This is a genomic window from Rhodococcoides fascians A44A, assembly GCF_000760735.1.
Lineage (GTDB): Bacteria > Actinomycetota > Actinomycetes > Mycobacteriales > Mycobacteriaceae > Rhodococcoides > Rhodococcoides fascians_E.
The window spans coordinates 404,018-461,175 of the sequence record NZ_JMEX01000008.1 but is presented as its reverse complement, the minus strand read 5'-3'; the positions used below and the strand labels follow the sequence as shown (position 1 = coordinate 461,175).

Here is a 57,158-nt window from a genome sequence, read left to right as displayed (position 1 = left end):
CATTCGTATCAACGGCACCGTCGTCGGTTCCTTCGCCGGACTGGTGATCTACACGTTGTCGCACCTGCTGTTCGGCTGATGGCAACTACTGCTAGCAGAGTGCTTGCAATAGTTAGCACCCTTGGGTAGCCTCGGACGAGTACACCGAAGACCACAAGTTCGAGACACACGAAACGAGTGGTGACCATGACCCCCAGCAGTGAAGATCCGATCGACAGTCAGATCGACAACCAGGGGATAGTCGCGAAGGTGTCCGAGGCGACGGACGTCGTGGCCGAAGCGAGCGACCTCGTCGCAAGCGTCGTCACAACCGCGGCGTCGGACATCGGTAGTTACATCCGTAGCCAGCGCGAGGCAGCCCAGGTATCCATGCGGCAACTCGCGTCGAGGGCGGGGGTGAGCAATCCGTATCTCAGCCAGATCGAGCGCGGGTTGCGCAAGCCCTCCGCCGAGGTGCTCACGCAGATCGCCAAGGGTCTACGTGTGTCATCGGAAGCTTTGTACGTACGGGCCGGGTTCTTGGAAGAACGACCACACGGTCCAGTCCGGGACGCGTTGCTCGGCGACACGGAGATCACCGAACGGCAGAAGCACGTGCTGATCGAGATCTACGACTCGTTCCGCCGAGAGAACGACCAGAAGAACGCAGCCGGACCAGATCCGACAACCGACACCGAATCACCCTTACAGGAGTCTTCCCATGACTGATCCCAGGAACTTCGACAACGTCAAGACCCCCCTCTACGCCGCAGTCGGCGCAGGCGATGCCGTCGTTCAGGCCGTCGCCGACGTCGTTTCGCAGGTACGCAGTCGCGCCGAGACGCGCGGCAGCGAGGTCACCGATCGCGTCGACACGGCACGGGCACGGATCGCCGACCTGTCCGAGGACGTCACCGAAGGAGTCGAGTCCCTTCGCGAGCGCTTGGCGAACCTTCCCGCCGAACTCCCCGACGAGATCGCGGATCTGCGTGAGCGCTTCACCCCGGAAGAACTGCGCAAGGTCGCCGAGGCGTACCTGAAGGTCGCGTCCGATCTCTACACCTCGCTCGCCGAGCGCGGCGAAGAGACCGTCGAGCGGATTCGCCGCACCCCCGCCGTCGAAGAAGGCCTGGGGCGTGCCAACTCCGCCGCCAACGACGTCGTCGACCTGACCGAGCAGGCTCTCGGCACCGTCGCCTCGCAGACCCGTGCAGTCGGTGAGCGCGCTGCCGCACTCGCAGGCATCGCGTCGGACAAGGTCCGCGACACCGCCGACGACATCTCCGATTCGGCCGAGGAACTGGCCGAGGGCATCGACGAGGCGGGCGAAGGCGCCAAGGAAGCCGCAACCGACGCATCGCAGAAGGTGAGCGGCGTGGCAGGCAAGGTCGAGTCCAAGACCCGCGGCACCGCCAACGCTCCGATCAAGAAGGCTGCGCCCGCCAAGAAGGCGACGCCGGCAACCGCAGCGAAGAAGGCACCGGCCAAGAAGGCTCCGGCCAAGAAGACCACCAGCTGAGCGTCCGAACGGCTGTCGACCCCTGCACCGAGCGGTGCAGGGGTCGAATTGCCCAGTTCGAGTGGTTAGTATGGGCCTTGTGCCAGCCGTAGACAGCCTCACCGGACTGATCCTTCTCGTCCTGCGCTTCATCGCGCTGGCCGGCGCCGCCTACGCGGTGTTCCACGCAGTCAGGCAGCGGCCCGACGCTTTCACCGCGGTGGACAAGTTGACCAAGCCCGTCTGGCTGGGAATCCTCGTCGTCGCGTTGCTCGTCATCTTTGCGTTCGGAATCAACTTCATCGGCCTGATCGGCATCGTCGCGGTCTGCGTCTACCTGGTCGACGTCCGACCGAAGGTCGACAGCATCCAGCGCGGCGGCTCGCGCTGGTAGATCCTCGCTCGCCGATCCCGCGGGGCGTGGGCCTATCTTCTAGGGATGATGGAGTACCGGGTCGACGATCTGGCGCGTCGCGCAGGGGTGAGCGTTCGTAACGTCCGCGTCTACCAGGACCGTGGACTGCTTCCGCCGCCGCGGAAAGAAGGACGAACCGGCTGGTACAGCGAGTCCCACCTCGCCCGGCTGGAGCTGATCAGCCGGATGCTCGACCGCGGGTACACCTTCGCAACCATCAGCGAACTGCTGATCGCAGCGCAGTCCGGGCTCCGCATCGAGGACGTTTTGACCGCCGACGACGTCGACGACACCGCCCGCAAGCAACGGGAATCGACCCACCTGACCCGCGAGGACATCACCCGGAAGTTCGCCCGAGGCATCACCGACGACGAACTCGACCGGGGGGTTGCCCTCGGCGTACTGGCCCGCAGCTCGGATGGCTACCGCATCGACCAGCCGGATCTGCTCGACGCCGCGACACTGCTCCACAACGCGGGAACCTCGGTCGGTCGCATCCTCGACGAGACCGAAGCGGTGCAGAAGGACCTCGATGACGTCGCCGCAAGGTTTGTGTCGTTGATCACAGACAAATTCGTCGGCGAAGGCAAGGATCCGTTCGACACCGACGCCCTGACCGTAGGGCAACTGGCAACGCTGATCGACAACCTCCGGCCGCTCACGCATCGCGTGGTCGGAGCGCTGTTCCGGGAAGCAATGGAACACCGAATCACGTTGACCATGGAAGAGATGGTCGCGCAGTACAGCGCGGAAGGCGACATTGCGTCGGAAGGCGCGGCACTGTCGCAGACAGGGGAGGCTTGAAGTGGTTACACGCAAGGCAGTCGAGGCAACGATTCTCGGAGTCGGAGGTCTCGCGGCGATTACGGGCATCGGTGCCCTCGTCCGCAGAAATCGCCACGCGAACAGTTTCGTCCGCGCGGCGGACAGTCGACCCGACGAGCTGCTGCACCAGCCGACACACGTTCCTCGGACCGTCCCCGTCGTCACCGACGACGGCGCGCAACTGCACGTGCGGATCTACGGAGACCCCGACGCACAGCCGATCGTGTTCAGCCACGGTTGGACGTGCTCGGTGGACTACTGGACACCGCAGATCAACGCCTTCGCGGACAACTACAAGGTCATCGTCTACGACCAGCGTGGCCACGGCCGCAGCGACGTCGGCACCAGGCCGCTCGGCCCCGACGTACTCGCCGACGACCTCGCGGACGTTCTCGCGGCCACTGTCGATGAATCGGACAAGGCAGTGCTCGTCGGCCACAGCATGGGCGGAATGTCGATCATGGCCTGGGCGGGGCGGTACCCCGAACAGGTCGACCGCCTGGTGAGCGCAGTCCTGCTCGCCTCGACCGCCACGGACAGCCTGGTACGTGAGACCACGGTCATCCCGCTCCCTCAGCGATTCCCGCGCGTACCCGTGCCCGTCGGGCGGGTGGTCCTCAAATCAGCGGTCCCGCTACGACCGTCGTCCGTCACCCGCCACGCCATCAAGTACGTGTCGATGGCGCCGGGATCGACGCCTGCCGAGGTCGCGTTCTGCGAGAAGATCGTGCTCGAGTGTGCGCCCCGAACCCGAGGAATCTGGGGCGCTGCACTCACCGACCTCGACATTCACGAGGCGCTGAAGAACCTCAACGTGCCGACGACCGTGCTCGTGGGAACCGCGGACCGGCTCACGCCTCCCGTGCACGCCCGCAAACTGGCCGAAGCGCTCGACGCCCACGACCACCTCAGCGCCCTCGTCGAGATTCCCGGCATCGGCCACATGAGTTCGGTCGAGGCCATCGACGAGTTCAACGCCGAAGTCGCGCGCCTGCGCAACTTGTGAAGCCCGCGGGCAACTAGCTGAAGACGACTGTCTTACGGCCGTGGACCAGGACACGGTCCTCCAGATGCCATCGGAGGCCACGGGAGAGAACGAGCTTCTCGATGTCCCGGCCCTGGCGCACCATGTCGGTGACCTCGTCGGAGTGGTCGACGCGAATGACGTCCTGTTCGATGATCGGGCCGGCGTCGAGCTCGGCCGTCACGTAATGGCAGGTCGCTCCGATCAGCTTCACGCCACGGGCGAATGCCTGGTGGTAAGGGCGTGCGCCAACGAACGACGGCAGGAAGCTGTGGTGGATGTTCAGCGCGCGGCCGGCCCAGTGCTCGCACAGATCCTCCGGCAGCACCTGCATGAACCGGGCCAGAACGACGGCGTGGGGATCATAGGAGTCGACCAGCTCGCGAACCCGATCGAACGCCGGGCCTCGTTCGGCCGGATCCTTCGCGAACTCGACATGATGGAACGTGATGCCGTGCGCTGTCGCCACCGGTTCCAGCGACTTGTGATTACCGATCACGGCCGAGATCTCGGCAGGTAGCTCGCCGCCCGCCGCGCGCCCCAACAGATCGTGCAGGCAGTGCGCTTCCTTGCTGACGAGAAGTACGACGCGTTTGCGCTCGCCGGAATCCTGAAGCGTCCACTCCGTCTCGGGGCCGATGTCGTCGGCGACTTCCTGGAATCGTGCGCGTAGATCCTCGATGCTCATGTTCACCGACGACGCCCGGACGGCCTGGCGGGTGAAGAACCAGCCCGTGTCCGGGTCGGCGTGATACGCGGCTTCGACGATCCAGCCGCCGACGTCCGCGAGGAACGAGGAAATCCTGGCAACGATGCCGGTGGTGTCGGGGCACCCGAGGGACAGAACGTAGCGACGGTCGTCGGCTACAGCAGCGGAACTCATGCGTCGATTCTCTCAGGCGGTCCTGACGCCGGTTGCGACCAGTGTGGTGGCGTCGACGAAATCGATACCGCGCTCGGTCAGCAGCTCGCCGAACTCTCGTCGGATCGCGAGTGTGGTGGACTCGTCGAAGTTGCTCAAGGCGCCACGAAAGCCGCTGCCCAACACGAAGTTCCACACGAACTCCTCGGTGGCGGGAACGTGATTGGACAGTTCCTGAACCTGTACGTCGCTGCATCCCTCCGACTGCAGCCACTCGGCCAAGGAGTCCGCTGTCTCCACCCGTCGGATGGGGTTGGTGTCGTAGTTGCTCCTCGACCGAGGACCGTTGTGCGCGACGTCCGGCGCGTAGCGGGCGACGACGTCGAAGAACGCGTTACCGAACGCTTCCACCGCGCCCTTGCGCCACACGGTGACGCCGACACGACCGCCAGGTCGAACCAAGCGAACCAGGCGCGCGAACGAGATGTCCATGTCCGGAAGAAAGAAGATGCCGTAGGAGCAGGACAACGCGTCGTAGCCGTCCGGAACGGAACTCGGTGTCTCCCACTCGGTGGCGTCGGCGCACACGAAGTCGATGTTGCGCAGCGCGGCCGCCGTGGCCTTCACCCGCCCGACCTCGAGGAGGTCGTCGGCGAGATCGATGGCGTGGACGATGCCGTCCGGACCCACTGCCCGCGCTGCGGGGAGCGCCGACGCGCCCGTACCCGCGCAGACGTCGAGCACCGCGTCCCCGGCCCTCAATGCGATCGCGAACGCCAACGACTGGCCTGCCGGACCCCAGACGAGCGGGGTGACGGAGTCGAAATCGGAACTCGTGGAATTGAAAGTGCCTGCGACGCTCATGACCGATGAGTTTATGTCGCTCGGGGGCTGTGGTTGGGTGGTCTCATGTCTCTCTCACGCGGAGCCCTCGCCCGAATGGTCGACCACACCCTGCTCAAGCCCGAAGCCACGTCCGACGACGTGACTGCACTCATCGCCGAGGGCCTCGAACTCGGTGTCCTCGCAGTCTGCGTGTCACCCTCGATGCTGCCGATCAGGGCCGACGGACTCGTCGTCGCCGCAGTCGCGGGATTCCCGTCGGGCAAACATCATTCGCTCGTCAAGGGAGCGGAAGCGCGGCTCGCCGTCGATCAAGGTGCGCAGGAAATCGATATGGTCATCGACGTCGGAGCCGCAGTCGCCGGCGACTACAACGCTGTGCTGTCGGACATCCTGACCGTCCGCGAAGCCATCGGACCGACGGCTGTGCTCAAGGTGATCATCGAATCGGCAGCCCTGTCCGACGACGCGATCGTCGAAACCTGCCGCGTCGCGGAGAAAGCCGGTGCCAACTTCGTCAAGACCTCCACCGGCTTCCATCCGGCAGGCGGCGCCAGCGTCGAAGCAGTGCGGTTGATGGCGGAGACCGTCGGCGGACGACTCGGCGTCAAGGCCAGCGGCGGCATCCGTACGACGGACGCCGCCCTGGCGATGATCGACGCGGGCGCAACCAGATTGGGTCTCTCGGGTACGCGCGCCGTCTTGGACGGGGTGTAGGGGCCAGTTTCCGCTACGCGAGCATTCCGCAGCCTTCGGGAGCCTCGACCGTCTGACCCGGTTGGGCGGCGGGAATCGAGTACTGCCCGCCCTGCAGGTTCAGTGCGATGCCGCTGTCGGTGACGGTCAACGACGTCGGCGTCATGTCCAGCGGGTACTGCTGGAGGCTGTCGGAGAGGACGCCGACGATGCTGTCGACGAGGTCGGTCGGGATGCCGAGGCCGAGGATCGATGCGTCGACGGTCTGGACGTCGACGCGGTCGCCGGTGACGGTCGGCTTCACGGTCAACTGCGCGAGGCCGCCCACCGCGAAGGACAGCGTGCCCGCCGCGGCGTCCGACGTCACACCGGAGACGAGGGCACCGATGCCCTGGGACTGCAGGGTGCGGGCGATCCCGTCGGTCGACCACGAGATGTCGGCGCTGGAGCTGCCGATGGTCCCGTTGCTGTCCGCGGTCTGCGCGAGGTCGACGTCCTCCACCTCCGCGTGGACGGTCATGCCCTCGGCGGGGCCGAAGCGGGCATCGTTCGAATCGAGCGTGACCGAAGAAACCTGCTTGTCGACGAGCGAGATCAGAATGGGCTTCCATCCGAGACCGACGTCGACCTGGCTGCCGATCTCGGACTCCAGTTGGCCGGCGAGGCACGACTTGATCTGCTGCCGGAAATACAGTTCCCCGCCGAGCAACGCCGCGACGAGAACGAGTACGACGAGCACCGCGATCATGGGAGCTTTGCTTCGTGTCATTCGCCGCAGTCTTCCCGATGATTCTGAAAGTCCTCTGTGAAACAGAGATACAAGCGTGGGAAAGATGGATCGACACGGGAGTAGTGCCAATTCTTTGTGATGTGCAACACAGATTGTCGTACGCTGGGGCGCATGAGCACGTTACGGCCGAGCACCGTCGAACTGCGTCGTCTGGCAGCACGCCAAGACGGATACTTCACCACCGAGCAGGCCGAGGCCCTGGGCTTCGAGGCCCCTGCAGTGGTCGCCAACATCGCCGTCGGCGACTGGACCAAAGTGGAACGAAACCTGTGCCGGCTGACCGACTGGCCGCACAGCGACCTCGAACAGTTCGCCATGTGGTGCGCGTGGTTCGGTGGTGATGCTGTGATCTCTCACCAAAGTGCCGCCGAGCTACACGGATTCGGACACCTGCACCCGCAGTTCGTGCACGTCTCCGCGTACACCAACCTGCGTCTGACCGACACGCGCCTCGCCGTGCACCGACTGCAGCTGTCTCCGAAGGACTTCGAGTCCACCGGCACGTTCCGGATGACCACCCCGGTCCGAACTGTCCTGGACCTCGCCGCCGGAGGAATCTCCCAGATCACCCTCGACGAAGTGGTGGGCGACGCCGTCGCCATCGGCCGCGTCGACCCGGGAACCCTGTACGACGAAGCCGTCGGCGGGCCGGAACGAGTGGCCGAACGCGTCGAGCTCGCCCTCTCGTCCTGCACCTAGGTCTCGGCGGGCGCCACAGCATCCCAGGGAACGGTGAGGATGTTGTCGCGTAGCCTGCGCCGCGGCGCCGTGGTGGGAAGACCCTCGGCGACCAACTGATTCAAGGCCGCCCGCCATCGCACTCGCGGGCCGAACGGTGCCAGCGGCGCCGCCGTCGACCACGCCCTGTCCGCGGCGCGCAGCACCGCATGAATGCGTTCACCTGGCACATTGCGGTGAATCAACACCTTCGGCAGACGCTCCGCGATGTCCGACGGCGTCGCGACGGTGAACGGATCCCACGCCAAGGTCAACGAGATCGGACCCTGCTGCCCGACGAGCACCCACGCGCACCGACGGCCGAGTTCGTCGCACGTCCCGTCGACCAGGAGCCCGCCGGGTTCGAGCCCGGACAGGATGCGGGCCCAGGCGTCGGGAACAGCGTCCTCGGGGTACTGCCGCAGCACGTTGAACGCGCGAACCAGGTTCGGTCGGAGGCCGGCGAGCTCGAAGCCGCCGCGCGCGAACGTGACGTTCTCCTGCGACTCGACAACTCGTGCGGGATCGATCTCGAGGCCGGTGACCCGCAGGTCCGGCCGAACGGTTCGGAGCCGACGAGCCAGCTCGAGCGTCGTGTCCGGCCGTGCGCCGTACCCGAGATCGACGACCAGGGGATCGGGTGCATCGGTCAGCACCCGGCGCACGAGTGGATCGTGCATCAGCCACCGATCACTGCGGCGGAGGCGGTTGATGCCGGTGGTGCCGCGGGTAACAGTGCCTTCAGGAGTGGAGCCTGCGGAACGACCCGGTTGGCCAGGAGTGGAGCCTGCGGAACGACCCGGTTGGCCAGGAGTGGAGCCTCTAGTTGTTCTGGGCAAGCCAGTCGGCGGTGACTTCGCCTTCGCCGCGCCAGAGGTCTCGGAGGTTGACGAGCATGAGCTGTTCCAGTTTTCCGCCGACGAAAGGTAGGAACACCTTGGCCTCGGAGGAGGTCCGCAGCGTCGAGCCCGTGTCGGTGGAGAACAGGGAGGTGACGCCTTTGAGGCTGCCGGGGCCGGCGGGGATGGAGGCGTCGTATTTGCCTTCGGTGGTGTCCGAGTAGGGGTCGAAGTGCACGTTGCGGGTGATGACCATGTCCTTCTTCATGACCGTCTGCGCGATGTCCGGCAGTTCGGTCCTGGGAATGATGTGGTGCATCACGACGTCGATGCCTGCGTCGGAGACCTCGAAGCTCTTCAGCTCGTTGTGGGAGTACTTCTTCATCTCCTCGATGCGAGCGTCCCAGTGATCGCGGCTCGACAATGCCGCGTACACCTGCTCTGTGGAGTAGGTGAACCGGGCTGAGTAGTTCATTCGGCGCGCCATAACCGGAGAGGGTACCTATCCGAGGTTGTCCGCGATCCAGTTGCCCGTGAAGTCGTGCTCGTTGTCGATGAGCCCCAGTACCTGCTCGCTGATCATCGCTTCGATCTTGCTCCCGAAGAGAGGGATCTTGACCTCGGTGGTTCCGGACAGCGACATCGTCGACGACGTGTCGTCGCCTTCGAGGAGCGTGGTGCCGGAAATGGTTGCCGGAGCGCCGTCGACGGTGGCTCCGAACTTGCCCTCGGCGCGACCGCCGCCGAGAGGACCCCACGACTCGGTGCGCTCGATGATCAGCGGGCCCTTCTTGAAGGCGGTGACCGCGGCGGGGAGTTCCTCCTCGGGAACCGACTGCGTGATGACGACGCTGATGGTTCCGTTGATCGCGGTGACGCTCACCAACTGTGCGCCCGGACCGCCGATCTGCTCGATGCGGTCCTTCCAGTACTTCTCGGACACGAGCGCGGCGTGCACCTTGTCGACGGGTGCGGGAACGGGCGCGCTGTGCGCGATGGGGCGAGGCATAGGCGGAGGGTACCGGTGGCTCCCGACATCCGCGTCGACCGGTACCCTGGACTCCCGTGCCTACCGCAATTTCCGAGCTCACCACCATGCGACTCGGTGGCCCGGCTCGCGAGTTCGCCGTCGCAACGACGTCCGACGAACTCGTCTCCCTCGTGCGCGACGCCGATGCGTCGGGAACCCCGGTGCTGTTGGTCGGTGGCGGATCCAACCTCGTCGTCGGGGACCAGGGTTTCGACGGTCTGGTGATCAAGGTCGAGACGTCGGGAGTGCGCGTCGACGGTGATTCCATGTGGGTCGCTGCCGGTGAGCGGTGGGACTCCGTCGTCGCCGCGTCGTTGGACGAGGGTCTTGCCGGGATCGAAACCCTGTCCGGCATTCCTGGATTGGCCGGTGCGACGCCGGTGCAGAACGTCGGTGCGTACGGCACGGTCACGTCCGACGTGCTGGAATCGCTGACGGTGTACGACCGCGAGACAGGCGAGACCGCCGTCTGGTCGCCGGACCGATGCGGTTTCGGATTGCACCGTCAGTCGGTGTTCAAGCATTCGATGCGATACGTCATTCTCGACACGACGATGGGGTTGCGACGGTCCGTGTCCTCCGATCCTGTCCGCTACGCCGGTCTCGCGGACCGGCTCGGCGTCGACATCGGTGACACGGTCCCTGCTCTCGATGTGAGAGAAGCAGTCCTCGATCTGCGTGGCCAGAAGGGCATGGTGCTCGACGCGGCAGATCACGACACGTGGAGTGTCGGCTCGTTCTTCCTGAATCCGGTGCTGACGGAGATCCCCGCGTCCGCATCGAGGGCGCCTCAGTATCCGGACCCGTCGGGCATCAAGATCCATGCCGCCTGGTTGATCCAGAACGCCGGCTTCGCGCACGGCTACGGCACGGAGTTCGGCAACGGAACAGTGTCGTTGTCCACCAAGCACGTGCTGGCCATCACCAATCGCGGCGGGGCGAGCACGTCGGACGTCATGGCGTTGGCGTCGCACATTCGTGACGGAGTGGAAGCCGAGTTCGGCATCACCTTGGTGCCGGAGTGCGATCTCGTCGGCTGCTCGCTGAGTTGAATCGGTAGCAGCATCGAGTCGGTGGCAGCGCCTACCATTGATTCTTCGTAGCAAGTTAAGGAGTAGTTCGTTGCAGGTCACAAGCGTCGGGCACGCGGGGTTCCACATTCGGACCGATGCAGGCACCATCCTGTGCGACCCGTGGGTCAACCCTGCCTACTTCACGTCCTGGTTCCCGTTCCCGGACAACACGCAGTTGGACTGGGACGAGCTGGGCAAGTGCGACTACCTGTACGTCTCGCACCTGCACAAGGACCACTTCGACCCCAAGAACCTCGCCGAGCACGTGGACAAGGACACCACCGTTCTGCTGCCGGACTACCCCGTGCCGGACCTCAAGCACGAGCTGGAGAAGCTCGGCTTCCACAAGTTCTTCGAGACGACGGACTCGGTCAAGCACCGCATTTCCGGTCCCAAGGGCGATCTCGACATCATGATCATCGCCCTGCGCGCACCCGCCGACGGCCCGATCGGTGACTCCGGCCTGGTCGTCTCCGACGGAGAGACCGTCGCGTTCAACATGAACGACGCCCGGCCCGTCGACCTCGACGTGTTGACGGAGGAATTCGGGCACGTCGACGTGCACATGCTGCAGTACTCGGGCGCGATCTGGTACCCGATGGTCTACGACATGGTCGAGCGCGCCAAGAAGTCGTTCGGTGAGCAGAAGCGTCAGCGTCAGATGGATCGTGCGCGCCAATACATCGAGCAGATCGGCGCGACGTGGGTGATTCCGTCGGCAGGCCCGCCGTGTTTCCTCGACGACGAGCTCCGCTTCCTCAACGACGTGTACGAGGACCCGTCGAACATCTTCCCCGACCAGATGGTGTTCCTGGACCAGATGCGCCGCAACGGTCACGACAAGGGCCTGCTGCAGATCCCCGGCACCACGTCGACGTTCTCGGGCAGCGAGCTCGTTTCGCACGAGCACCCGATTCCCACCGAAGAAGCCGAAGCCATCTTCACCACCGGCAAGGCCCAGTACATCGAGGATTTCGCGCAGCGACAGGCAGGCGTCATCGCCGCGGAGAAGGCAGCGTGGGCACCGGCCGAGGGCGAGCCACTGCTCGAGCCACTGCGAGAGCTGTTCGAGCCCATCATGATTCAAACCGACCAGATCTGCGACGGCATCGGGTACCCGGTGGCCCTGATGCTCGGCGCGGAAACCGTCGTGCTCGATTTCCCCAAGCGCATCGTGCGTGAGCCCCTGCTCAAGGAGCGGTTTCGGTACAGCTTCACGATCTCGCCGCAGCTCGTGCGGACGGCCGTGCGGGACAAGGAACCGGACTGGGTCAACTCGATCTTCCTGTCCACCAGGTTCCGGGCCCGACGCGTCGGTGGATACAACGAGTTCCTCTACACGTTCTTCAAGTGCCTCACCGACGAGCGCATCGCCTACGCCGACGGGTGGTTCGCCGAAGCACACGACGACACCGCCACCATCGTCAAGGACGGCTACGAGATCCAGCGTCGCTGCCCGCACCTGAAGGCGGACCTGTCGAAGTTCGGCATCGTCGAGGGCAACAAGCTGACCTGCAACCTGCACGGCTGGGACTGGAACCTCGATACCGGCCGCTGCCTGACGTCCAAGGGACACGAACTCAGGTCGACGAAGCTCTGAAGTGCGCGGATTGTCCGAATCTCCTCGAGGATTCGATGTGAATCTCCGCGCACCCGAGCTTTCGATAGTGGTTCGCCCATGAGCCGCGAGTACGTTGGAATACGTGCATGAGCAGGTAGAACAGACAAAACGGACGCGGTTGTTGTGGCTGGTCACAGCAATCGTGGCGTTGGCGGCGCTTGTCGCGGGCTGCACCATCGGTGGCACCGACGGCTCCTCCGGTGGGTCCGAGCCGACCACCGAAGCGGCTCCCGTCGCCCAAGTGACGCAGAACCCCGCCGACGGAGCCGAGGACGTCAGCCCCGTCGCGCCGATCTCCGTGGCCGTGAAGAACGGGACCCTGGCCGACGTCACCCTCACCAACCCCGACGGCAAGGTCGTCCAAGGCGCGCTGGCGCCGGACAAGGCGTCGTACTCCGTCACGGAGCCGCTGGGCTACGGCGTCTCGTACACCTGGGCGGGCAACGCCGTCGGAAGCGACGGCAAGTCCGTACCCGTCGAGGGCAGCTTCACGACGGTCACGCCGGACAGCCGCACGTCGGTGAGCACCAACATCGGCGACGGCCAGGAGGTGGGGATCGCGGCCCCGATCATCCTGCAGTTCGACTCCTCGATCGAGGACAAGGCCGCCGTCGAGAAGGCGTTGACGGTGACGACCAACCCGCCGACGCCCGGCGCGTGGGCCTGGTTCCCCGACGACAACGGCTCACGCGTCCACTGGCGCCCCACCAACTACTGGGCTCCGGGCACGACGGTGTCGGTGAAAGCGAACCTGTACGGGGTCGACTACGGCGGCGGTGCGTACGGCGCCGACGACGTGACACTCGACTTCACCATCGGTCGTAGCCAGATCGTCAAGGCGGAGGCGACGAGCCACCGCATGCAGGTCGTCCGCGACGGCCAGACCATCATGGACATCCCCGTCAGCTACGGCGAGGGCAACGAAGCGCGCAACGTCACGCGCAGCGGAGTGCACGTGGTGACCGAGAAGCACGAGGACTTCCTGATGTCGAACCCGCCGTTCTACGAGAACGTGCGCGAACGATGGGCCGTGCGGATCTCCAACAACGGCGAGTTCATCCACGCCAACCCGGAGACGACGGGTGTCCAGGGGGCGTCCAACGTGACGAACGGCTGTATCAACCTGTCGACGTCGGACGCGGAGCAGTATTTCGGGACCGCGATGTACGGCGATCCGGTCGAGGTGACGGGTACGTCCATCGATCTGTCGGCCGCCGACGGTGACCTCTACGACTGGGCGATCGACTGGCCGACGTGGGAGTCGATGTCTGCGCTCTGATGCAACTTATGTGAGTGGAAATGTAGGCCCTGGGACAGGAGCGGAGCCTGCGGAGCGACCAGAAGACGCTACATTTCCACTCACACAAAGGGTTCTATTTTCTACTGAAGCGGCCGGGGCCGGCCTGGTCACGCGGCTTGATGATGATCTGATCGAGGTTCACGTGCGACGGACGTGATGCCACGAACCCGATGATCTCGGCGATGTCCCTGGCGACGAGCGGCGTGATGCCCTGATAGACGGCGTCGGCCTTGTCCTCGTCTCCGTCGAAACGGACGAGCGAGAATTCGGTTTCCACGGCTCCCGGCGCGATCTCCGTGAGCCGAACCGGCTGCCCGAGCAGCTCGCCGCGCAGCGTGCGATGCAGGACGGCCTGTGCGTGCTTGGCGGAGGTGTATCCCGAGCCGTTGTCGTACGCCTCGAAGGCGGCCACCGACGTGATGGTGACCACAAGTCCGTCGCCCGACTCGATGAGTTTCGGAAGCAATGCCTTGGTGACACGCAGGGTGCCGAGGACGTTCGTCTCCCACATCCAGCGCCAGTCGTCGAGATCGGCATCGATGACCGGTGCCAGTCCCTTCGCGCCTCCCGCGTTGTTGATCAACACGTGAACACGGGGGATCACCGCGGTGAACGCGGCCACCGAATCTTCGTCGGTGACGTCGAGTTGCAGTGCAGTCCCACCGATTTCGGATGCCAGCTTCTCGAGTCGATCGACGCGACGCGCACCGACGACGACGTGGTAGCCCTGCTCGGCGAGTTGGCGTGCGGTTGCCTCACCGATGCCGGAACTTGCGCCGGTGACTACGGCGATGCGGGCGTCGGACGGGATTTGTTCTGACAATGTCATGGCAGAAATTCTAGACTCCGGTCGGGCGCGGCCGGTACGCAGCGGAAATCTTGCCCGTATTGGTGATCGGGCGGGGAAGTGCTACTTTTGCGTTCATGTCCGCCAGCCACACTCCTGCACTGCGCGTCACGTACGTGACCGCTGCTCTGGGTTCCCGGCTGCCGCTCCCTCGCGAACTGTGTTGTCGCAGCTTCTAGGCCTGTAGCTTTCTCGGGATCGCTTCTCGATTCTCGGCCGTATCGGCCGTTCTGCAGGCGTCGCTCGCTCGACTTTCTCCTTCTCCAGCACCTGTGTCACCCACGATTCAAGTGGGTCTTCTGCCGAGGACGAACCACAGTGTCACTTGCAACTTTGCCGGTATCTTCCACTTCCGTGAACCTTCGAGGGTCACGGCCCACCTCTCTGTCCCGTGTAGCGGGACGGGCCCGAGTTCAGGTCGTTGCACCCGACCTGCGCATCGCCGACAGTCCCGCCGCATCGGTGCTTCGCGTAGCCTCCGCCGACGGTCCGCTTTCCCGTGATATTGCCGCTCGCGCAACAGGATTGAGTATCGCTACGGTCAACCGTCAGGTCTCCGCCCTGCTCGGCGTCGGGTTGCTTCGCGAACGCGCCGATCTGACGGCCTCCGGTGCGATCGGCCGCCCACGCGTGCCGTTCGAGGTCAACCACGAGCCCTTCGCCACCATCGGAATCCACATCGGTGCCATCGTCACCGGCATCGTCGTCAGCGACCTGCGTGGTCGCATCCTCGGTGCCGTCGAGATCCCGACGCCGGGCGGCCCCGCCTCCGAAGCGTTGTCCGCGATCACCCGCAGCGCAGGCGCTTTCGCGGCGCGCTGGCACCGTCGAACTCCGCTCTGGGTGGGTGTCGCCCTCGGCGGTCGAGTCGACGGTGCGTCGGGCACGGTGGATCATCCCCGCCTCGGCTGGGAGAACGCCCAGGTCGGCGCCATCGTCGGTGGCGGTCTGGGGTTGCCCGTCTCCGTGTCCGGTCACGTCGAGGCGATGGCGGGCTCCGAACTGCTCCTGACGCCGGCGCGGGCGGACACGACGACGACCGGTACCAGCCTGTACTTCTATGCACGCGAGACCGCGGGAATCGCGTTGACGATCGACGGCCGGGTGCACACGCCCTCCACCGGACCCGGGTCGATCGCTCACCTGCCCACCGGATCGAACGTGCTGTGCCAGTGCGGAAACCGCGGATGCCTCGAAGCGACCGTGAGCGACCGCGCGGTGCTGGCCATCGCCGTCGAGCGTGGGGTTCTCCCGGCAGGATCGGGCGTCGCCGCGCTGTACCAGGCCGCACACGACGGCTCGGCGGCGGCGCAGCAGATCCTCGTCGAACGTGCGAAGGTGCTCGGTCGGACGGTCGGACTCCTGCGGGATCTGTTCAACCCCGATCGGGTGGTCCTCGGCGGACAGGCGTTCACCGAGTACGCCGCGGGTATTCCGTACGTCGCCGAGGCATTCGGCCAGACGTCGACGCTGCCGCGCAAGGACATTCGAATCTCCGGTTTCGGAAACAAGGTGCAGGAATTCGCTGCGGCCGTGGTGTCCCTCAGCTCGGTCTACTCCGATCCGCTCGCGTCGATGCGCCGGGCCGCCGCGTAACTCGCGCTCCGAGCAGTCGGGCAGTCGGGCACCCGGGCATGATGGGGGCATGACTGGATCGGTACGCCACGCCACGAGCCGAATCGACACCACGACGGCCGGCACGAACATCGTCTATCGAGTGAGCGGCGACGAGTCGCACCGCCCGCTCGTCCTGCTGCACGGGTGGGCGCAGTCGTCCGCGTGCTGGGGTGACCGGGTGTTGACGACGCTGGCGGAGTCGTACCGGGTGATCGCGGTCGACCTGCGGGGCCACGGTTACTCGGACGCGCCGAACACGGGGTACGGCGAATCGGCCAACTGGGCGGCAGACGTGCACGCGGTACTGACTGCCGAGGGAATCGAGCAGGACGCGGTTCTGCTCGGCTGGTCCTACGGCGGCCTGGTCATCTGCGACTACCTGGCCGCACACGGGACAGGGGCGGTCGCGGGCATCGTGCTCGTCGGCGCGATCACCAGCATCGGCAGGGGGGAAGCCGGTGGTCGAGTCGGCAGCGCGATGCGCGCGGCGATCCCGGACGCGATGTCGGAGGAGCCGCGGGTGGCCATCAAGGCGCTCGGCAGCTTCGGTCGTGCACTCACCGGACCGATCGAGGGCAAAGGCGCGCAGGCTCAGGCCCTGTTCGGGGCGACGCTGTCCACGCTGCCCCGCGTCCGAGCAGCGCTGTTCGATCGGGCTGTCTCGCACGACGACCTGCTCGCGGGCCTCGACGTACCCGCGCTGGTCCTCCACGGCACCGCGGACACCGTCGTCGACGTCTCCGCTGGTGAGCATGCTGCGTCGCTGATTCCGGCGGCAACCGCCTCGTTCTGGGAGGGTGTCGACCACGGCCCGTTCGTCGCCGATCCCGACCGGTTTCTGGCCGAGGTGACGGCCTTCGTCCAGGGTCTGTGAACCCACCCGGCGCGGGAGAGTGCAAACTGGTGTGGTGAGTGGTCGCCAGTTGAATCGGGTTGCAGTGTTGTCGTTGCATACCTCGCCGTTGGCGCAGCCGGGCATGGGGGATGCGGGCGGAATGAACGTCTACGTGCTCCAGAGCGCCAAGGAGCTGGCGAAACGGGGCGTCGAGGTGGAGATCTTCACCCGGGCGACGTCGTCGGCGGACAAGCCTCTCGAGGAAGCGGCGCCGGGCGTTCTGGTGCGCAACATCGTGGCAGGGCCGTTCGAGGGGCTCGACAAACAGGACCTCCCGACGCAGCTGTGCGCGTTCGCGGCAGGAGTCCTTCGTGAAGAGGCCCGGCACGACGCCGGCTACTACGATCTGGTCCATTCGCACTACTGGTTGTCCGGCCAGGTCGGATGGTTGGCCCGTGATCGTTGGGGTGTGCCGCTGGTCCACACGGCCCACACACTCGCCGCCGTCAAGAACGCGTCGTTGGCAGCGGGGGATTCCCCGGAACCGGCCGCGCGGCAGATCGGCGAGCAACAGGTGGTCGCCGAGGCGGACAGGCTCATCGCCAACACCGGCGAGGAAGCGAAGCAGCTGATCGAGATCTACCACGCATCGCCTCGATCGATCGACGTCGTCGCCCCCGGCGCCGACCTCGGCCGGTACCGGCCCGGTGACAAAGCCGCTGCGCGAGCCGAATTCGGTATCGATCCGTCGGAAACCGTGGTCGCCTTCGTCGGCCGGATCCAACCGCTCAAGGCCCCGGACGTGTTGTTGCGCGCCGCAGCGGAACTGGTGGCCGCTCGGCCGAGCCTTCCGCTGCGGGTGCTCGTGGTCGGAGGGCCGTCCGGCAGCGGCCTCGACCGCCCCGACAGCTTGATCGAACTCGCTGCAGAACTGGGTATTTCGACGCGAGTGACGTTCCTGCCGCCGCAGCCCTCCGAGAAACTCGTCCAGGTCTACCGTGCCGCCGACGTCGTGGCGGTGCCGAGCTACAACGAATCGTTCGGACTCGTCGCGATCGAAGCTCAGGCCAGCGGAACCCCGGTGATCGCAGCGGACGTCGGCGGGCTCGGGGTCGCCGTGCGGTCCGGGGAGACGGGCGTGCTCGTGCAGGGGCACCGGACCACGGAGTGGGCGCGAGCCCTCGGCGCAATGCTCGCGGATCGAGATGGCCTGGCGCACATGGCGTCCGCGGCCCCGATCCACGCTGCGAACTTCTCGTGGGAACACACCGCGGAAGGCCTGCTGGACAGTTATCGTGCAGCACAGTTCCACTTCGACCGTCACGAGGCCCCGAGCGAGTTCTCGCCGCGGCGCGTGCGCGGACTGTCGAAGCTACGAAGGGCGGGGGCAACGGCATGAGCGAGCTGATCGAGCTGATCGATTCGGTACTGAGCGAACGCGAGCTCGAGTACCAACGCAAGGGGGACAACGCGTTCGTCGTCGAACTGCCGGGCGAGCGGAAGCTGAAGACGACCACGATCCTCACCGTCGGGCACCACGGCGTACGGATAGAGGCGTTCGTCTGCCGTAAACCGGACGAGAACTTCGAGGGCGTCTACAAATACCTGTTGCGCCGAAATCGACGGCTCTACGGAGTGCACTACACCCTGGACAAGGTAGGAGACATCTACCTCGTCGGACGGTTGTCCACCCATGCGGTGACGGGGGAGGAAATCGACCGAATACTCGGCCAGGTGCTCGAAGCCGCCGACGGAGATTTCAACGTTCTGCTCGAACTCGGCTTCGCCGAATCGATCAAACGCGAGTGGGCCTGGCGTGTGTCCCGGGGCGAGTCGTTGGCGAACTTGAAGGCCTTCGAACACCTGGTTACACCGTCGAAACTCGACAACTGATCGGACGTAACCGAGGGTTCGTACGCTTCGGTGCATGACCAGGCCAGAGGACGCCACGCCGCCGGTGCTTCAGATGTTCGGGTACGGCATGCAACACATCCTCTCGATGTTCGGCGGCGTCATCGCAGTGCCGATCATCGTCGGCGGCGCGGCGGGGCTCTCCGGTACCGACCAGGCGCTGCTCATCTCCTGCGCTTTGTTCGTCAGCGGTGTCGCGACGGTGCTGCAGACGGTCGGCGTGCCGTTCTTCGGTTCGCAACTGCCACTGGTGCAGGGTATTTCGTTCGCCGCCGTCTCCACCATGCTGACCATCATCGTCGGGGCGGAGAACGGCGAGACCGGCCTGCGAACCGTGCTGGGCTCGGTGATCGTCGCCGCGCTGATCGGCCTCGCCGTCGCACCGTTCTTCTCGAAAGTGGTGAAGTTCTTTCCGCCCATCGTCACCGGATCGATCATCACGGTCATCGGACTGTCGCTGATGCCCGTCGCGGCCCGGTGGATCACCGGGCAGGAAATGGTCGGCGGCGCACCGAATCCGGAGTACCTCGACGTCGGCAACATCGGATTGGCGATGTTCACTCTGCTCGTGGTGCTGATCCTGACGAAGACCCCCAGGGTGTCGCGGCTGTCGATTCTGCTGGGACTTCTCGTGGGCACGATCGCCGCATTCGTCTTCGGAAAAACAGATTTCGACGGTGTCGGCGATGCGGACATCGTGGCACTGCCGACACCGTTCGCATTCGGCAGTCCCATCTTCGCCGTGGGCGCCATCATCTCGATGACCATCGTGATTCTGGTGATCATGGTCGAGACCACGGCCGACATCCTCGCCGTCGGTGAGGTCGTGGGCACCGACGTCGACACCCGGCGCGTCGGCGACGGTCTCCGCGCGGACATGCTGTCCTCGGCGATCGCTCCGGTCTTCAACTCGTTCCCCGCCACCGCGTTCGCGCAGAACGTGGGGCTCGTCGCGATGTCCGGAGTGAAGAGTCGATTCGTCGTTGCCGTGGGCGGTGGAGTGCTTGCGCTGCTGGGTCTTTCGCCGATTCTCGCGGCGGTCGTCGGTGTGATTCCGCTTCCCGTTCTCGGCGGGGCGGGCATCGCACTGTTCGGGACCGTCGCGGCCAGTGGCATCCGCACACTCGGCAAGGTGAACTACGACAACAACAACAATCTCGTCATCGTCGCGGTGACACTTGCCTTCGGGCTGATTCCCGTTGTGGCGAGCGACTTCTGGGACCAGTTCCCGGACTGGTTCGTCACTGTGTTCCACTCCGGCATCAGCGCCGCGAGCATCGTCGCGGTGGTACTTAATCTCTTCTTCAACGTCTTCCGACCCGGCACGCCCGAGGACCCCTCGATCGTCGCTGCGGGCCCCGCCGTCATGGTGCGCGACGACGAAGCCGACGTCCCGAGAGACCGTGACGGGAGCAGCGTCGACGGCCGGAAACCGAACCCCCGGGACCCGGAGGCGTAAGGCGCGAAATCATGCGGGTAACCCGAGCGAGTAGTAGCGTCCGCAATCAGACAAACTAGCCACACACCGATCGCGTGTTCACGAGACCCGCGAACACGCAGCAGCGCCACCGTGCTGCACCGAACACTGGAGGAAGTTTTGACCGTCGTTCCCCGCTCACACACCCGCAGACTGGTATTCGGGGGAGTCGCGTCGCTCGGGGCGGTCGCACTCGTCGCTGGATGTGGCTCCGCCCCCGAGGACAGTGGATCGGATTCCGGTGGCACAGCAGCAGGCGACTTCAAGCCCTGCATGGTGTCCGACGCAGGTGGCTTCGACGACAAGTCGTTCAACCAGCTCAGCTTCGAGGGGTTGACCAACGCCTCCGAAGAGCTCGGTGTCGAGCCCATCACCGTCGAATCGGCGTCGCCGACGGACTACAACCCCAACCTGAACAACCTGATCGACCAGGGATGTTCGCTGATCCTGACCGTCGGATTCGACCTCGCCGACGCCACCAAGGCCGCCGCCGAAGCGAACACCGACATCGACTTCGCCATCATCGACGATTCCAGCATCGACCTGCCGAACGTCAAACCGCTGACCTACGACGCGGCCCAGGGCGGATTCCTCGCCGGCTACGCCGCTGCGAGCTTCTCCAAGACCGGTGTCGTCGGTACTTTCGGTGGCTCACAACTGCCCACCGTCACCATCTTCATGGACGGATTCGCCGACGGCGTCAACTACTTCAACGAGCAGAAGAACGGCAACGTTCGCGTCATCGGCTGGGACGTCCCGGCCCAGAACGGCTCGTTCACCGGCGGTTTCGAAGCCAACGCCGTCGCCAAGAACACCGCTCAAGGCCTCATCGACCAGAACGCGGACGTCATCTTCCCCGTCGGTGGACCGATCTACCAGAGCGCGGCACAGGCAATCCGTGATTCCTCGCGTCCCATCGCTCTGATCGGTGCCGACGCGGACGTCTACGTATCCGACCCGTCCGTCGGCGACCTGCTCCTCACGTCGGTCACCAAGGGCCTGCAGACCAGCGTCGACGAAATCGTCGCCTCCTCGGGTGACGGATCGTTCGACAACGCACCCTACGTCGGCACCCTCGAGAACGACGGTGTCGGCATCGCACCGTTCCACGACTTCGAGTCACAGGTCGACCCGGCACTGCAGGGCGAACTCGACACGATCAAGGCAGGCATCATCGACGGTTCGATCACCGTCGAGTCCCCGTCCTCGCCCAAGTGACGTGAAACTCGAACTACAGGGCATCACGAAGAGGTTCGGCTCGCTCGTCGCGAACGATTCCATCGACCTCGTCGTCGAGCCGGGAGAGATCGTGTGCCTGCTCGGCGAGAACGGGGCAGGCAAGTCGACGCTGATGAACGTTCTCAGCGGCCTGTATCGCGCCGAGGAAGGCAAGATTCTGCTCGACGGCGTCGAGCAGAATTTCGCCGGCCCCGGTGAGGCCATGAGCGCCGGAATCGGCATGGTGCACCAGCACTTCATGCTGATTCCGGTCTTCACCGTCGCCGAGAACATCATCCTCGGGCACGAGACAACCAAATCTGGAGGCAGACTGGATCTCGCCGCCGCCCGGAAGCTGGTGCGGGAGATTTCGTCGCGCTTCGGTTTCGACCTCGACCCGGACGCCAGGATCGACGACCTCCCCGTGGGCGTTCAGCAGCGCGTGGAGATCATCAAGGCGCTCAGCCGTGACGCCAAGGTGTTGGTGTTCGACGAGCCGACGGCTGTGCTCACGCCGCAGGAAACCGACGACCTGATGCGCATCATGCGTGAATTGGCCGAATCCGGCACGGCCATCGTGTTCATCACCCACAAGCTTCGCGAAGTGCGTGAGGTGGCGGACCGCATCACCGTCATCCGGCTCGGCAAAGTCGTCGGCGAAGCGGAACCGACGGCAACCAACGCCGAACTGGCTGCCCTCATGGTCGGACGCGATGTGCAGCTCACGGTGTCGAAGGAACCGGCGACGCCCGGGGATGCCGCGCTGGTCGTGAGAAATCTGACGGTCTTCGACGGAGCCGGTCAGAAGGTCGTCGACGATGTCAGCCTCGAGGTCCACCGAGGTGAGATCCTCGCCGTCGCCGGTGTACAGGGCAACGGGCAGAGCGAATTCGTCGAGGCCCTCCTGGGCGCGCGCGAGCAGATCAGCGGCGAGATCGAGCTCGACGGTCGCTCTCTCGTCGGCGCATCCGTGCACTACGTGCTCGGCGCAGGTGTCGGCTTCGTGCCCGAGGACCGCACGGTCTACGGACTCGTCGGCGAGTTCTCGATCGCGGAGAACCTCATGCTGGACAGGTCGACGGGGGAGCCGTTCGTTCGTCGCGGCGCCATCCGACGCGAGTATCTGGACACGTTCGCCGCCGAGAAGGTCGAGGAGTTCGACGTCCGAACTCCGGGAATCGACACACGCGTCGGGCGGCTGTCCGGCGGTAATCAGCAGAAGGTCGTGCTCGCTCGCGAACTGAGCCGAGACCTCCGGCTGTTCGTCGCGTCGCAGCCGACACGAGGTATCGACGTCGGCTCGATCGAGTTCGTGCACAAGCGGATCGTCGCGACTCGGGACTCCGGTGTGCCGGTGATCGTCGTCTCCAGCGAACTCGACGAAGTCGCGGCGCTCGCCGATCGAATTGCAGTCATGTACCGCGGGACCATCGTCGGCATCGTGCCTGCCGACACGTCCCGCGAAGTTCTAGGTGTGATGATGGGTGGAGAGAAGCATGGCTGAAACGCCTGCACCGTCGCGGTCCCATGTGGTTCTGCGGCAGATATTCACCGGAAGCGCGATCATTTCCGTGCTCGCCGTGTTCATGGCGGTGATCGTCGGAGCAGTGCTGATCGCCGTCACCGACGATCAGGTGCAGGAGACCGCCGGATACTTCTTCTCGCGGCCGTCGGACATGCTGGTGGCGGTCTGGGACGCAGTGTCGGGGGCGTATTCGTCCCTGTTCCAGGGGTCGGTGTACAACTTTCGGCGACCCGGATTCGAGAACGGCATCCGGCCGCTCATGGAGACCCTGACCTTCGCGACGCCATTGATCGTCGCTGGTCTCGGTGTGGCACTTGCCTTCCGGGTCGGGATGTTCAACATCGGTGGCCGCGGCCAGATGCTCATCGCCGCGGCGTGCGCCGGGTGGGTCGGTTTCTCGCTGCAGCTCCCGGCGGGGATTCACCTGATCCTGGCGATCCTCGCGGGTGTCGTCGGCGGCGCGGTGTGGGGCGGTATCGCCGGAGTGCTCAAGGCGCGCACCGGTGCCCACGAAGTCATCGTCACGATCATGCTCAACTACGTCGCGTTCTACCTCGTCGCATATCTGTTGCGCACACCGGGCGCACTGCAAGCACCCGGGCAGAACAACCCCAAGACCGCAGCGATGGAATCGACGGCGGTCTTCCCGAAGCTGTTCGGTGACCGCTATTCCCTGCATCTCGGTTTCGTCCTCGTCGTCGTGGTGACCGTCGCGGTCTGGTGGCTTCTCGAACGATCATCGTTGGGATTCCGCTTCCGCGCCGTCGGCGAGAACCCGCATGCGTCGAAGATCGCGGGCATCGATGTCAATCGGATGTACCTGTACGCGATGGTGATGTCCGGCGCCCTGGTCGGCTTGGCAGGTGTCGCCCAGGTTCTGGGCACGGTCACCACCGGTTTCGGCGCGGACATCGACGCAGGCATCGGATTCGACGCCATCACCGTGGCCCTGCTCGGCCGATCCAAACCGTGGGGAGTGTTCTTCGCGGGCATACTGTTCGGTGCCTTCAAAGCCGGTGGATTCGCGATGCAGGCGGCCGAGGGCATCCCCATCGACATCGTTCTCGTCGTGCAATCGGTCATCGTCCTGTTCATCGCGGCGCCTCCGCTGGTGCGAGCTGTCTTCCGATTACCGCCACCGGGAGCCGAGACCGCGGCCCGCGCCGACACCGCGAAGGTGGGAGCACTGTGACCACCCTCGACACGGCGCCGGAGGTACTGACGCCGAAGCGAAGCTGGAAGGTACCGGGCGTCCTCGGTGCAGCGACTCTGCTCGGGCTGATCCTGTTCGTCCTGCGCGGCAAGTCCGGTACGACCACCTTCGGCCTCGCCAGCGAGAACGACTTCTTCGCGCTCCCGGCAGTGGGAGTCCCGACCGGGGCGACCGGAATCCTCGTCGTCGTGGCATTGGCTGCGATTCTCGCGTTCTCCGTCTGGAACGTACTGCGCCACAGGTCAACGCCGCTGTGGCTGCTCGCAGTGTTCGCAGTGCTGTTCGTACTCGGGTTCCTGACGTGGGCCGCCGCCGGAGCAACCGTGCCCGTGCCCGGACTGCTCATCGGCGCCGTCGCACTCAGCACACCACTGATCTTCGGCGCGATGGGCGGCGTCATCTCCGAACGCGTCGGCGTCATCAACATCGCCATCGAAGGCCAGCTTCTGTCCGGCGCCTTCGTCAGCGCCGTCGTCGCGTCGATCACCGGATCCGCCTACGTGGCCCTGCTCGCCGCACTGCTGGCCGGAGCGTTGACCGCGGCACTGCTCGCGATGTTCTCCATCAAGTACTTCGTCAACCAGGTCATCGTCGGCGTCGTACTGAACGTTCTGGTCGTGGGACTGACGAGCTTCCTGTACTCGGTCGTGCTCACGAAGAATCCCGAGACCCTCAACTCCCCGCCGCGGTTCGGGCGCATCGAGATTCCGGTGCTGTCCCAGATCCCCGTGATCGGCCCCGTGCTGTTCCGCCAGACCCTGATCGTCTACATGATGTACTTTGTCGTCGCGCTGGTGTGGTTCGGTCTGTTCCACACCAAGTGGGGTCTGCGTCTGCGCGCCGTCGGTGAACACCCGCAGGCTGCGGACACCGTCGGTATCAACGTCGCGCGTACCCGCTTCTGGAACGTCTGCCTCGCCGGAGCCATCGCCGGCCTGGGCGGTGCGTACTTCACCCTCGGATCGGTCGGCGCATTCGGTAAGGAAATGACCGCAGGCGCCGGTTACATCGCCTTGGCCGCAGTCATTTTCGGCCGATGGGACCCGATACGCGCAACGCTGGCGGCCCTGCTGTTCGGCTTCGCGTCGAACCTGCAGAACGTGCTCGGCATCATCGGCTCGCCCGTTCCGAGCGAGTTCATGCTGATGCTCCCGTACGTGGTCACGATCTTCGCGGTCGCCGGCCTCGTCGGTCACGTGCGTGGTCCCGCCGCTGCCGGTAAGCCGTACGTGAAGTCCTGACTCGCCAGTAGGTCACCTGTCGGTTGTGACCGCGTTCACTGTAGGGTTTCGGACATATTGCCGTAAGCGTGTTCGAAGGAGAGTCATGAGCTTCAACAGCCCCTTTCCCGACGTAGAGATACCGAACCTGAGTGTCTACGACTACCTCTTCGGTTCCATCACGGACGCCGACCTCGAGAAGCCCGCCCTCATCGACGGCGCCTCGGGGGATGTCACGACGTACCAGGCTCTCATCGGCCAGATCAACGGCATCGCAGGAGCACTCGCCGCGCGCGGGCTAGAAGTGGGCGACGTCGTCGGCCTGCATTCGCCCAACGTGCCCGCGTTCGCCGCGGTCCTCCACGGCATCCTGCGCGCAGGCGGCACCGCGACCACGATCAACGCGCTGTACACCGCCGAGGACATCGCCAAGCAGCTCACCGGGTCCGGCGCGAAGTTCCTGTTCACCGTCTCGCCGCTGTACCCGCAGGCCAAGGCCGCCGCGGAGAAAGTCGGTATCGACGACGACCACGTCATCGTTCTCGACGGCGCCGAAGGCCACCCGAATCTGCGCGACCTGCTGACCCAGGGCGCGCCCGCCCCCGACGTGACGTTCGATCCCGCAACCCAGGTCGCCGTGCTTCCGTACTCGTCCGGAACGACCGGTGTGCCGAAGGGCGTCATTCTCACGCACCGCAACCTCGTCGCCAACGTCGCACAGATGGAACCCCGCGTCGGCATCGACACCGACGACGCGATCCTCGCGCTGCTGCCGTTCTTCCACATCTACGGCCTGACAGTGCTTCTCAACATCGCCCTGAAACTGCGTGCACGACTGGTCACCATGCCCAAGTTCGACCTCGTCGAATTCCTGCGCATCATCCAGGACAACAAGCTGACCTACCTCTTCATCGCACCCCCCGTCGCCGTTGCACTCGCCAAGCACCCCTTGGTGGACCAGTACGACCTCTCCAGCGTGCACACCATTTTCTCCGGCGCAGCCCCGCTCGACGAAGAACTCGGCAAGGCCGTCGCGGCTCGGCTGAACACGCGCATCCGTCAGGGCTACGGCATGAGCGAGCTCAGCCCGGTCAGCCACGCAATCCCGTTCGACCGCGACGACATGCCGCTCAGCTCCGTCGGCCTCCCGCTGGCCAACACCGTCAACAAGCTCGTCGACCCCGAGACCCTCGAGGAAATCGACATTCCGGCAGAAGGACGGTCCAAGCCGGGCGAACTGTGGGTCAAGGGGCCGAACGTCATGGCCGGCTACCTCAACAACCCGACCGCTACCGCAGAGACCCTCGACGACGACGGCTACCTGCACACCGGAGACATCGCAGTCGTCGACTCCGAGGGCGTCGTCTACATCGTGGACAGGCTCAAGGAACTCATCAAGTACAAGGGTTACCAGGTTCCGCCCGCCGAGCTCGAAGCTCTGCTGCTCACCCACCCCGAAATCGCCGACGCCGCCGTCATCGGTGTACTCGACGACGAGGGCGAGGAAGTGCCGAAGGCCTTCGTCGTGTTGCAGGCCGATGCGTCGATCGACGAGGACGGCGTCATCGCCTTCGTCGCCGAGCGGGTCTCACCGCACAAGAAGGTCCGCAAGGTCCAGTTCATCGACACGGTTCCGAAGTCCGCTGCGGGCAAGATCCTGCGCAAGGACCTCAGGGCCGCGGAAGCAGCACAGTAGGACCTCCGGGAGTGGTGTGACAATCACGTGCTCAGCAGTCGGATTCCCGCCTGCGTAGGACGGAACTGTCACACCACTCCCAGTCCGTCGGGTAGTAAAGAAGCATGGACGTCACAGTCGACATCGCTCAAGGGACGGTCCGCGGGCAACAGAGCGGACCGGTCACCTCTTTTCTCGGAATTCCCTACGCCGAAGCGCCGTTCGGTGCCCGCAGGTTCGCGGCGCCCAGCGCACCCCCGTCGTGGAGCGGTGTCCGAGATGCCGTGACGTTCGGGGCCACGGCCCCCAAGATCGGATACCGACCGCCCGTCAGCGACATACTCACCGAGCCAGTGGTTCCCGGTGACGAATGCCTGAACGTGAACGTGTGGACACCCGACGTGTCCGCGTCGGGACTGCCGGTGTTCGTCTGGATCCACGGCGGGGCATTCGTGAACGGGAGCAACGCCGTACCCATCTACGACGGCTCGGCGTTCGCGCGGGACGGCATCGTCGTCGTCACCGTCAACTACCGTCTCGGCGCCGACGGATTCGCGAGAATCGACGGAGCGCCTGCCAACCGAGGTCTCCTGGACCAGGTCGCCGCACTGAGGTGGGTGCGTGACAACATCGCTGCCTTCGGCGGAGACCCGAACGCGGTGACCGTTGCCGGTGAATCGGCAGGGGCGATGAGCGTCGGGACCCTGATGTCGATGCCGTCGGCGGAGGGGCTCTTCCGGCGCGCGATACTGCAGAGCGGGGCGGGCTACCACGTCATCACCGAGGGTACTGCCACGAAAGTAGCCGAGGCGCTTGCCGATTCGCTCGGCGTGCAACCCGATGTGAACGGTTTCGGTTCTGTGCCGGTGGAAGCGTTCGTCGACGCTCAGCGTGAGCTCGGCGACCGCGTCACCGCGGAAGCCCCGACCGGAGCGTGGGGTGAACTGGCGTTCAACATGATGCCGTTCGAGCCCTATGTCGACGGAGATGTCGTGCCCGACGTTCCGCACCGGAGAATCGCCGCAGGCGCGGGCTCGGAGATCGATGTTCTGATCGGCACCACCAGCGAGGAGTTCGCGTTCTTCCTGGTGCCGGCCGGTGTCGTCGGGTGCGTGGACGAGGCACGGGTTCGAGCCGCGATCGGCGCGTACGGTGCCGACGTCGAGCAGACACTCGACGTCTACCGGGCGCAGCTGCCCGACGCGTCACCCGGCGAACTGCTCATCGCGGTGATCACCGACTGGTTCTTCCGCATCCCCGCCGTACGCGTCGCGGAGACCCGCGGCGGAAACGCCTTCGTCTACGAGTTCACGTGGCGATCCACTCTCTTCGACGGCGCCCTCGGGGCATGTCATGCCCTGGAAATACCGTTCGTGTTCGACCTGCTGGACAAACCGGAGACGGCGCGCATCACCGGAGCGAACCCACCCCAGCAGGTGGCCGACGACATGCACCGAGCCTGGGTCGACTTCGTGCGCGACGGCTCGCCCGGCTGGTCCCGGTACGGGGCGGATCGATCGGTGATGATGTTCGGCGACCGGACCGAAGTGGTCGACGACCCCCGTGCGTCGACGAGGGAAGTCTGGGCCGGGGTGCGCTGACGAGGTCTCGTTTCACAGGTGAGGCGTCGACAACGGGTCTATAGTCACCACCAACCTGCGGGCTGGAGTGGCAATGGACGCTTTGGATCTATCGAGGTGGCAGTTCGGAATCACGACTGTCTATCACTTCGTACTGGTGCCGCTGACCATCGGTCTCGCGCCGATGGTCGCGATCATGCAGACGATGTGGATGATCACCGGGAAGGACTCCTGGTACCGGCTCACCAAGTTCTTCGGCAAGCTCCTGCTGATCAACTTCGCGCTCGGCGTCGCCACCGGCATCGTGCAGGAGTTCCAGTTCGGCATGAACTGGAGTGAGTACTCGCGGTTCGTCGGCGACGTCTTCGGTGCTCCGCTGGCGATGGAAGGTCTCGTCGCGTTCTTCCTCGAATCCACGTTCCTCGGACTGTGGATCTTCGGCTGGGAACGACTGCCTCGGGGCGTCCACCTCGCGACCATCTGGCTCGTCGCGATCGGTGTGAACGCGTCGGGATACTTCATCGTCGTCGCGAACTCGTTCATGCAGCATCCCGTCGGCGCGGAGTACAACGCCGAGTCCGGCCGGGCGCAGCTGACCTCGATCGGTGACCTGCTGTCGAACAACACTGCGCTGGTTGCCTATCCACACGTCATCGCCGGCGCATTCCTGACGGCCGGAACCTTCGTCGCCGGTATCTCCGGCTGGTGGATGGTGCGAAACATGCGTCGGGGCCGCGAACAGGAAGCTCGTGAACTGTTCCGTCCGGCAACACGTCTCGCGCTGTTGGTGATGGTCGTGGCAGGCGTCGCCGTGGCGTGGACGGGGGACTCGCAAGGCAAGCTGATGTTCGTGCAACAGCCGATGAAGATGGCGTCGGCGGAATCGCTGTGCAACACCGAGACCGACCCCGACTTCTCGGTCCTCACGATCGGCACGCACAACAACTGCGACAGCGTGACATCGGTGATCGAATTACCCTTCGTGCTCCCGTTCCTCGCGGAAGGCAAGTTCTCCGGAGTGACACTGCAAGGCGTCGAACAGTTGCAGGAGCAGTACGAGCAGGAATTCGGACCGGGCAACTACACACCCAATCTCTTCGTCACGTACTGGTCGTTCCGAATGATGATCGGGCTCGCCGCTGGATCGGCCGCGCTGGCGCTCGCCGGGCTGTGGGTCACCAGGCGCGGGCGGGTGCCCGATCAGCGCTGGTACTCGTGGCTGGCGTTGATCGCGATACCGATGCCGTTCCTCGCCAACAGCGCCGGCTGGATCTTCACCGAAATGGGCCGACAACCGTGGATGGTGCACCCCAACCCGACCGGCGTGGACATGATCCGGTTGACCGTCGACCAAGGTGTGTCCGGGCATTCCGCCGCAACCGTGTGGATTTCCATCGTCACCTTCACGCTGCTGTACGGGGCACTGGGCGTCGTGTGGCTGAAGCTGATGATCCGATACGCGAAGGAAGGCCCCATGGATCACGACAGAACACCGCCGGATCCTGCTGAACCGAAGCAACTTTCGTTCGAGTACTAGGAGGCGACGATGGCCGAGATGTGGTTCGTGATCGTCGCAGTACTCTTCGTCGGCTACTTCCTGCTGGAGGGCTTCGACTTCGGCGTCGGAATGCTGATGCCGATCGTGGGGCGGCGCACCGATATCCCGCCGGACGTTCGACGTCGGGTCGTATTGAACACGATCGGACCGGTGTGGGACGGCAACGAGGTCTGGTTGATCACCGCGGGCGGCGCACTGTTCGCAGCCTTCCCGGACTGGTACGCAACCCTGTTCTCCGGCTTCTACCTTCCGCTGCTGCTGATCCTGGTGGCCCTGATCCTGCGGATCGTCGCGATCGAATGGCGCGCGAAGATCGACGACGACAACTGGCGCCGACGATGCGACTGGGGGATCGTCTTCGGGTCATGGGTTCCGGCCGTGCTGTGGGGCGTCGCCTTCGCCAACATCGTGCGCGGGGTCGAGATCGATGCGCAGAAGCAAGTGGTGTCCAGCCTCGTCGATCTGCTGAATCCGTACGCCCTGTTGGGCGGCGTCACCACCGCCGTGGTGTTCGCACTCCACGGCGCGGTGTTCCTCGCACTGAAATCGGCCGACGAGATCCGCGAGGACGCAGTCGCCATCGCAGCCAGGCTCGCGGTACCTGCCGTGCCGATCGCCGGAGCCTTCGTACTGTGGACCCAGATCGCGTACGGCAAGGGATGGACCTGGATCCTCGTCGGCCTCGCCGCGGCAGCCCTTCTGGGCGTCGTGGTCTTCACCCGAGACGAGAAGGAAGGACGTGCCTTCGCGCTCACGTCGATCGCCGTCGTCAGTACCGTGACACTGCTGTTCGCGTCGCTGTTTCCCAACGTCATGCCGTCCACCCTCGACCCGGCCTACAACCTGACCATCGCGAACGCGTCGTCCAGCCCGTACACACTGACCGTCATGACCTGGGTCGCCGCCTTCATGACGCCCGTCGTGATCCTGTACCAGGCATGGACGTACTGGGTCTTCCGTCAGCGCATCTCCAGCACCGCCATCGGACAGTCCCACGGATTGAAATGGGCGGGGCGTAGCTGACCCTGTTTCTGTAGAAGGGGTGCCAGGTCAGGGCTTTCGCCCGAAATGTCCGATAAACGTGTGCAGCACAAGACAATTCGGTCTGCTCTGGCCTATCGTCGACGCCTGTGAACCAACCGACGAGTAAGTTCAGGCTCAACCCCATGCGCCCGCGTGACGCAGCAGAACCGCATCGCGCCGCAAGTCCGCTGGAGTTGTTCTTCGACCTGGTGTTCGTGGTCGCCGTCAGTATCGCGGCGGTTCAGCTGCATCACGCGTTGACCGAGAACCACGTCCTCGACGGTATTGCCAGCTACCTCATGGTGTTCTTCGCCATCTGGTGGGCATGGATGAACTTCACCTGGTTCGCGACGTCGTTCGACACCGACGATTGGCTGTATCGCGTACTGACGGTGGTGCAGATGGCGGGCGTGCTCGTGCTTGCCGCGGGAATCGAACCGGCGTTCACCGACAAGGACTTCACGATTCCGGTGCTGGGCTACGTCGTGATGCGTATCGCGATGGTGGCGCAGTGGATTCGAGCGTCGAGGGCGCCCGAGCACCGGAAGACGGCGTTGATCTACGCGTCCGGTATCACGGCCGTTCAAGTGCTGTGGGTTCTCTGGCTGCTGGTCCCGCAGAGTCCGGTGCAGATCGTTCTGTTCGTGGTGTTCGCGGCACTGGAGATCTCGATTCCCGTCGTCGCCGAGAAGTCCGGTGGCACAACACCGTGGCACCCGCATCACATCACCGAGCGATACGGACTGTTCACGCTCATCCTCCTCGGCGAATCACTTCTCGCGTCGGCCAACGCCATCATCGAAGCTCTCCACGACGAGACCGCGCTCGCGCCACTGATCTCCATCTCGGTGCTGACGCTCGTGGTCACCGCCGGACTGTGGTGGATCTATTTCTGGCCGCCACATCACCGTGCGATCGGTGGATTCGGCACGTCACTGACCTACGGTTACATGCACTACTTCATCTTCGCCGCGGCCGGCGCGTTCTCGGCAGGCATCGAAGTGGAGATCGACGTGCTGACCCATCACAGCGAGCTCGGCGACGTCGCCGCATCGTTCACCGTGACGGTGCCCATCGCAGTGTTCGTCCTCGGCATCTGGTTCATCGCTATCAAGGACAACGCGGATCGCGTCGTCAACACCGTCGTTCCCGTCGGCGCCCTCCTGGTTCTCCTCGACCCGGTCATTCCCATCCCGATCACGCTGACGGCCGTCGTGATGGCGGTGATCGTGGCGGTGCTCGTCGTACACCGTCCCGTCGACGCGGCGCACCACGAAACCGGGCATGAGAAACTCTCCTCATGAGTATCGGAACCTTGATTCTGCTCCGCCACGGCGAGAGCGAATGGAATGCGTCGAACCAGTTCACCGGGTGGCAGGACGTTCGCCTCACCGACAAGGGCGAAGCAGAGGGCAAGCGCGCAGGTGAGCTGCTGAAGGAAGCAGGAGTGCTCCCCGACGTGCTGTACACCTCGCTGCTGCGTCGCGCGATCAGTACCGCGAACATCGCCCTCGACGCCGCGGACCGGCACTGGATCCCCGTCGTCCGCGACTGGAAACTCAACGAACGTCACTACGGCGCGCTGCAGGGACTGAACAAGGCTGAGACGAAGGACAAGTACGGCGACGAGCAGTTCATGCTGTGGCGTCGCAGCTACGACACCCCGCCGCCGCCCATCGAGGTAGGCAGTGAATTCAGCCAGGACAGCGATCCCCGATACGCAGACCTCGACAGCGTTCCACTCACCGAGTGCCTGAAGGACGTCGTCGACCGGCTCATCCCGTACTTCGAAGACGTCATCGTCGCCGAACTGAAGGCGGGCAAGAACGTGCTCGTCGCCGCACACGGCAACTCGCTGCGCGCTCTCGTGAAGTACCTCGACGAGATCTCCGACGCCGACATCGCCGGCCTCAACATCCCGACGGGCATTCCCCTGCAGTACGACTTCGTCGACGGCGAAGGCAAGCTGGTGCCGTCGAACCCGGGCGGAACATACCTCGACCCCGAAGCCGCCGCCGCAGGAGCCGCCGCGGTCGCCAATCAGGGCGGCAAGTAAGGCCCCGGTCCGAAACAGCAGGTGAACGATCGAAGAACACTGCCGACGAGGACTATGACGACCAGGGAAATGCCTGCACCCTGCGTATGTGAGGTGTCCATCGAACGTACGATTCCGGTGTGAGTGTTGCATCGGCCGTACTGCTGGCTATCGCCACGGCCTTCGTCGGATATCTCGTCGGCGGTGTTCTGATCCCCTATCTCGCGACACGTCACTCCGAACGCGCACGCGCAACGTCGGGACTGACGATGTCGCAGGTACTGGATCTGATCATCCTGGCGTCGGAAAGCGGCATCGCCGTCGTCGACCGCTTTCACGACGTGGTCCTGTCCAACCCACGGGCCGAGGAGCTCGGTCTGGTGCGTAACCGCCTCATCGACGACCGTGCATGGGAAGCCGCACAGAAGGTCCTCGCCGACGGCCACCCCGTCGAAGTCGACATCAGCTCCAAGGACGCCCGCACCACCACCAGCCGAGATCGCATGGCCGTACGGTGTGTGGCTCGGATGCTGAGCAAGGAAGACCAACGCTTCGTAGTGCTGTTCGCCGACGACGATTCCGAACAGGTTCGGATGGAAGCGACCCGTAGGGACTTCGTCGCCAACGTCTCTCACGAACTCAAGACGCCCGTCGGCGCCATGAGTCTGCTGGCCGAGGCGTTGCTCGAGTCCGCCGACGACCCCGATTCGGTCCGCCACTTCGGCGGAAAAGTCGTGGCGGAGTCGAAGCGCCTCGGCAACATGGTGACGGAGCTGATCGCGCTCTCCCGCCTCCAAGGCGCCGAGAAATTGCCCGACCTCGAAGTCGTCGACGTCGATACCGTCGTCAACGAAGCTCTCGATCGGTCGAAGATCGCCGCCGAGAACGCGGGAATCACCGTCACCACCGACCACCCCAGCGGCCTCGAAGTGCTGGGGGACCAGGCACTGCTGGTGACGGCGCTCGCCAACCTGATCCAGAATGCCATCGCCTACTCATCGGACGGATCGCCGGTATCGGTGTCGCGGGCACTGCGAAGCAGCTGCGTCGCCTTCGCGGTCACCGACCGCGGAATCGGCATCGCGAAAGAAGACCAGGAGCGGGTCTTCGAACGATTCTTCCGCGTCGACAAAGCACGGTCGCGGGCAACAGGAGGCACAGGTCTCGGCCTGGCCATCGCCAAACACGTCGCAGCCAACCACAACGGGAGCATCTCGCTGTGGAGCAAGCTCGGCACCGGATCGACATTCACCCTGCAGATCCCTGCGTATTTCGAAGAGGACGACCTCGCGTCGTTAGAAGGAGAAGAACAGTGACCAACGTCTTGATCGTCGAGGACGAGGAATCGTTGGCCGACCCTCTGGCCTTTCTCCTGCGCAAGGAAGGTTTCGAGGCCACCGTCGTCGGCGACGGACCCTCCGCGCTGGCCGAGTTCGACAAGGCCGGCGCCGACATCGTGCTGCTCGACCTGATGCTGCCGGGAATGAGCGGCACCGACGTGTGCAAGCAACTGCGTGCACGGTCCGGCGTCCCGGTGATCATGGTGACCGCACGCGACAGCGAGATCGACAAGGTCGTCGGACTGGAACTGGGTGCGGACGACTACGTCACCAAACCGTATTCGGCGCGCGAGCTCATCGCCCGCATCCGCGCGGTACTCCGCCGGGGCAGCGACGCCGAGCTCGACGGCACCGCGGACACCGGTGTGCTCGAGGCAGGCCCGGTCCGCATGGACGTGGAACGACACGTCGTCCTGGTGAACTCGGAACAGATCACGTTGCCGCTCAAGGAATTCGATCTGTTGGAGTACTTGCTCCGCAACTCCGGTCGGGTCCTCACCCGCGGACAGTTGATCGACCGGGTGTGGGGCGCGGACTACGTCGGAGACACCAAGACCCTCGACGTGCACGTCAAGAGATTGCGGTCGAAGATCGAGAACGACCCTGCCAAGCCGGAGCATCTCGTGACCGTCCGAGGCCTGGGCTACAAGCTCGAAGGCTAGATCCTAGGGATGGGGCCTCACCCTCGCAGAATCGGTAGTACTTGAAGGTTTAACATTCAGGTATTGCAATGAAACTGTATCGAGGAAGAAGTAAGTAATGAAGGCCCTTCAATACCGCTCCATCGGATCCCGCCCCGAACTCGTCGACATCGACAAGCCCACACCCGGTGCATCGGAGATTCTGCTTCGCGTCACGGCCGCAGGCGCCTGTCACTCCGACGAATTCATCATGGGCGTCTCCGAAGAGGAGTACTACTTCAAGCCCCTCCCGCTGACCCTCGGCCACGAGGTCGCAGGCGTCGTCGAAGCCGTCGGCAGTGGAGTCCACGACGTGGAGATCGGCGAATCCGTCATCGTCTACGGACCCTGGGGATGCGGCCGCTGCTACGCCTGCGCACAGGGCGACGAGATGAACTGCGAGAAGGGAATGCGCGCGCCCGGCATCTTCAGCGACGGCGGCATGGCCGAGTACATGATCGTCGACGACGCCCGCCACCTCGTCCCGCTGGGTGACCTCGACCCCGTGACGAGTGTGTCGCTCACCGACGCAGGCCTGACGCCGTATCGCGCGGTCAAGTCGGCGCTGAACAAGCTGACGCCCGGCACGACGGCCGTGGTGATCGGCGCGGGTGGTCTCGGGCACGTCGCCATCCAGATCCTCAAGGCGCTGACGCAGTCGACGGTGGTCGCGCTCGACCTGGGCGAGGAGCAGCTCGAGTTCGCCAGGAAAGTCGGTGCCGACCACACGTTCACCTCCGACGCAGCGGCTGCCGAGTCGGTCAAGGGACTCACTCGTGGCCTCGGCGCGGACGTGGTCTTCGACTTCGTGGGCATCCAGCCCACCGCGGATCTGGCCGCGAAGATGGTCGCGACCGCAGGACAGGTCGTCGTCATCGGTGTGGCAAGTGGCGCGGTGCCGATCGGGCAGCGGACGGTTCCACTGGACGTCACCGGACGTGCGATCAACTGGGGTTCGCGCGCCGAGCTGATGGAGGTCGTCGAGCTCGCCAAGCGCGGCGCCATCGAGATCCACGTCGAGAAGTACAGCCTGGACAACGCCACCGAGGCGTACGACAACCTGCACGCGGGCAAGATCCGTGGCCGCGCGGTGATCGTGCCCTGACGTCCGTTGTAAGTGGATATGTAGGCCTTGGCCTACATTTCCACTCACGTAGGGGAGAGGGCCTACTTCGTCCGCTGGGCCTCACGAGTCGCTGGGTGCACCGCGATGAGGCCGAGGCCGCGGCGCCGCTTGCACAGCGACGCCAACTCGTCGTACGCGGGCTTGCCGAGCAGCTCGGTCAGCTCGGGCTCGTAGGACTCGAACACCTGCCTGCTGCCGACGTGCGCGTCGGGGGAACCCGAGCAGTACCAGGACAGGTCGTGCCCGCCCTCGCCCCATCCGCGCCGGTCGTACTCACCGATGGTCGTCTTCAGAACCTCGGTGCCGTCGGGGCGCGTCACCCAGTCCTGAGTGCGGCGAATCGGTAGCTGCCAGCACACATCCGGCTTGACCTCCAGCGGCTCGATGCCTTTGCGCAGCGCCATCGAATGCAGTGCGCATCCGATGCCGCCGGCGAACCCCGGACGGTTCTGGAAGATGCACGCACCCTTGTATCGACGGGTGCGCAGCGACTGCTCGTCCTCGAGATCGTCGTACTCGACGTATCCCTTCTTCCCGAGTCCCTTGTCCCTGAACTGCCAGTCCTCGGCCGTCAGCATCTTCACCGACGCGTCGAGTTTCTTCTTGTCGTCGTCGTCGGACAGAAACGCGCCGTGCGAACAGCAGCCGTCGTCCGGGCGCCCGGCCACGGTTCCTTGGCAGGCAGGAGTGCCGAACACACACGTCCAGTTGGACAGCAACCACGTCAGGTCGGCGGCGATGATGTGTTCGGAGTTGTCCGGATCGGGGAATTCCACCCATTCGCGAGGGAAATCCAGGTCCACTTCTGCGGCGAAGGTGTGCTGCTTACTACCTGCTGTCACAAGTGTCGACGGTAGACCCAGTACCGTGGTCCTGTGCGATTAGGGGTGCTCGACGTCGGAAGCAACACGGTGCATCTGTTGGTGGTGGATGCGCACCGCGGTGGTCACCCCACACCGATGAGCTCGTCGAAGGCCACGCTGCGACTGTCCGAGAACACCGACGCCGACGGCAACATCACCCGCGAAGGCGCAGACCGGCTGGTGAACGAGGTAGGCGACTTCGCCTCGATCGCGACGAAGTCCGGTTGCGAGGAGCTCATGGCCTTCGCCACGTCGGCGGTGCGTGACGCACACAACAGCGACGATGTTCTGGCCCGCGTTCAGCGTGAAACGGGCGTCGCGCTGCAGACGTTGTCCGGTGTCGACGAAGCCCGCCTGACGTTCCTCGCAGTCCGCCGCTGGTACGGGTGGAGCGCCGGTCGCATCCTGAACCTCGACATCGGCGGAGGGTCGCTCGAGCTGACGTCGGGAACCGATGAGGACCCCGACGTCGCGTTCTCCCTTCAACTCGGCGCAGGCCGCTTGACCAGGGATTGGCTCGACGGTGACCCGCCGGGCAAGCGTCGCGTCGCGGTCCTGCGTGACTGGCTCGACGCCGAGCTCGCGACCCCGGCGAAGGAACTGCTGGCCGCTGGCGAACCTGATCGTGCCGTCGGAACTTCGAAAACGTTCCGCTCGCTCGCCCGGCTGACCGGAGCGGCGCCGTCGGCAGCAGGTCCGCGAGTGACCCGGACGCTGACGGCGAACGGTCTCAGGCAACTCATAGCCTTCATAACGAGGATGACTGCATCCGACCGTGCAGAATTGGAAGGAGTCAGCGCCGACCGATCACCGCAATTGGTGGCCGGGGCGTTGGTGGCAGAGGCGAGTATGCGAGCACTGTCGGTCGAGCAGATCGAGATATGCCCGTGGGCGCTGAGGGAAGGTTTGATTTTGCGGAAGCTGGACACCGAAACGGACGGCGATCTGGTGGTGCGGTCGACATGAGCGAGAACAACACCGATCCGGAGGACACCGGACAGATCTCCGTAGCCGAACTGCTCGCTCGCAACGGACAGAAGTCGACGTCGTCGAGCACCGGTGGACGCCGTCGACGCGGCGTCAAGGGCGGCATCTCCGTAGCGGAACTGACCGGCGAAATTCCCGTCGTCCGCGCCGAGCCCGCATCCGACGAGGCCCCGGTGATCGCCACGGACTCCAAGCAGGTGCCTGCGCAGGCCCCGGCGCCGGTCCGCACGCGCGAGACCGACGAACCGGAACCCGAGTTGCTGTCCGGATCGACGACGGCAGCCGGCGACCTGATGAACCGAGCTCACGACGAGGCCGACGAGCGGCGACCGTACGGCTCGACCGCGTCGCAGCGTCCGGTGCCCGCGGCGGGTCGACGCACGCCCGACGAGACCTCACGTTCCACGTCCGGCAGGCAGACGACCGGATTCGTGGCCCGTCCCCGCCCGTCGCGCCCGGAGCCGTCCGCCGCGACACCTGCGGACGCAGAACCGAAGACCGACGTCACGCCCAAGCCTGTTGTGCCCCCGAAGGCGGCAGGCCCGTCAGTCACGTCCACACCGGCAGCAACGTCGAGCCCAGCGACGCGTGCGTTCGCTCGACGTGACGACGCAGACGAGAAAGCGCTCGCCGAGGAGGAGACGACGCAGACTCCTGACCTGGTGAAGAAGGTCGCCGCGCTCGCCGACACCGAGGACGCTCCAGCCGAGAACAGCACTGTCGAGAGCAGCACTGTCGAGGACAGGGAGGCCTCCGCCGAGAGCGTCGAGGAGACGGACGAGTCGCAGCCGAGAGCCGAGAAGAAGGATGCCGCCAAGCAGTGGCTCGGGCTCGCAGGCCAGGGTGTTGTGGCGGTGGTCGTCGGCGCGCTGTTGTTCAAGGGCTTCGAAAGGCTGTGGGACGTCCTGCCGTGGGTGGCGCTCGTTCTCGCGGTTCTGGTGATCGTCGGTCTCGTTGCCGTCGTGCGGATCCTGCGCCGCACCGATGACCTCGTCAGCATGGTGATCGCCGTTGTGGTCGGTGTGTTCGTGACGCTCGGTCCATTGGCGTTTCAACTGAGTACTGGCTGACAGGCGCTCGGGTGTCGGGCGTAGCTGTCGGGTTGTCCACTGCCTCGGTGTATCCGCAGAACACCGAAGCGGCGTTTCGATACGCCGCCGAGTTGGGTTACGACGGCATCGAGCTGATGGTCTGGGCGGAGTCGGTGAGCCAGGATGCGGAGGCCGTACGGGCGTTGACCCGCAAATACGGCGTCCCGGTCCTGGCGATCCACGCGCCGTGCCTGCTCATCTCGCAACGCGTGTGGGGTGCGGATCCGGTGGCGAAGCTCGAGCGTTCGGTGCGTACGGCGGAGCAGTTGGGTGCGGCGACCGTCGTCGTCCATCCGCCGTTCCGGTGGCAGAAGAAGTACGCCGAGGGCTTCGGTGACCAGGTCGCCGAGCTGGAATCCGCGTCCGAGGTCGTGGTGGCCGTGGAAAACATGTTCCCGATGCGCGCGGACCGATTCTTCGGGCGCAAGGAAGGCTCGGCGGCGAGGCTCCGCAAGCGTGGTGGGCCGGGGGCTGCGGTGTCGGCGTTCGCGCCCTCGTACGATCCGACGGATTCCGGCCACGCGCATTACACCCTCGACCTGTCGCACACCGCGACCGCCGGGACCGACGCCGTCGACATGATGGACCGGATGGGCGACGGGCTCGCGCATCTGCATCTCGCCGACGGTCGGGGCGCGTCGATCGACGAGCATTTGATCCCGGGCCACGGAGATCAGCCGTGCGCACAGGTCTGCGCCGAGTTGGTTCGCCGCGGCTTCCGCGGGCAGGCGGTGATCGAGATCAACACTCAGAACGCACGAACTCTGCCGGAGAGAGCATCGATGCTCGGCCAGGCCCTCGCGTTCGCACGCCGCCACCTGGCGTGAGCGCACCAGTACGTCCCGATTCGAAAGGCACACCACCGATGACCAGCCCCTTCGCCGCGGCGACGACGTTGACCCCGCTGGAGAGATCCGAGTTCGAAGGCAGCTACGGCGCGGTCATCGATTCGATCTGGACGATCGGGCCGAAGGTGCACGGAGGCACGATGCTGGCGACGTGCGCCGCCGCAGCGAAGGCGCAGCTGGGGGACGAGGGAGTACAGCCACTTGCCGTCAGTGTCAGCTACCTCAGCGCACCCGACCCGGGTGAGGTGCACCTGACCGCAGTACTTCGCAAACGCGGAAAGCAGGTCTCGCACGTCGACGTCGAGATGACGCAGGGCGGACGTGCCGCGGTTCGTGCAGTCGTCACCCTGGGGCGGCCGGACACCGACACTCCCCGGCACACGGTGGAATCGTCGCTGGCGTCGATGCCTGCCGCGCCGCCGCCGGAGACGGATGCGATCGGCGGCGAGCATCCGATGGCGTCGATCGTGCACCTGGCACAGGGGTGCGAGATGCGGATCGACCCGACGTCGGCGCACTTCCTCACGGGACAGCAGGGCGAACCCGAAGTTCGCATGTGGGTCAGGCCCCGGCCGGGCGACGAGAACGACGTGGACACGGCAGCCCTGTTCGCGCTGATGACGGGCGACATCTGCGCACCCGTGACGATGAACCGAGGGATGTTCGGCTGGGCGCCGACTGTGCAGTTGACGACCTACCTGCGCAAGCAGCCTGCACCGGGATGGCTCCGGGTCGCCGCGAGCAGCACCGTCATCGGCGGAACGTGGTTCGAGGAGGATCACCTGGTGCTCGACGAGACGGGCGACGTCGTCGTGCAGAGCAGGCAGTTGGCGATGGTGCCCCGGTAGCGTTCGGCGACTCCCGGGCCGCAATCTACGCTTGTCACCCATGACGAGAATTGCAGTAATCGGAGGCGGGCGGATCGGCGAGGCGCTGATCGCCGGACTGCTCGAAGCAGGCCACGCAGTCCGCGACCTGGTGGTCGCCGAGAAGTTCGAGGCCCGGGCGGCCGAGCTCGCATCCACCTTCGGAATCCTCACGACCTCGATCTCGGAGGCGTCGGAGAACGCGGACGTCATCGTTCTCGCCGTGAAGCCGGGCGACGTCGACGGCGTCATCACCGAGGTCGCGAAGATCGACCTGGACGGCGAGCGTGAACAGCTGATCGTGTCGTTGGCCGCCGGAGTCCCGACGTCGAAGTTCGAGCCGAAGCTGCCCGCAGGTTTTCCCGTCGTCCGAGTCATGCCGAACACACCGATGCTCGTCGGCGAGGGCGTCAGCGTCCTCGCGCCCGGCCGGTACGCCAAGACCGAACACCTCGAACTGGTCGAGAAGATCCTGTCCTCGGTGGGCAAGGTCGTCGTCGTCAAGGAGAATCAGCTCGACGCGGTGACCGCGGTGTCCGGTTCGGGTCCGGCGTACTTCTTTCTCGTCGCCGAGGCGATGATCGACGCCGGTGTCGGATTGGGGCTGCCACGCGACGTGGCGTCGGCGCTCGTCGTTCAGACGATGATCGGCTCGGGTGCGATGCTGGATCGCTCCGACGACACCCCGACCGAGCTGCGCTACGCAGTGACCTCACCTGGGGGAACGACGGCGGCAGCGGTGCGCCGGCTCGAGGAGGGCGGTCTACGGACTGCGTTCTTCGACGCGTTGTCCGCAGCCAACGATCGTGCAGCTGAGATGGGCGTCACACCAGAATAAAAAATCAGTTCCCTACACCCGTCGCAGTAACCCCATTGGTCACGTTAAGCTCACAGGTAGCACGTGCGTGTCTGTTCGGCAGGAGGGGAAGCCTGCCGCGCGAGACGTGCCGGAGGTAAGTGGATTGATGGTGCCTGCAAACAAGCCGGTCAAGAGTGCGTCCCAGGACGGACAGTCAGCTGTCGCTGGAACGCAGTTCCTCACGGTCGCGGAGGTCGCGACCCTGATGAGGGTGTCGAAAATGACTGTGTACCGATTGGTGCACGGCGGAGAATTGCCTGCTGTGCGAGTGGGTCGATCGTTCCGTGTGCATGCCAAGGCTGTGCACGATTACCTCGAGACCTCGTACTTCGACGCAGGCTGAGCGGCCCGAGAGTCGTCGGCGGTACACCTCGCCGAGCCGGTTTCGTGGAACCAGGTCCACCCCGGTAAGGTGAGGTTTCGTCGTGGTCGAGTAATATCGACACTCGTGCCAGGAGCTTCAGGAGCTTCGTCGGTTGCATCGAGCTTCGGCAAACGAGGCCCGAGCGCCAGCTTGGGGATCGACGGCTCGGTCCGCAGTACGTGGGCGGATGGGTTCGAGGCTGCCAGGTAGGCGTACGCAACTTGCGTGCGCGAAACGCTAGAGAAGAACGTGAGGACACCCGCCATGGGTTCAGTGATCAAGAAGCGTCGCAAGCGCATGTCGAAGAAGAAGCACCGCAAGCTGCTTCGCCGTACCCGCGTTCAGCGCAGGAAACTCGGCAAGTAAATCTCGTCTCGACGGGCCCGTCACCTCGCAGGAGGTGTCGGGCCTTTCGTGTGTCATGGGACCGCTTGTTGCGTTTTCCACTGTCCTCGCATCTTCCGCGGATTCCAGTAGGCTTGCCGCCAGCGGTAATCAATCGGGGGTGTGAGTGACTTCGAACGAGCGAGGCGTCGCGGCGCCGAAGGTAGTGCTGGTCACCGGCGCGAGCCGCTTCCTCGGCGGATATCTCGTCACCAGACTTGCGCAGAACCCGGCTGTCGAGCGCGTCATCGCCGTCGACGCACAGTCACCGAGCAAAGACCTGTTGCGACGCATGGGCCGCGCGGAATTCGTGCGCGCCGACATCCGCAACCCGCTGATCGGCAAGGTCCTCCGGAACGCCAACGTGGACACGGTGGTGCACGCCGCCACCATCACCAAACCGCCCCGCTCGGGTGGTCGCGCCACGATGAAGGACCTCAACGTCATCGGGGCCATGCAGCTGTTCGCCGTGTGCCAGAAGTCTCCGTCGGTACAGAAGGTGGTCCTCCGTTCCTCGTCCTCGGTGTACGGGTGCAGTGCGAAGGATCCGGTGAAGTTCACCGAGGAGATGAGCGCCAGGCGGCCGCCGTCCGGAGCATTCGCCCGGGACACGATCGACATCGAGGGCTACATCCGCGGCCTCGGTCGGCGCCGCCCGGACATCGCCGTGTCGATCCTGCGGATGGCTCCGCTGATCGGTCCACGACTGAACGGGTCCATCTCGCGATACATGACGTCTCCGATCATTCCCAGCATCATCGGCCGCGACGCGAGGATGCAGCTGCTGCACGAGGAGGACGCACTCGCCGCGCTCGAACGAGCCACCGTCAGCGGTCCCGCGGGCACCTTCAACGTCGGCGCAGACGGCACCATCATGCTGTCGCAGGCCATCAGACGCGCAGGCCGTATCGAGGTACCCGTCCCGTTCGCGCTGTTCAAGAGCGTCGGGCGCGCCCTCATGGGATCGATGATGCGGGAGTTCACAACCGAACAGTTGGACTACTTCCACTTCGGCTGCGGACTCGACACCACTCGTATGCGATCGGACCTCGGATTCGAGCCTCGATGGACTACGGTTCAGGCATTCGACGATTTCGTTCGAGGCGCGGCGCTACGGCCGGTACTTCGCACGGAATGGGTCGATTCGGTGGAACAGCACGCGCTGCGCGCAGTCGACGGCGGCGCTGCCGTCACCAAGGCAGCACTGACGGCTGTGTCGGGTTCAGGACGGGAGGGGTGAACGAGGTGGCGAAGGTAATCCCGCTGCACGGCACCGGTTCCGGACGCGACGGAGCCGGTCGAGAGCGCGCTGCCCGCGCACGTGCCGACAACAACCGTGCCGATACCGGTGCGGCGAGCAGCCGTAGCAGACACCCGTCGTCGTACGCCGAGCCGACGCCGCCGATCCCACTGCTCACGCCGACCGAATCCACGGCCCACCCCACCGCGGCGACGGAGCCGTCACAGATCGACGACGTCAAGGCGAAGATCGTCGACACCATCTCGGAGACAGCGGAATTCGTGCGCCGCCGTCTCGCGGGCGATTACACGGTCGACGAGTTCGGATACGATCCTCATTTCGCCGACGCCGTCTGGCTGCCGCTGCTGCGACCACTGTTCGACAAATGGTTCCGTGTCGAGATCAAGGGAATCGAGAACATCCCCGACGACGGTGGCGCGCTCGTCGTCGCCAACCACGCAGGGGTCATTCCCGTCGACGCGCTGATGACGTCGGTCGCCGTCCGTGACCACCATCCTGCGCACCGCCCGTTGCGAATGTTGGCCGCCGACATGGCGTTCGAGATGCCGGGCGTCGGAACCATCGCTCGAAAGGCAGGGCACACCCTCGCCTGCAACCCGGACGCAGAACGTCTGCTTCGTATGGGTGAGGTCGCTGCGGTGTTCCCCGAGGGGTTCAAGGGCATCGGCAAGCCGTTCAGCGAGCGGTACAAGCTGCAGCGGTTCGGTCGCGGCGGATTCGTGTCCGCCGCTCTGAAAACCGGTGCGCCGATCATTCCGTGCTCCATCGTCGGTTCGGAGGAGATCTATCCGAAGATCGGCGACATCACCCCGCTCGCACGTCTGATGGGTATGCCGTACTTCCCGGTCACGCCGTTCTTTCCGCATCTCGGGCCGCTCGGTCTCGTTCCGTTGCCGTCGAAGTGGTACATCGAATTCGGTAAGCCGATCTACACCGACTCGTACGACGCGCAGGCGTCGGAGGACCCGATGGTGTTGTTCGAACTGACCGACCACGTCCGTGAAACCATCCAGCACACCCTGTACCGACTGCTGGCCAAGCGCCGCAATGTCTTTCTCGGGTAGGCAGTAACCTCGCCGGTGTGCTGATCAGAGACACCGTCACCGAAGATCTCCCGTCGATTCTCGACATCCACAACGACGCCATCCGGAACACGACGGCAATCTGGGACGAAACCGAAGTCGGTCTCGACGAGCGGATGGACTGGCTCGACGGCCGACTCCGCGCCGGATACCCCGTGCTCACCGCAGTCGTCGACGGCGCAGTCGCGGGGTATGCGTCGTACGCGCAGTGGCGCCTGAAGAGCGGATACCGTCTCACCGTCGAACATTCCGTGTACGTCGGTAGCGACTTCCACCGTCGCGGAATCGCCAGCGCCTTGATGGCCGAACTGATCGCCCGGGCATCCGCCGCGGGGATCCATGCGCTCGTCGGGGTCATCGAATCACGAAACACGACGTCGATAGCGCTGCACGAGAAGTTCGGATTCGTCACCGTCGGGCAGATGCCCGAGGTCGGCATCAAGTTCGACCGGTGGCTCGATCTCACCTTGATGCAGTTGACGCTCTAGCGCCTGCTCAGGCTCGGCGGCGGCCGATGACCGCGGCGAGGCCGCCGCCGACGGCACCGAGCGCGAGGGCCGTCGGGACGCCGATCTTGGCCGCCTTGCGGCCGGTGCGGAAGTCGCGGATCTCCCAGCCCCGATTCTTCGCCAGCTCGCGCAGGTCCGCGTCGGGATTGACTGCAACTGCAGTTCCGACGAGCGAGAGCATCGGCACGTCGTTGTGACTGTCGGAGTACGCGGTACACCGCTTGAGGTTGAGGCCCTCGCGTACGGCCAGGGTGCGGACGGCGTGAGCCTTGCCGAGACCGTGCAGGATGTCGCCGACGAGCCTGCCGGTGAAGATGCCGTCGTTGCTCTCGGCCACGGTTCCCAGCGCGCCGGTGAGACCGAGGCGTTCGGCGATGATCTGGGCCAACTCGAGCGGGGTCGCGGTCACCAGCCACACCTGTTGGCCGGCGTCGAGGTGCATCTGAGCGAGTGCTGCGGTGCCCGGCCAGATCTTGTCCGCGATCAGTTCGTCGTAGATCTCCTCGCCGAGCAGACGCAGCTCCGCGGTGGAGCGACCCTTGATGAAGGACAGCGCCTTCTCGCGGCCGCTCGCGACGTCGTCGCTGTTCTCCTTGCCGCTGACCCGGAACTTGACCTGCTGCCAGGCGAACTGCGCTAGGTCGCTACTGGTGAAGTACTTGCGCGCTGCGAGCCCGCGCGCGAAGTGAATGATCGACGCACCCTGCACCATCGTGTTGTCGACGTCGAAGAACGCTGCCGCGGTGAGGTCGAGTGGGACCGAACCTCCCGACTCGGCCTGCAGCGCTATCGCAGCATCGGCACTGGCCTCGCCTGCGACATTCGCGCGCACCTGTGCATCCGACGGACCGAGTGGATTACGGAGTCGCCGCTTGCGGCGCTTGTCCTCCCGCGGATGCTCCGTGTCGACCATGACCTCGTCCGGCACCTCGGTGATGGGAAGGTCGGGCGTCTCGGCGCTCGTGTCCGGGTCGCTGCTCCCGAGCGGGCCGTCAGGAGTACTTCCAGGCGTCTCGGAACCCCCGTTGCTCATCACGCGCACCTCCATGTTCGAGCACTGCCCCAAACCCTAGTCCGTAGCTCTCCGCGGGGAATCCCTCGCACTCGGTCACCCCCACCGATGACCTGCAGGCTCCACCCACGTGCGACCGGGTCGTTCCTGCAGGCTCCACTCCTGTACGACCGGGTCGTTCCCGCAGGCTCCACTCCTGTGTGACCTTCGTCTCTCTACTGTGGGTGAGAGGGTGGACGGTATGACTACAGCTGGTCCCACCGTGGTTCTTCTCACCCGAGCCGGATGTCACACATGTGTGGCCGCCTTCGAGCGATTGGTGGCGGTCTGCAGCGAGTTCGGGGTGACGCCGACGTCCACCGACGTCGACGAAGTCGCGAAAACTATGCCTGACCTGCGCGCAGAGTACGGCGACCGCGTCCCTGTCGTGCTGCTCGACGGCCGCGAACACAGTTACTGGGAGGTCGACGAACCACGTCTACGTGCCGATCTCGCAGCCAGAAGGGCACCCTAATAACGGGCCGTCGGTGCTCGCTTTGCAGGTGAGAGCCCCTCTAGCACGGATGCAGCGACTTTGTTCATTCGTTCACAAGCAGTTACCGTGGTGTCGGCGCAGGAATGGAACTGCGTGCAGTTTCTGGTGAGAGAAGCCCGCGGATCAGCGTGAAGACCGGCCGTCGCAGCCGATCGGACGAGGAGCCATGAACGTGACCGAAGAGCGCCCGGCCATGCCGGCTGGTGTCGACCGGTCACCTGGTGTCGATCCAGCCCGATCGGGCACTGCCGAACGGGTCATCCCACAGGCTACGGTGACGCGATTGGCCACCTACTTGCGGGTCCTCGGAATCCTCGCCGACGACGGCGTTCTGATCGTTTCGAGTGAAGAACTCGCCACTGCCGCCGGAGTCGGATCGGCCAAACTTCGCAAGGATCTTTCTTTTCTCGGGCCCAACGGTGTCCGCGGCGTCGGTTACGACGTTCTGCGACTGCGCGCCAAGATCGAGACCGCACTGGGACTGGACCGCGGGCACAAGGTGGTGCTCGTCGGCGTCGGAAACCTCGGCGAGGCCCTCGCCCGCTACGGAGGATTCGGCCGTCGTGGCTTCTCCATGGTGGGTCTGTTCGACCGCAACCCCGAGCGGGTCGGCCTCGACATCGACGGACTCCGCGTCCAGCACGTCGACCGGCTCGAAACGTCGTGCCGTGAACTGGAAGCGACCATCGGCGTCATCGCCACCCCCGACGATTCGGCCCAGGACGTGGCGTCGGCGTTCGTCGCCGGCGGAGTCCAGAGCATCCTCAGCTTCTCTCCGGTGACGCTGGACGTTCCCGACGCAGTGGAGGTCCGTCGCGTGGATCTGGCCGTCGAGATGCAGGTCCTGTCGTTCAACAGCTCCCGCAACGACGCGTCCGCGCTGTCGGCAGCGCCGCGGCTCGGCAGAAGCAGAGGCCCCCGCGTCACGCCCGGTTCTCTGGCAAGTTCGGCGCAATCCGCGCTCGGTACCCCGGTAAGTAGTTCGGCAAGCAGTAGCTTTACACAGAACGGATCGGTGATTACACCGTGAGTGTCCTCCTCGTCGGGATTTCGCATCGAAGCGCTCCCGTCGCAGTCCTCGAGCGTGTCGCCATCACGGAGACCGACCGTCCGAAGTTGACGGACAAGCTGATGGCCAGCGGAAACATATCCGAGGTCATGGTCGTGTCGACGTGCAACCGCGTCGAGGTCTACGCCGTCGTCGACGCCTTCCACGGTGCGCTCGCATCGGTGGGGGAGATCCTGGCCGAGCACTCCGGTCTGATGGTTCCCGAGCTGACCAAGCACGCCTACGTTCGCTACAGCGAAGCCGCTGTGGAGCACCTGTTCGCCGTCGCCAGCGGACTGGACTCGATGGTCATCGGTGAACAGCAGATCCTCGGTCAGATCCGTGCCGCGTACGCTGCATCCGATGCCTCGCAGGCGTCGGGACGTGTTCTGCACGAACTGGCCCAACAGGCACTGCGTGTCGGCAAGCGTGTGCATTCCGAAACCGGGATCGATGCCGCAGGCGCATCCGTCGTGTCGGTGGCGCTCGACCGCGCCGCCGCACTGTTCGGCGGCAGCCTCGAAGGCCGAACCGCTGTCGTGCTGGGCGCAGGGGCCATGGGCGGGCTGTCCGTGGCTCATCTCGGTCGGGCCGGAATCGGCTCGCTGGTCGTCGTCAACCGCACTCGTGAGCGTGCGGACCACCTAGCCGAGACCGCGGTGTCGGCCGGTGTCGCAGCAACCTCCGTCGACCTCGACGACCTCGCATCCGCCCTCGCCGACGCAGACGTGCTCGTCACCTGTACCGGCGCGGTCGGCGCCGTCGTCTCGCTCGCGGACGCCCACCACGCGCTCGCGCAGCGAGAAGCAGGCCGGCCGCTCGCCGTGTGCGACCTGGGACTGCCCCGCGACGTGGATCCGGCAGTCGCAGGACTCCCCGGAATCAGCGTGTTCGACATGGAGTCGCTGCAACGCGACCCCGCAGCCGGAGCGGCCTCGTCGGACGCGTCGGCGGCCCGCGAAATCGTGTCCTCCGAGCTTTCCGGCTACCTGGCGGGCCAGCGGCTCGCCGAGGTGACGCCGACGGTCACCGCGCTGCGCCAGCGCGCAGCGGAGGTCGTCGAAGGCGAGCTCATGCGTCTGGAATCGAGATTGCCCGGCCTGGACTCACCGCAGCGCGACGAGGTCGCGAGGACGGTGCGGCGCGTCGTCGACAAGCTTCTTCACTCTCCGACGGTCCGGGTCAAGCAGCTCGCCACCACCCCGGGTGGGGACTCGTACGCGGCTGCTCTGCGCGAACTGTTCGAGCTGAGTCCGGGCACGGTCGAGGCCGTCGCGAGCCCGATCGAGATCAACGGAATGGAACTCGTGGACGACTTCACCGCCAGCCGCACCGATGGTCGGAAGGGACAGTCGGAGTGAGCGTGAGTGAAAAGAATGTCGTTCGGATCGGAACGCGAGGGTCTCTGCTCGCCACGACGCAGGCCGAGACGGTCCGTCAGGGCTTGATCGCAGCAGGCCTCGACGCCGAACTCGTCATCGTCAAGACCGCGGGCGATCTGTCCGCTGCTCCGGTGCAGACCATCGGCGTCGGTGTCTTCACCGCCGCGCTGCGCGAGGCTCTCACCGACGGCAAGGTCGACATCGCGGTCCACTCCTACAAGGATCTGCCGACCGCACCCGACGAGCGCTTCGTCATCGCGGCAATCCCGCCCCGCGAGGATCCGCGCGACGCACTCGTCGCACGCGACGGCCTCGTTCTCGGCGAACTGCCCGCAGGCGCGAGGATCGGAACTTCGGCGCCGCGTCGCGCGGCGCAACTTCGAGCTCTGGGGCAGGGGCTCGACGTTCAGCCGCTACGCGGAAACCTCGACACCCGCATCGGCAAGGTCGCCTCGGGCGAACTCGACGCCGTCGTCGTGGCTCGGGCCGGACTGGCCCGCATCGGCCGCCTGGACGTCGTCACCGAGGCTCTCGACCCGGTCCAGATGCTGCCCGCGCCCGCTCAAGGTGCCCTCGCCGTCGAATGTCGGTCCGCGGACGTCGACCTCATCGAGGTGGTCCGCACACTGGACGACGCCAACGCGCGGGCATCCGTCGCCGCGGAACGTGGACTGCTGGCCGAGCTGGAAGCGGGATGCACCGCTCCCGTCGGAGCCATCGCCGAGGTCGTCGAATCCATCGACGAGGACGGGCGAGTGTTCGACGAGTTGTCGGTCCGTGGATGTGTCGCGGCAATCGACGGCAGCGACAGCATCCGAGCGTCCATCGTCGGCGCAGTGTCCGGCGCCGAGGAACTCGGTCGCGATCTCGCCCGCGAACTCCTGGACCTCGGTGCCCGGGATCTCGTCGCGGTGACCGAACCTGCACCCGCAGCCGGTTCCGCCGCTACCGGGGGAGCCGACCATGTCTAGGTCCATCACGGCTCCGACACGCGGACGAGCCAAACGCAGGGCCCCTCGGCCACCTGTGCGCGGCGGCGCGATAGCGACCGCGCGACTGATACCGAAACGGGGCCCGGCAACCCCGCTCGAACTGCATTACCCACACAAGACAGCACTGGAGAACAACCGATGAGCCCAGTCCGCAAGAACGCAAACGGACGGATCCTGTTCGTGGGATCGGGGCCGGGAGATCCGGCTCTGCTCACAGTCCGCGCACGCGAAGTGCTCGGCGCAGCCGAACTCGCCTTCACCGATCCCGACGTCGACAAGGGTGTCGTGGCGCTGGTCGGCAACGACCTCCCGCGCGACCCGGAGACCGGGGAGAACGGTGTCGACGTCCGTCCCGCCCTCGGTGAGCCCGCCGAGGTCGCGAAGACTCTGCTGGCCGAGGCCAAGAACGGCTACGACGTCGTCCGTCTCGTGTCGGGTGATCCGTTGACGACCGATTCGGTCATCGCCGAGGTCGCTGCCGTTGCTCGCACCCACGTTCAGTTCGAGGTCCTGCCGGGTCTCCCGTCCGGATCGGCTGTTCCCAGCTACGCGGGCATGGCCTTGGGCTCCGGTCACACCGAAGCCGACGTTCGCGGCGAGGTCGACTGGGCTGCTCTGGCGGCCGCTCCCGGCCCGCTGGTTCTGCACGCGACGTCCGGCCACCTCGCCGAGACCGCGAGTGCGCTCACCGAGCACGGGCTCGCCCCACAGACACCTGCCGCGATCACCGTTCGCGGCACCACCCGTCAGCAGCGGACCGTCGAGGCCACCCTCGCGACGCTCAACGACGCGGGCAGCGAACTCGTCGGCTCGCTCGTCGTGACCGTCGGAAAGGTCGTTTCGGGCCGAAACAAGATGTCCTGGTGGGAATCTCGGGCGTTGTACGGGTGGACCGTGCTGGTGCCTCGGACGAAGGATCAGGCCGGTGAGATGAGCGATCGGCTCGTCACGCACGGTGCGATCCCGATCGAGGTTCCGACCATCGCCGTCGAGCCGCCGCGCAGCCCCGCGCAGATGGAACGCTCGGTGAAGGGCCTCGTCGACGGCCGCTACCAGTGGGTCGTCTTCACCTCCACCAACGCCGTGCGCGCAGTGTGGGAGAAGTTCGAGGAGTTCGGGCTGGACGCTCGCGCGTTCTCGGGCGTCAAGATCGCCTGCGTCGGTGAAGCAACCGCGGACAAGGTCCGTTCGTTCGGAATCAACCCCGAACTGCTGCCGTCGGGTGATCAGTCCTCTCTCGGCCTGCTCGAGGACTTCCCGCCGTACGACGAGGTGTTCGACCCGGTCAACCGAGTTCTGTTGCCGCGTGCCGACATTGCCACCGAGACCCTTGCCGAGGGCCTGCGTGAACGTGGCTGGGAGATCGACGACGTCACCGCCTACCGCACGGTGCGTGCAGCGCCGCCGCCCGCCGAGACCCGCGAGATGATCAAGACCGGTGGATTCGACGCCGTGTGCTTCACGTCGAGCTCCACGGTCCGCAATCTCGTCGGTATCGCCGGAAAGCCGCATGCGCGCACACTCGTCGCGTGCATCGGGCCGAAGACAGCCGAGACGGCGGTGGAATTCGGTCTGCGCGTGGACGTGCAGCCGGAGACCGCGCAGGTCGGTCCGCTGATCGAAGCGCTCGCCGAGCACGCAGCTCGGCTGCGCGCCGAAGGCGCACTGCCTCCTCCCCGCAAGAAGTCCCGTAGGCGCTGAGGCCGGTGTTTCCCGTAGACCGTCCCCGCAGGCTCAGGCGTACCCCGGCGCTCCGGCGCCTCGTCGCCGAAACGTCGCTGCAGCCACGGCACCTGGTGCTGCCGATGTTCGTCGCCGACGGTATCGCCGAGCCTCGTGAGATCTCGTCGATGCCCGGAGTCTTCCAGCACACGCTCGATTCGTTGAGCACAGCCGCGGAGGAGGCTGTCGCGGCAGGCGTCGGTGGTGTCATGCTGTTCGGCGTGCCGAAGGCGGAGGACAAGGACGCCGAGGGTTCCGGCGCGAGCGATCCGGACGGCATTCTCAATCGCGGTCTGAGGCGGCTGAAGTCGGATCTGGGCGATGCGACGGTCATCATGGCCGACACGTGCCTCGACGAGTTCACCGACCACGGTCACTGCGGTGTCCTCACCGAGGACGGCGCGGTCGACAACGATGCGACGCTGACTCGTTACGTGGACATGGCGCTGTCGCAGGCCGATGCAGGGGCACACCTGCTCGGACCGAGCGGAATGATGGACGGGCAGGTCGGCGTCATCCGTGAGGCACTCGACGCCGCCGGGCACCGCGAGATCGGACAGTTGGCCTACTCGGCCAAGTACGCTTCGGCGTTCTACGGTCCGTTCCGCGAGGCCGTCGGCTCGTCGCTCCAGGGCGATCGCCGTACCTACCAACAGGATTCGGCGAACCGCCGCGAGGCCGTGCACGAGGTGGAGTTGGACCTGAACGAGGGCGCGGACATGGTGATGGTCAAGCCTGCGATGTCCTACCTCGACATTCTGCGCGACGTCGCGAACATCTCGTCCGTTCCGGTTGCGGCGTACCAGATCTCCGGCGAGTATTCGATGATCACCGCGGCCGCCCAAAACGGATGGATCGACCGCGACGCGGCAATCCTGGAGTCGTTGACCAGCATTCGCCGTGCAGGCGCAGACGTGGTGTTGACCTACTGGGCGACGGAAGCGGCGGGCTGGCTGTGAGCAATGACGGACAACGCCCGCCCGAGCCCGACTGGGCACGCTGGGAAGCCGAGCACGGCCCCGTAGGATTCGACGCCATCCCGCCGCAACAGCCCGCGGCCCGCAGTTCGGCTCCTCTGGACATCGAGACGTCACGGCATCTGTGGTGGGGTGTGACCGCGCTCGGGTTGATCAGTTTGATTCTGACCCTGGTGATGGTGAACTCCGATCGCACGCCGTTCGCCCAGCAACTGGTCGACGACGTGGCGAGACAGGATCCGTCGCTGCCGCTGACGCTCGAATCCGCGGAAAGTTACCTGACCGGCGCCCTGGTGTTGATGGCCGTCATCGGCATCGCGTTCGCGGGGCTGTTCCTGTACTGGGTGAACAAGATGCGACTCGGACGGCTCTGGGCGCGAACCGTGCTCACCGTCATCGGAACCGTCACGGTGGTGCTCGCCGTCCCGCAGCTGTTCGCCTTCGGTGTCGACGGTGGAGCCATGCAGATCGTCATGAGCGTCGCGGGCATTCTGCAGGGTGTTCTAGCGGGCGGCGCGGTGTATCTGATGCATCGCAAGGAGTCGCAGGCGTACTTTCTGGCGGCGCGGAAGCACTGACACTCGGCCGATGCTCCGCGTGTCACATCAGCCACATGCGTCACATGTGACTACGATCACGCGATGGGGGAACCCGTCGAGTAGATCGGACATCGCATGGCCCTATCCGAAGTTCCCGAGCCCGAACGCGGCCGTCCGCTGTGGGCGCTCCTCGGTCTGCTCACCGCCGTCTCGGTAGCCGTGCTGATCGTGAGTATGGGGTTGAGTGCAGCCTGACCTGGTGATTAGGGTGAGCACCCGAGCGAGGGTACGGTGACAATTGTCACTGCAGATGCCCGTTCGTCAGGATGAGGTGAACCCATGGTTCAGGCAAGTTCGAGGCGGATCGCACCACCCGCCGAGCGCACGATTCCCGTCGAACACGGTGTCACCCGAGAGCTCTTCCTGATCGCCCTCGTGGTTGCCATGGGCATCCTCGCATCGGTCGCAATCGTCATTCCGGCGCTCGTCTCGCACTGAAATTTCGCGCGGCGGTTCTCGGCCGACCCACTGTGGTTCGATCACACGCAACCGGGCACTATGAAGTCGTGAATTCGGACAAGGCCGCACGCCCGCGCGTCGTCACCGCTGCATACCTGCTGTGGCTGATCGCTGCGGTTCTGCTCGTCTTCGTCGCGTTGATCACGCTGACCGTGCCGGTGGACCAACTACGCACCTCTCTCGCCGACGAGGGCAACACACCCGCTCAGATCGATTCCTACCTCGGCACCATTCGTCTTCTCGGTGCAGGCTGCGGACTCCTGGGCATCGTTCTCGGATTCCTCGCCGGACCCGTGCGCGCCGGACACGCAAGGATGCGGGCCGTGTCCGTACTGCTGTCGTCGGTCACCGTTCTGCTGCTCCTCGTGGTGGTCTTCGTTTTCGGTCTGTTCTCCGAACTACTCGCAGTCGCCCTCGTCCTGATCGCCGCCTGCGTGGTGATCTACCGCCCCTCGGCGACACCGTGGTTCGCCCATGACTGACTCGAACGACGCGCTGTTCGAAGAGCCGGGAGCTCGGTGGCGATCGCTGCTGTGGGGGCCTGTCTTCTGCGCTGCGGTACTGGTGTTCGAGCTGCTGACGGGGCCTGTCGTCCACTGGGTCGCGCTCGCAGTGGTTGCCGTCGTGCTGATGGGCTTCACCTACGTTCAGGTCAGCGCAGCTCGCCGCCACGTCAGCGTGGCCCTCACGGCGACCGAGCTTCGCCAGGGCACCGAAAGGCTGCCCGTGGCGGACATCGCCGTCGTCTTTCCGGCGCCCGAGTACGCCGCGGGTGAATACGAGCCGAAGAAGTGGGAAACCGCCCGGGTGCTGGGTGAGCTCACCGGCATCCCCCGCCGACGCCACGGCGTCGGGTTGCGCCTGGTGGGAGGCGGCCTGGTTCAGGCCTGGGCGAAGGACGACGACGGCTTACGAGAGGCCCTGGAAGAAGTGGTGGTGAGCGGCCCATGAGATCCGCGGTGGAGGTGCTCGGTGCCGTGCTGTTGTTCGCGGCGGCCGTCGTGTGCTGGAACCTCGGTGCGACGGAACACCTGTTCGCGGCCACGGACGAGGGCGCGCCCGAATTCGTGGCGGTTCGGTACTCCGGTTCCTGGACAGCGGCCGGTGCTGCCTGCGTGACCGTCGCATTTCTACTGCTGGTCGACGCAGTCAGAGTTCGTTTTCAGGGGTGTTCCCATACCCGGTAGGGGTATCATCGGCGGCATGAGTAGTTACACGAGCGAGCAGGACGATCTGCTGAAGCGGCTGCGTCGCATCGAGGGTCAGATCGCCGGCATCTCGCGCATGGTCGCCGAGGATCGGTACTGCATCGATGTACTGACCCAGGTCTCGGCGGCAACCAAAGCGCTACAGTCCGTCTCGCTCAAGCTGCTCGACGCGCACCTCGCGGGGTGCGTCGTCGAGGCTGCCAAACGTGGCGGTCCCGACGCGGACGCAAAGGTGAAAGAGGCATCGGACGCCATCGCACGGCTCGTTCGGTCCTGAAGTCGCAGCCAACGGAGAGAGGTGTCGAGCGTGGAGAACAGTTACATCGTCGAAGGAATGACCTGCCAGCACTGCGCTGCGTCGGTGTCGGAGGAGATTTCCGAGATCGGTGGCGTGACCGGAGTGACGGTGGACGTGGCGTCGGGCAAAGTGGTGGTGACCAGTGATGCTGCACTGGAACGGGAATCGATCGCCGGTGCGGTGAGCGACGCGGGATACCGTCTCGTATCGTAGAAATGTCCGGTTTACCGGCCGCGGTTCGTGGTACAGGTCATAGATCATCCCTGCTCGCTTTCGAGGAGACGATCTGTGAACAAGTTGCTGGCCGGTACCGGAATCCTGGTGACCAGTCTTTCTCTGACACTCGCGTGTTCGACGGGGGCGGTGGCTCAGCCCCCGGAGGGCGGCGTCGGGTTGACCGTCACCACCGAGCTCGACGGGCTCGCCCGGCCGTGGGACGTCGTCCAGGCCCCCGACGGGACGATCCTCACCGGTGAACGTAGCGGCAGATTCGTCGTCAAGCGGGCAGACGGGTCGGCCGGTGAAGTCGCGGCGAATCTCGACGACCTCTACGCCCAGGGTGAGACCGGGCTGATGGGAATCGAACTGGCCCACGACTTCGAGCAATCGCGGGCACTGTTCACGTGCCAGGGCGTCGAGGGATCAGGCGTCGACACCGGGAGCGCGGCGCCCGGTAGCTCGCAGGCCGGAAGCGGCAATCACATCGAGGTCGTCCGGTGGACCGTCGACGAGGCATGGACGACGTTGACGCGGGACCGGGCCATCATCGACGACATCCCCGTCGCGTCCAGTGGCAGGCACGGCGGCTGCCGGATCCTGGCCGCACCCGACGGAACCCTGTACGTTGGCACCGGAGACACGGCGTCCCCGTCGGTGCCCCAGGATCGGAACTCGTTGGGCGGCAAGGTTTTGCACGTCGACGCTGTCGATGGCAGCGCCGCAGCGGATGCACCCGGCCGCATCTACACCCTCGGGCATCGCAACGTTCAGGGTCTCGCATTCCAACCCGGCACCGGCCGCCTGTACGAGGTGGAACAAGGCTCCACCCGCGACGACGAACTGAACCTACTGGTCGCGGGCGGAAACTACGGCTGGAAGCCGGACCGGAACCCGTTGATCTACGACGAGTCGGTCCCGATGACCGACCCCGATCGCGTTCCCGGCGCCATCGACGCGGTCTGGAGCTCGGGCGAGCCGACCATCGCCACCCCCGGCCTGACGTTCGTCGACGGTGCAGCATGGGGCGACTGGTCCGGCGCCGCAGTCATCTCCAGCCAGCAGGGCGAAAAACTGGTGTTCCTGAAACTCGGCGCCGACGGAATCACCGTCGAACAGGAAGTGGACGCTCTCGAAGGCGAGTGGGGCCGGCTCCGCTCACTCACCTCCACGGGCGACGGGTCGTTCCTGCTCACCACCGACA

The 57,158-nt window shown here is 65.3% G+C and carries 62 protein-coding genes (1 of these 62 cut by a window edge); 53 read left to right on the top strand and 9 right to left on the bottom strand.

What is annotated here, in order from left to right:
• The 6 genes from BH95_RS14410 to BH95_RS14385 all read left to right on the top strand — a co-directional run.
• Positions 1–79, top strand: partial view of a DUF445 domain-containing protein gene (locus BH95_RS14410; protein WP_170947547.1) — the 3' portion only. 1,175 nt of this gene lie to the left of the window's left edge; only the last 79 of its 1,254 coding nucleotides appear in the window; its start codon lies beyond the left edge, outside the window; the stop codon is at positions 77–79.
• 107 nt (positions 80–186) lie between these two features.
• Positions 187–708 (top strand): helix-turn-helix domain-containing protein, encoded by a 522-nt coding sequence (locus BH95_RS14405; RefSeq protein WP_371828083.1) that lies wholly within the window; start codon positions 187–189, stop codon positions 706–708.
• Entirely contained in the window at positions 701–1,498 is a 798-nt protein-coding gene (locus BH95_RS14400) for a hypothetical protein (protein ID WP_019666553.1), read from the top strand. The genes BH95_RS14405 and BH95_RS14400 overlap by 8 nt, the downstream gene beginning before the upstream one ends.
• A gap of 70 nt (positions 1,499–1,568) precedes the next feature.
• A complete protein-coding gene (locus BH95_RS14395) occupies positions 1,569–1,871 on the top strand; it encodes a DUF2516 family protein (RefSeq protein ID WP_019666552.1) in 303 nt (100 codons plus the stop codon).
• A gap of 45 nt (positions 1,872–1,916) precedes the next feature.
• Positions 1,917–2,696: a MerR family transcriptional regulator gene (locus BH95_RS14390; protein ID WP_037182815.1), complete on the top strand. Its 780-nt coding sequence runs from the start codon at positions 1,917–1,919 to the stop codon at positions 2,694–2,696.
• Between the two features lies 1 nt (position 2,697).
• A complete protein-coding gene (locus BH95_RS14385; protein WP_037182814.1) occupies positions 2,698–3,723 on the top strand; it encodes an alpha/beta fold hydrolase in 1,026 nt (341 codons plus the stop codon).
• A gap of 13 nt (positions 3,724–3,736) precedes the next feature.
• On the opposite strand, the gene purU is transcribed toward BH95_RS14385, so the two are convergent.
• Both purU and BH95_RS14375 read right to left on the bottom strand, forming a co-directional pair.
• Positions 3,737–4,624 carry a formyltetrahydrofolate deformylase gene (gene purU, locus BH95_RS14380; RefSeq protein ID WP_020112545.1) on the bottom strand — a complete coding sequence of 296 codons (888 nt, stop codon included), beginning with the start codon at positions 4,622–4,624 and terminating at the stop codon, positions 3,737–3,739.
• Between the two features lie 12 nt (positions 4,625–4,636).
• A complete protein-coding gene (locus BH95_RS14375) occupies positions 4,637–5,467 on the bottom strand; it encodes a class I SAM-dependent methyltransferase (RefSeq protein ID WP_037182811.1) in 831 nt (276 codons plus the stop codon).
• A gap of 45 nt (positions 5,468–5,512) precedes the next feature.
• Here BH95_RS14375 and deoC point away from each other — a divergent pair, with 45 nt between their 5' ends.
• On the top strand, positions 5,513–6,163 hold the full coding sequence (gene deoC / locus BH95_RS14370; protein ID WP_033188661.1) for a deoxyribose-phosphate aldolase: 651 nt from the start codon (positions 5,513–5,515) through the stop codon (positions 6,161–6,163).
• Positions 6,164–6,176: 13 nt separating this feature from the next.
• Here the strand turns inward: deoC and BH95_RS14365 are convergent, their stop codons facing one another.
• Entirely contained in the window at positions 6,177–6,911 is a 735-nt protein-coding gene (locus BH95_RS14365; RefSeq protein WP_026348048.1) for an LmeA family phospholipid-binding protein, read from the bottom strand.
• 132 nt (positions 6,912–7,043) lie between these two features.
• Here BH95_RS14365 and BH95_RS14360 point away from each other — a divergent pair, with 132 nt between their 5' ends.
• A complete protein-coding gene (locus BH95_RS14360) occupies positions 7,044–7,631 on the top strand; it encodes a type IV toxin-antitoxin system AbiEi family antitoxin domain-containing protein (RefSeq protein ID WP_019666545.1) in 588 nt (195 codons plus the stop codon).
• On the opposite strand, the gene BH95_RS14355 is transcribed toward BH95_RS14360, so the two are convergent.
• From BH95_RS14355 to BH95_RS14345, 3 genes are all read right to left on the bottom strand, one after another.
• Complete coding sequence (locus tag BH95_RS14355; protein WP_037163816.1) at positions 7,628–8,329, bottom strand: class I SAM-dependent methyltransferase; 702 nt, start codon at positions 8,327–8,329, stop codon at positions 7,628–7,630. The two genes, BH95_RS14360 and BH95_RS14355, sit on opposite strands and share 4 nt — an antisense overlap.
• 142 nt (positions 8,330–8,471) lie before the next feature.
• Complete coding sequence (locus tag BH95_RS14350; RefSeq protein WP_020112541.1) at positions 8,472–8,975, bottom strand: DUF2505 domain-containing protein; 504 nt, start codon at positions 8,973–8,975, stop codon at positions 8,472–8,474.
• A 15-nt stretch (positions 8,976–8,990) separates the two neighbouring features.
• Positions 8,991–9,497 (bottom strand): DUF2505 domain-containing protein, encoded by a 507-nt coding sequence (locus tag BH95_RS14345; protein ID WP_019666542.1) that lies wholly within the window; start codon positions 9,495–9,497, stop codon positions 8,991–8,993.
• 56 nt (positions 9,498–9,553) lie between these two features.
• Between BH95_RS14345 and BH95_RS14340 the strand changes: the two genes are divergently transcribed.
• The 3 genes from BH95_RS14340 (at position 9,554) to BH95_RS14330 (ending at position 13,491) form a co-directional block, all read left to right on the top strand.
• The gene (locus BH95_RS14340) at positions 9,554–10,570 is read left to right on the top strand and encodes a UDP-N-acetylmuramate dehydrogenase (protein ID WP_019666541.1); all 1,017 of its coding nucleotides are present in this window, start codon (positions 9,554–9,556) and stop codon (positions 10,568–10,570) included.
• A 70-nt stretch (positions 10,571–10,640) separates the two neighbouring features.
• Positions 10,641–12,191 (top strand): MBL fold metallo-hydrolase, encoded by a 1,551-nt coding sequence (locus tag BH95_RS14335; RefSeq protein WP_019666540.1) that lies wholly within the window; start codon positions 10,641–10,643, stop codon positions 12,189–12,191.
• Positions 12,192–12,294: 103 nt separating this feature from the next.
• Entirely contained in the window at positions 12,295–13,491 is a 1,197-nt protein-coding gene (locus BH95_RS14330) for a L,D-transpeptidase (protein WP_026348046.1), read from the top strand.
• Positions 13,492–13,585: 94 nt separating this feature from the next.
• On the opposite strand, the gene BH95_RS14325 is transcribed toward BH95_RS14330, so the two are convergent.
• On the bottom strand, positions 13,586–14,341 hold the full coding sequence (locus tag BH95_RS14325; protein ID WP_020112540.1) for an SDR family NAD(P)-dependent oxidoreductase: 756 nt from the start codon (positions 14,339–14,341) through the stop codon (positions 13,586–13,588).
• A 372-nt stretch (positions 14,342–14,713) separates the two neighbouring features.
• Between BH95_RS14325 and BH95_RS14320 the strand changes: the two genes are divergently transcribed.
• The 18 genes from BH95_RS14320 (at position 14,714) to BH95_RS14235 (ending at position 36,371) form a co-directional block, all read left to right on the top strand.
• Positions 14,714–15,955, top strand: a complete 1,242-nt coding sequence (locus tag BH95_RS14320; RefSeq protein ID WP_244164970.1) for an ROK family transcriptional regulator — start codon at positions 14,714–14,716, stop codon at positions 15,953–15,955.
• A gap of 49 nt (positions 15,956–16,004) precedes the next feature.
• A complete protein-coding gene (locus tag BH95_RS14315; RefSeq protein ID WP_037163812.1) occupies positions 16,005–16,850 on the top strand; it encodes an alpha/beta fold hydrolase in 846 nt (281 codons plus the stop codon).
• A 31-nt stretch (positions 16,851–16,881) separates the two neighbouring features.
• Entirely contained in the window at positions 16,882–18,210 is a 1,329-nt protein-coding gene (gene mshA, locus BH95_RS14310) for a D-inositol-3-phosphate glycosyltransferase (protein ID WP_026348044.1), read from the top strand.
• Positions 18,207–18,704 (top strand): YbjN domain-containing protein, encoded by a 498-nt coding sequence (locus BH95_RS14305; RefSeq protein WP_019666534.1) that lies wholly within the window; start codon positions 18,207–18,209, stop codon positions 18,702–18,704. Before mshA ends, BH95_RS14305 begins: the two co-directional genes overlap by 4 nt.
• Positions 18,705–18,738: 34 nt before the next feature.
• Positions 18,739–20,181 (top strand): nucleobase:cation symporter-2 family protein, encoded by a 1,443-nt coding sequence (locus BH95_RS14300; RefSeq protein WP_037182805.1) that lies wholly within the window; start codon positions 18,739–18,741, stop codon positions 20,179–20,181.
• 111 nt (positions 20,182–20,292) lie between these two features.
• Positions 20,293–21,417, top strand: coding sequence for a BMP family lipoprotein (locus tag BH95_RS14295; RefSeq protein ID WP_019666532.1), 1,125 nt, complete (start codon positions 20,293–20,295; stop codon positions 21,415–21,417).
• 1 nt (position 21,418) lies between these two features.
• Entirely contained in the window at positions 21,419–22,921 is a 1,503-nt protein-coding gene (locus BH95_RS14290) for an ABC transporter ATP-binding protein (RefSeq protein WP_037182802.1), read from the top strand.
• On the top strand, positions 22,914–24,134 hold the full coding sequence (locus tag BH95_RS14285; protein ID WP_230595781.1) for an ABC transporter permease: 1,221 nt from the start codon (positions 22,914–22,916) through the stop codon (positions 24,132–24,134). The genes BH95_RS14290 and BH95_RS14285 overlap by 8 nt, the downstream gene beginning before the upstream one ends.
• Positions 24,131–25,396, top strand: a complete 1,266-nt coding sequence (locus tag BH95_RS14280; RefSeq protein WP_037182799.1) for an ABC transporter permease — start codon at positions 24,131–24,133, stop codon at positions 25,394–25,396. Before BH95_RS14285 ends, BH95_RS14280 begins: the two co-directional genes overlap by 4 nt.
• 85 nt (positions 25,397–25,481) lie before the next feature.
• The gene (locus tag BH95_RS14275; protein WP_037143680.1) at positions 25,482–27,071 is read left to right on the top strand and encodes an AMP-binding protein; all 1,590 of its coding nucleotides are present in this window, start codon (positions 25,482–25,484) and stop codon (positions 27,069–27,071) included.
• A gap of 104 nt (positions 27,072–27,175) precedes the next feature.
• Positions 27,176–28,651, top strand: a complete 1,476-nt coding sequence (locus BH95_RS14270; protein WP_037182796.1) for a carboxylesterase/lipase family protein — start codon at positions 27,176–27,178, stop codon at positions 28,649–28,651.
• A 73-nt stretch (positions 28,652–28,724) separates the two neighbouring features.
• Positions 28,725–30,167, top strand: a complete 1,443-nt coding sequence (locus BH95_RS14265; RefSeq protein ID WP_026348042.1) for a cytochrome ubiquinol oxidase subunit I — start codon at positions 28,725–28,727, stop codon at positions 30,165–30,167.
• Positions 30,168–30,176: 9 nt separating this feature from the next.
• A complete protein-coding gene (cydB, locus tag BH95_RS14260) occupies positions 30,177–31,211 on the top strand; it encodes a cytochrome d ubiquinol oxidase subunit II (RefSeq protein ID WP_037182793.1) in 1,035 nt (344 codons plus the stop codon).
• A gap of 143 nt (positions 31,212–31,354) precedes the next feature.
• Positions 31,355–32,515, top strand: a complete 1,161-nt coding sequence (locus tag BH95_RS14255) for a low temperature requirement protein A (protein WP_020112529.1) — start codon at positions 31,355–31,357, stop codon at positions 32,513–32,515.
• On the top strand, positions 32,512–33,267 hold the full coding sequence (locus BH95_RS14250) for a phosphoglyceromutase (RefSeq protein WP_019666523.1): 756 nt from the start codon (positions 32,512–32,514) through the stop codon (positions 33,265–33,267). The genes BH95_RS14255 and BH95_RS14250 overlap by 4 nt, the downstream gene beginning before the upstream one ends.
• Positions 33,268–33,386: 119 nt before the next feature.
• On the top strand, positions 33,387–34,562 hold the full coding sequence (locus BH95_RS14245) for a sensor histidine kinase (protein WP_019666522.1): 1,176 nt from the start codon (positions 33,387–33,389) through the stop codon (positions 34,560–34,562).
• Entirely contained in the window at positions 34,559–35,248 is a 690-nt protein-coding gene (locus BH95_RS14240) for a response regulator transcription factor (protein WP_019666521.1), read from the top strand. Before BH95_RS14245 ends, BH95_RS14240 begins: the two co-directional genes overlap by 4 nt.
• A gap of 97 nt (positions 35,249–35,345) precedes the next feature.
• Entirely contained in the window at positions 35,346–36,371 is a 1,026-nt protein-coding gene (locus tag BH95_RS14235) for an NAD(P)-dependent alcohol dehydrogenase (protein ID WP_019666520.1), read from the top strand.
• A gap of 62 nt (positions 36,372–36,433) precedes the next feature.
• Here BH95_RS14235 and BH95_RS14230 read toward each other — a convergent pair whose 3' ends face one another.
• Complete coding sequence (locus tag BH95_RS14230; protein ID WP_020112528.1) at positions 36,434–37,234, bottom strand: hypothetical protein; 801 nt, start codon at positions 37,232–37,234, stop codon at positions 36,434–36,436.
• 33 nt (positions 37,235–37,267) lie between these two features.
• On the opposite strand from BH95_RS14230, the gene BH95_RS14225 reads away from it, so the two are divergent.
• From BH95_RS14225 to BH95_RS14185, 10 genes are all read left to right on the top strand, one after another.
• Complete coding sequence (locus tag BH95_RS14225) at positions 37,268–38,221, top strand: Ppx/GppA phosphatase family protein (protein WP_026348041.1); 954 nt, start codon at positions 37,268–37,270, stop codon at positions 38,219–38,221.
• Positions 38,218–39,312 carry a hypothetical protein gene (locus tag BH95_RS14220; RefSeq protein WP_037182790.1) on the top strand — a complete coding sequence of 365 codons (1,095 nt, stop codon included), beginning with the start codon at positions 38,218–38,220 and terminating at the stop codon, positions 39,310–39,312. Before BH95_RS14225 ends, BH95_RS14220 begins: the two co-directional genes overlap by 4 nt.
• 11 nt (positions 39,313–39,323) lie before the next feature.
• Positions 39,324–40,160, top strand: coding sequence for a sugar phosphate isomerase/epimerase family protein (locus BH95_RS14215; protein ID WP_052062070.1), 837 nt, complete (start codon positions 39,324–39,326; stop codon positions 40,158–40,160).
• A 38-nt stretch (positions 40,161–40,198) separates the two neighbouring features.
• The gene (locus tag BH95_RS14210) at positions 40,199–41,029 is read left to right on the top strand and encodes a thioesterase family protein (protein ID WP_019666515.1); all 831 of its coding nucleotides are present in this window, start codon (positions 40,199–40,201) and stop codon (positions 41,027–41,029) included.
• A gap of 40 nt (positions 41,030–41,069) precedes the next feature.
• The gene (gene proC / locus BH95_RS14205) at positions 41,070–41,885 is read left to right on the top strand and encodes a pyrroline-5-carboxylate reductase (RefSeq protein ID WP_019666514.1); all 816 of its coding nucleotides are present in this window, start codon (positions 41,070–41,072) and stop codon (positions 41,883–41,885) included.
• Between the two features lie 127 nt (positions 41,886–42,012).
• Positions 42,013–42,249 carry a helix-turn-helix domain-containing protein gene (locus BH95_RS14200; RefSeq protein WP_019666513.1) on the top strand — a complete coding sequence of 79 codons (237 nt, stop codon included), beginning with the start codon at positions 42,013–42,015 and terminating at the stop codon, positions 42,247–42,249.
• A 285-nt stretch (positions 42,250–42,534) separates the two neighbouring features.
• Positions 42,535–42,636: a 30S ribosomal protein bS22 gene (locus tag BH95_RS28300; RefSeq protein ID WP_003402602.1), complete on the top strand. Its 102-nt coding sequence runs from the start codon at positions 42,535–42,537 to the stop codon at positions 42,634–42,636.
• Positions 42,637–42,781: 145 nt separating this feature from the next.
• Entirely contained in the window at positions 42,782–43,894 is a 1,113-nt protein-coding gene (locus BH95_RS14195) for an NAD-dependent epimerase/dehydratase family protein (protein ID WP_170947532.1), read from the top strand.
• A complete protein-coding gene (locus tag BH95_RS14190) occupies positions 43,891–44,979 on the top strand; it encodes a lysophospholipid acyltransferase family protein (RefSeq protein WP_019666510.1) in 1,089 nt (362 codons plus the stop codon). Before BH95_RS14195 ends, BH95_RS14190 begins: the two co-directional genes overlap by 4 nt.
• A 17-nt stretch (positions 44,980–44,996) precedes the next feature.
• Positions 44,997–45,485 (top strand): GNAT family N-acetyltransferase, encoded by a 489-nt coding sequence (locus tag BH95_RS14185; RefSeq protein WP_037182787.1) that lies wholly within the window; start codon positions 44,997–44,999, stop codon positions 45,483–45,485.
• Positions 45,486–45,492: 7 nt separating this feature from the next.
• Here BH95_RS14185 and BH95_RS14180 read toward each other — a convergent pair whose 3' ends face one another.
• On the bottom strand, positions 45,493–46,419 hold the full coding sequence (locus tag BH95_RS14180) for an HAD family hydrolase (RefSeq protein WP_230594353.1): 927 nt from the start codon (positions 46,417–46,419) through the stop codon (positions 45,493–45,495).
• Between the two features lie 340 nt (positions 46,420–46,759).
• Here BH95_RS14180 and BH95_RS14175 point away from each other — a divergent pair, with 340 nt between their 5' ends.
• From BH95_RS14175 to BH95_RS28295, 14 genes are all read left to right on the top strand, one after another.
• Complete coding sequence (locus BH95_RS14175) at positions 46,760–47,032, top strand: glutaredoxin family protein (RefSeq protein WP_026348038.1); 273 nt, start codon at positions 46,760–46,762, stop codon at positions 47,030–47,032.
• 187 nt (positions 47,033–47,219) lie between these two features.
• On the top strand, positions 47,220–48,083 hold the full coding sequence (locus tag BH95_RS14170; RefSeq protein WP_019666506.1) for a redox-sensing transcriptional repressor Rex: 864 nt from the start codon (positions 47,220–47,222) through the stop codon (positions 48,081–48,083).
• Positions 48,080–49,462 carry a glutamyl-tRNA reductase gene (locus tag BH95_RS14165; protein WP_019666505.1) on the top strand — a complete coding sequence of 461 codons (1,383 nt, stop codon included), beginning with the start codon at positions 48,080–48,082 and terminating at the stop codon, positions 49,460–49,462. Before BH95_RS14170 ends, BH95_RS14165 begins: the two co-directional genes overlap by 4 nt.
• Positions 49,459–50,454 carry a hydroxymethylbilane synthase gene (gene hemC, locus BH95_RS14160; RefSeq protein WP_019666504.1) on the top strand — a complete coding sequence of 332 codons (996 nt, stop codon included), beginning with the start codon at positions 49,459–49,461 and terminating at the stop codon, positions 50,452–50,454. Before BH95_RS14165 ends, hemC begins: the two co-directional genes overlap by 4 nt.
• Before the next feature lie 159 nt (positions 50,455–50,613).
• Positions 50,614–52,176, top strand: coding sequence for a uroporphyrinogen-III synthase (locus BH95_RS14155; RefSeq protein ID WP_037182784.1), 1,563 nt, complete (start codon positions 50,614–50,616; stop codon positions 52,174–52,176).
• Positions 52,177–52,181: 5 nt separating this feature from the next.
• Positions 52,182–53,156 carry a porphobilinogen synthase gene (gene hemB / locus BH95_RS14150; protein ID WP_027498939.1) on the top strand — a complete coding sequence of 325 codons (975 nt, stop codon included), beginning with the start codon at positions 52,182–52,184 and terminating at the stop codon, positions 53,154–53,156.
• Complete coding sequence (locus BH95_RS14145; protein WP_033188647.1) at positions 53,153–53,752, top strand: hypothetical protein; 600 nt, start codon at positions 53,153–53,155, stop codon at positions 53,750–53,752. The genes hemB and BH95_RS14145 overlap by 4 nt, the downstream gene beginning before the upstream one ends.
• A 300-nt stretch (positions 53,753–54,052) precedes the next feature.
• Positions 54,053–54,211 carry a hypothetical protein gene (locus BH95_RS29085; RefSeq protein WP_020112522.1) on the top strand — a complete coding sequence of 53 codons (159 nt, stop codon included), beginning with the start codon at positions 54,053–54,055 and terminating at the stop codon, positions 54,209–54,211.
• 68 nt (positions 54,212–54,279) lie between these two features.
• Positions 54,280–54,714 (top strand): hypothetical protein, encoded by a 435-nt coding sequence (locus tag BH95_RS14140; RefSeq protein WP_033188646.1) that lies wholly within the window; start codon positions 54,280–54,282, stop codon positions 54,712–54,714.
• Positions 54,707–55,183 (top strand): hypothetical protein, encoded by a 477-nt coding sequence (locus tag BH95_RS14135; protein ID WP_033188645.1) that lies wholly within the window; start codon positions 54,707–54,709, stop codon positions 55,181–55,183. The genes BH95_RS14140 and BH95_RS14135 overlap by 8 nt, the downstream gene beginning before the upstream one ends.
• The gene (locus tag BH95_RS14130) at positions 55,180–55,419 is read left to right on the top strand and encodes a hypothetical protein (RefSeq protein WP_033188644.1); all 240 of its coding nucleotides are present in this window, start codon (positions 55,180–55,182) and stop codon (positions 55,417–55,419) included. Before BH95_RS14135 ends, BH95_RS14130 begins: the two co-directional genes overlap by 4 nt.
• A gap of 16 nt (positions 55,420–55,435) precedes the next feature.
• Positions 55,436–55,717 (top strand): metal-sensitive transcriptional regulator, encoded by a 282-nt coding sequence (locus BH95_RS14125; protein WP_019666495.1) that lies wholly within the window; start codon positions 55,436–55,438, stop codon positions 55,715–55,717.
• A 21-nt stretch (positions 55,718–55,738) separates the two neighbouring features.
• The gene (locus tag BH95_RS14120; RefSeq protein WP_019666494.1) at positions 55,739–55,951 is read left to right on the top strand and encodes a heavy-metal-associated domain-containing protein; all 213 of its coding nucleotides are present in this window, start codon (positions 55,739–55,741) and stop codon (positions 55,949–55,951) included.
• Between the two features lie 75 nt (positions 55,952–56,026).
• Positions 56,027–57,158 (top strand): PQQ-dependent sugar dehydrogenase (locus tag BH95_RS28295; RefSeq protein ID WP_157773209.1); only part of this gene is annotated, 1,132 nt, incomplete at its 3' end.

Coding starts and splice junctions, on each gene's coding strand:
- BH95_RS14405 (WP_371828083.1), top strand. CDS start 187: ATGACCCCCAGCAGTGAAGATCCGATCGACAGTCAGATCGACAACCAG.
- BH95_RS14400 (WP_019666553.1), top strand. CDS start 701: ATGACTGATCCCAGGAACTTCGACAACGTCAAGACCCCCCTCTACGCC.
- BH95_RS14395 (WP_019666552.1), top strand. CDS start 1,569: ATGGGCCTTGTGCCAGCCGTAGACAGCCTCACCGGACTGATCCTTCTC.
- BH95_RS14390 (WP_037182815.1), top strand. CDS start 1,917: ATGATGGAGTACCGGGTCGACGATCTGGCGCGTCGCGCAGGGGTGAGC.
- purU (WP_020112545.1), bottom strand. CDS start 4,624: ATGAGTTCCGCTGCTGTAGCCGACGACCGTCGCTACGTTCTGTCCCTC.
- BH95_RS14375 (WP_037182811.1), bottom strand. CDS start 5,467: ATGAGCGTCGCAGGCACTTTCAATTCCACGAGTTCCGATTTCGACTCC.
- deoC (WP_033188661.1), top strand. CDS start 5,513: ATGTCTCTCTCACGCGGAGCCCTCGCCCGAATGGTCGACCACACCCTG.
- BH95_RS14365 (WP_026348048.1), bottom strand. CDS start 6,911: ATGACACGAAGCAAAGCTCCCATGATCGCGGTGCTCGTCGTACTCGTT.
- BH95_RS14360 (WP_019666545.1), top strand. CDS start 7,044: ATGAGCACGTTACGGCCGAGCACCGTCGAACTGCGTCGTCTGGCAGCA.
- BH95_RS14355 (WP_037163816.1), bottom strand. CDS start 8,329: ATGCACGATCCACTCGTGCGCCGGGTGCTGACCGATGCACCCGATCCC.
- BH95_RS14350 (WP_020112541.1), bottom strand. CDS start 8,975: ATGGCGCGCCGAATGAACTACTCAGCCCGGTTCACCTACTCCACAGAG.
- BH95_RS14345 (WP_019666542.1), bottom strand. CDS start 9,497: ATGCCTCGCCCCATCGCGCACAGCGCGCCCGTTCCCGCACCCGTCGAC.
- BH95_RS14325 (WP_020112540.1), bottom strand. CDS start 14,341: ATGACATTGTCAGAACAAATCCCGTCCGACGCCCGCATCGCCGTAGTC.
- BH95_RS14315 (WP_037163812.1), top strand. CDS start 16,005: ATGACTGGATCGGTACGCCACGCCACGAGCCGAATCGACACCACGACG.
- BH95_RS14305 (WP_019666534.1), top strand. CDS start 18,207: ATGAGCGAGCTGATCGAGCTGATCGATTCGGTACTGAGCGAACGCGAG.
- BH95_RS14300 (WP_037182805.1), top strand. CDS start 18,739: ATGACCAGGCCAGAGGACGCCACGCCGCCGGTGCTTCAGATGTTCGGG.
- BH95_RS14285 (WP_230595781.1), top strand. CDS start 22,914: ATGGCTGAAACGCCTGCACCGTCGCGGTCCCATGTGGTTCTGCGGCAG.
- BH95_RS14275 (WP_037143680.1), top strand. CDS start 25,482: ATGAGCTTCAACAGCCCCTTTCCCGACGTAGAGATACCGAACCTGAGT.
- BH95_RS14270 (WP_037182796.1), top strand. CDS start 27,176: ATGGACGTCACAGTCGACATCGCTCAAGGGACGGTCCGCGGGCAACAG.
- BH95_RS14265 (WP_026348042.1), top strand. CDS start 28,725: ATGGACGCTTTGGATCTATCGAGGTGGCAGTTCGGAATCACGACTGTC.
- cydB (WP_037182793.1), top strand. CDS start 30,177: ATGGCCGAGATGTGGTTCGTGATCGTCGCAGTACTCTTCGTCGGCTAC.
- BH95_RS14255 (WP_020112529.1), top strand. CDS start 31,355: ATGCGCCCGCGTGACGCAGCAGAACCGCATCGCGCCGCAAGTCCGCTG.
- BH95_RS14250 (WP_019666523.1), top strand. CDS start 32,512: ATGAGTATCGGAACCTTGATTCTGCTCCGCCACGGCGAGAGCGAATGG.
- BH95_RS14235 (WP_019666520.1), top strand. CDS start 35,346: ATGAAGGCCCTTCAATACCGCTCCATCGGATCCCGCCCCGAACTCGTC.
- BH95_RS14220 (WP_037182790.1), top strand. CDS start 38,218: ATGAGCGAGAACAACACCGATCCGGAGGACACCGGACAGATCTCCGTA.
- BH95_RS14210 (WP_019666515.1), top strand. CDS start 40,199: ATGACCAGCCCCTTCGCCGCGGCGACGACGTTGACCCCGCTGGAGAGA.
- proC (WP_019666514.1), top strand. CDS start 41,070: ATGACGAGAATTGCAGTAATCGGAGGCGGGCGGATCGGCGAGGCGCTG.
- BH95_RS14200 (WP_019666513.1), top strand. CDS start 42,013: ATGGTGCCTGCAAACAAGCCGGTCAAGAGTGCGTCCCAGGACGGACAG.
- BH95_RS28300 (WP_003402602.1), top strand. CDS start 42,535: ATGGGTTCAGTGATCAAGAAGCGTCGCAAGCGCATGTCGAAGAAGAAG.
- BH95_RS14180 (WP_230594353.1), bottom strand. CDS start 46,419: ATGGTCGACACGGAGCATCCGCGGGAGGACAAGCGCCGCAAGCGGCGA.
- BH95_RS14175 (WP_026348038.1), top strand. CDS start 46,760: ATGACTACAGCTGGTCCCACCGTGGTTCTTCTCACCCGAGCCGGATGT.
- BH95_RS14170 (WP_019666506.1), top strand. CDS start 47,220: ATGAACGTGACCGAAGAGCGCCCGGCCATGCCGGCTGGTGTCGACCGG.
- BH95_RS14155 (WP_037182784.1), top strand. CDS start 50,614: ATGAGCCCAGTCCGCAAGAACGCAAACGGACGGATCCTGTTCGTGGGA.
- BH95_RS29085 (WP_020112522.1), top strand. CDS start 54,053: ATGGTTCAGGCAAGTTCGAGGCGGATCGCACCACCCGCCGAGCGCACG.
- BH95_RS14135 (WP_033188645.1), top strand. CDS start 54,707: ATGACTGACTCGAACGACGCGCTGTTCGAAGAGCCGGGAGCTCGGTGG.
- BH95_RS14130 (WP_033188644.1), top strand. CDS start 55,180: ATGAGATCCGCGGTGGAGGTGCTCGGTGCCGTGCTGTTGTTCGCGGCG.
- BH95_RS14125 (WP_019666495.1), top strand. CDS start 55,436: ATGAGTAGTTACACGAGCGAGCAGGACGATCTGCTGAAGCGGCTGCGT.